Source organism: Providencia sp. PROV116, from assembly GCF_028482485.1.
In the GTDB taxonomy this organism is placed as follows: domain Bacteria; phylum Pseudomonadota; class Gammaproteobacteria; order Enterobacterales; family Enterobacteriaceae; genus Providencia; species Providencia rettgeri.
Window position 1 is genome coordinate 1 of sequence record NZ_JAMPQO010000022.1, and the last position, 57,671, is coordinate 57,671.

The 57,671-nt window shown below is 41.9% G+C and carries 58 protein-coding genes, 1 tRNA gene and 1 pseudogene (1 of these 60 running past the window's edge); 43 read left to right on the forward strand and 17 right to left on the reverse strand.

The features are described from left to right. The first annotated feature begins 41 nt into the window (after positions 1-41). From PSE72_RS15230 to PSE72_RS15285, 12 genes are all read left to right on the forward strand, one after another. A complete protein-coding gene (locus tag PSE72_RS15230) occupies positions 42-356 on the forward strand; it encodes a helix-turn-helix domain-containing protein (RefSeq protein ID WP_004907614.1) in 315 nt (104 codons plus the stop codon). Positions 357-366: 10 nt separating this feature from the next. Further along, on the forward strand, positions 367-597 hold the full coding sequence (locus PSE72_RS15235) for a helix-turn-helix domain-containing protein (protein WP_109912789.1): 231 nt from the start codon (positions 367-369) through the stop codon (positions 595-597). 164 nt (positions 598-761) lie between these two features. Next, positions 762-1,298 carry a fimbrial protein gene (locus tag PSE72_RS15240; RefSeq protein WP_004907609.1) on the forward strand — a complete coding sequence of 179 codons (537 nt, stop codon included), beginning with the start codon at positions 762-764 and terminating at the stop codon, positions 1,296-1,298. Positions 1,299-1,365: 67 nt separating this feature from the next. Continuing rightward, on the forward strand, positions 1,366-1,902 hold the full coding sequence (locus PSE72_RS15245) for a fimbrial protein (protein WP_004907606.1): 537 nt from the start codon (positions 1,366-1,368) through the stop codon (positions 1,900-1,902). 92 nt (positions 1,903-1,994) lie between these two features. After that, on the forward strand, positions 1,995-4,664 hold the full coding sequence (locus tag PSE72_RS15250; RefSeq protein WP_115168057.1) for an outer membrane usher protein: 2,670 nt from the start codon (positions 1,995-1,997) through the stop codon (positions 4,662-4,664). Positions 4,665-4,721: 57 nt separating this feature from the next. Beyond that, positions 4,722-5,510, forward strand: coding sequence for a fimbria/pilus periplasmic chaperone (locus tag PSE72_RS15255; RefSeq protein WP_004907602.1), 789 nt, complete (start codon positions 4,722-4,724; stop codon positions 5,508-5,510). Between the two features lie 39 nt (positions 5,511-5,549). Beyond that, on the forward strand, positions 5,550-6,158 hold the full coding sequence (locus PSE72_RS15260; protein ID WP_109912791.1) for a fimbrial protein: 609 nt from the start codon (positions 5,550-5,552) through the stop codon (positions 6,156-6,158). Positions 6,159-6,168: 10 nt separating this feature from the next. Next, entirely contained in the window at positions 6,169-6,705 is a 537-nt protein-coding gene (locus PSE72_RS15265) for a fimbrial protein (protein WP_232800921.1), read from the forward strand. A gap of 10 nt (positions 6,706-6,715) precedes the next feature. Then, the gene (locus PSE72_RS15270; protein ID WP_004907589.1) at positions 6,716-7,213 is read left to right on the forward strand and encodes a fimbrial protein; all 498 of its coding nucleotides are present in this window, start codon (positions 6,716-6,718) and stop codon (positions 7,211-7,213) included. 2 nt (positions 7,214-7,215) lie between these two features. Continuing rightward, on the forward strand, positions 7,216-7,728 hold the full coding sequence (locus tag PSE72_RS15275) for a fimbrial protein (protein ID WP_115168059.1): 513 nt from the start codon (positions 7,216-7,218) through the stop codon (positions 7,726-7,728). An 18-nt stretch (positions 7,729-7,746) separates the two neighbouring features. After that, a complete protein-coding gene (locus tag PSE72_RS15280) occupies positions 7,747-8,277 on the forward strand; it encodes a fimbrial protein (RefSeq protein ID WP_115168060.1) in 531 nt (176 codons plus the stop codon). 6 nt (positions 8,278-8,283) lie between these two features. After that, a complete protein-coding gene (locus tag PSE72_RS15285) occupies positions 8,284-9,150 on the forward strand; it encodes an MrpH family fimbial adhesin (RefSeq protein ID WP_004907580.1) in 867 nt (288 codons plus the stop codon). Between the two features lie 316 nt (positions 9,151-9,466). Here the strand turns inward: PSE72_RS15285 and dcuC are convergent, their stop codons facing one another. Together dcuC and metC are read right to left on the reverse strand one after the other, a co-directional pair. Then, entirely contained in the window at positions 9,467-10,837 is a 1,371-nt protein-coding gene (dcuC, locus tag PSE72_RS15290) for a C4-dicarboxylate transporter DcuC (RefSeq protein ID WP_115168061.1), read from the reverse strand. Between the two features lie 34 nt (positions 10,838-10,871). Next, entirely contained in the window at positions 10,872-12,047 is a 1,176-nt protein-coding gene (gene metC / locus PSE72_RS15295) for a cystathionine beta-lyase (RefSeq protein ID WP_004907573.1), read from the reverse strand. Between the two features lie 392 nt (positions 12,048-12,439). Between metC and purB the strand changes: the two genes are divergently transcribed. Continuing rightward, positions 12,440-13,807: an adenylosuccinate lyase gene (gene purB / locus PSE72_RS15300; protein WP_115168062.1), complete on the forward strand. Its 1,368-nt coding sequence runs from the start codon at positions 12,440-12,442 to the stop codon at positions 13,805-13,807. Positions 13,808-13,884: 77 nt separating this feature from the next. Then, positions 13,885-15,264: an MmgE/PrpD family protein gene (locus PSE72_RS15305; protein ID WP_115168063.1), complete on the forward strand. Its 1,380-nt coding sequence runs from the start codon at positions 13,885-13,887 to the stop codon at positions 15,262-15,264. Between the two features lie 60 nt (positions 15,265-15,324). Here the strand turns inward: PSE72_RS15305 and PSE72_RS15310 are convergent, their stop codons facing one another. Both PSE72_RS15310 and PSE72_RS15315 read right to left on the reverse strand, forming a co-directional pair. Then, positions 15,325-16,209: a dihydrodipicolinate synthase family protein gene (locus PSE72_RS15310; RefSeq protein ID WP_115168064.1), complete on the reverse strand. Its 885-nt coding sequence runs from the start codon at positions 16,207-16,209 to the stop codon at positions 15,325-15,327. A 14-nt stretch (positions 16,210-16,223) separates the two neighbouring features. Continuing rightward, complete coding sequence (locus tag PSE72_RS15315; protein ID WP_004907568.1) at positions 16,224-17,114, reverse strand: LysR family transcriptional regulator; 891 nt, start codon at positions 17,112-17,114, stop codon at positions 16,224-16,226. Between the two features lie 252 nt (positions 17,115-17,366). On the opposite strand from PSE72_RS15315, the gene PSE72_RS19970 reads away from it, so the two are divergent. Continuing rightward, positions 17,367-17,666, forward strand: a complete 300-nt coding sequence (locus PSE72_RS19970) for a hemagglutinin repeat-containing protein (protein ID WP_115168065.1) — start codon at positions 17,367-17,369, stop codon at positions 17,664-17,666. After that, positions 17,614-17,895, forward strand: coding sequence for a hypothetical protein (locus PSE72_RS15320; RefSeq protein ID WP_272690999.1), 282 nt, complete (start codon positions 17,614-17,616; stop codon positions 17,893-17,895). The genes PSE72_RS19970 and PSE72_RS15320 overlap by 53 nt, the downstream gene beginning before the upstream one ends. A gap of 691 nt (positions 17,896-18,586) precedes the next feature. Here the strand turns inward: PSE72_RS15320 and PSE72_RS15325 are convergent. Beyond that, a complete protein-coding gene (locus PSE72_RS15325) occupies positions 18,587-18,925 on the reverse strand; it encodes a hypothetical protein (protein ID WP_272691000.1) in 339 nt (112 codons plus the stop codon). 373 nt (positions 18,926-19,298) lie between these two features. Beyond that, on the reverse strand, positions 19,299-19,427 hold the full coding sequence (locus PSE72_RS15330; protein WP_272691001.1) for a hypothetical protein: 129 nt from the start codon (positions 19,425-19,427) through the stop codon (positions 19,299-19,301). Positions 19,428-20,157: 730 nt separating this feature from the next. Between PSE72_RS15330 and PSE72_RS15335 the strand changes: the two genes are divergently transcribed. The 7 genes from PSE72_RS15335 (at position 20,158) to PSE72_RS15365 (ending at position 28,363) form a co-directional block, all read left to right on the forward strand. Further along, positions 20,158-20,664 (forward strand): hypothetical protein, encoded by a 507-nt coding sequence (locus PSE72_RS15335; RefSeq protein ID WP_272691002.1) that lies wholly within the window; start codon positions 20,158-20,160, stop codon positions 20,662-20,664. Between the two features lie 230 nt (positions 20,665-20,894). Further along, complete coding sequence (locus tag PSE72_RS15340; protein ID WP_217007827.1) at positions 20,895-23,603, forward strand: DUF2345 domain-containing protein; 2,709 nt, start codon at positions 20,895-20,897, stop codon at positions 23,601-23,603. A gap of 1 nt (position 23,604) precedes the next feature. Further along, positions 23,605-25,554 carry a phospholipase D-like domain-containing protein gene (locus PSE72_RS15345; protein ID WP_272691003.1) on the forward strand — a complete coding sequence of 650 codons (1,950 nt, stop codon included), beginning with the start codon at positions 23,605-23,607 and terminating at the stop codon, positions 25,552-25,554. 3 nt (positions 25,555-25,557) lie between these two features. Beyond that, positions 25,558-26,529 carry an SEL1-like repeat protein gene (locus PSE72_RS15350; RefSeq protein WP_115168069.1) on the forward strand — a complete coding sequence of 324 codons (972 nt, stop codon included), beginning with the start codon at positions 25,558-25,560 and terminating at the stop codon, positions 26,527-26,529. Between the two features lie 12 nt (positions 26,530-26,541). Further along, positions 26,542-26,805, forward strand: a complete 264-nt coding sequence (locus PSE72_RS15355) for a PAAR domain-containing protein (protein ID WP_115168070.1) — start codon at positions 26,542-26,544, stop codon at positions 26,803-26,805. Further along, entirely contained in the window at positions 26,802-27,926 is a 1,125-nt protein-coding gene (locus PSE72_RS15360; protein ID WP_217007828.1) for a hypothetical protein, read from the forward strand. The genes PSE72_RS15355 and PSE72_RS15360 overlap by 4 nt, the downstream gene beginning before the upstream one ends. A 179-nt stretch (positions 27,927-28,105) precedes the next feature. After that, on the forward strand, positions 28,106-28,363 hold the full coding sequence (locus PSE72_RS15365) for a hypothetical protein (RefSeq protein ID WP_217007829.1): 258 nt from the start codon (positions 28,106-28,108) through the stop codon (positions 28,361-28,363). Between the two features lie 157 nt (positions 28,364-28,520). On the opposite strand, the pseudogene PSE72_RS15370 reads toward PSE72_RS15365, so the two are convergent. The 3 genes and pseudogenes from PSE72_RS15370 to PSE72_RS15380 all read right to left on the reverse strand — a co-directional run. Next, positions 28,521-28,811: pseudogene (locus tag PSE72_RS15370) on the reverse strand (tyrosine-type recombinase/integrase); the annotation flags it as partial. Positions 28,812-28,915: 104 nt separating this feature from the next. Continuing rightward, entirely contained in the window at positions 28,916-30,163 is a 1,248-nt protein-coding gene (locus tag PSE72_RS15375; protein ID WP_115168071.1) for a tyrosine-type recombinase/integrase, read from the reverse strand. A gap of 316 nt (positions 30,164-30,479) precedes the next feature. Continuing rightward, positions 30,480-30,564 (reverse strand) — tRNA-Leu (locus PSE72_RS15380). A 413-nt stretch (positions 30,565-30,977) separates the two neighbouring features. Here PSE72_RS15380 and ampH point away from each other — a divergent pair. From ampH to PSE72_RS15395, 3 genes are all read left to right on the forward strand, one after another. Then, entirely contained in the window at positions 30,978-32,201 is a 1,224-nt protein-coding gene (ampH, locus tag PSE72_RS15385; protein WP_004907539.1) for a D-alanyl-D-alanine-carboxypeptidase/endopeptidase AmpH, read from the forward strand. A 202-nt stretch (positions 32,202-32,403) separates the two neighbouring features. Continuing rightward, positions 32,404-32,847, forward strand: coding sequence for a hypothetical protein (locus PSE72_RS15390; protein WP_115168072.1), 444 nt, complete (start codon positions 32,404-32,406; stop codon positions 32,845-32,847). Between the two features lie 124 nt (positions 32,848-32,971). Further along, the gene (locus PSE72_RS15395) at positions 32,972-33,409 is read left to right on the forward strand and encodes a hypothetical protein (protein ID WP_198641718.1); all 438 of its coding nucleotides are present in this window, start codon (positions 32,972-32,974) and stop codon (positions 33,407-33,409) included. 60 nt (positions 33,410-33,469) lie between these two features. Here the strand turns inward: PSE72_RS15395 and lptG are convergent, their stop codons facing one another. Further along, a complete protein-coding gene (gene lptG / locus PSE72_RS15400; protein WP_004907535.1) occupies positions 33,470-34,546 on the reverse strand; it encodes an LPS export ABC transporter permease LptG in 1,077 nt (358 codons plus the stop codon). Further along, complete coding sequence (lptF, locus tag PSE72_RS15405) at positions 34,546-35,643, reverse strand: LPS export ABC transporter permease LptF (protein WP_004907533.1); 1,098 nt, start codon at positions 35,641-35,643, stop codon at positions 34,546-34,548. Before lptF ends, lptG begins: the two co-directional genes overlap by 1 nt. Positions 35,644-35,982: 339 nt before the next feature. Between lptF and pepA the strand changes: the two genes are divergently transcribed. The 4 genes from pepA (at position 35,983) to PSE72_RS15425 (ending at position 41,834) form a co-directional block, all read left to right on the forward strand. Beyond that, a complete protein-coding gene (gene pepA, locus PSE72_RS15410) occupies positions 35,983-37,494 on the forward strand; it encodes a leucyl aminopeptidase (RefSeq protein ID WP_004907531.1) in 1,512 nt (503 codons plus the stop codon). A gap of 317 nt (positions 37,495-37,811) precedes the next feature. Then, complete coding sequence (locus tag PSE72_RS15415; protein ID WP_110731595.1) at positions 37,812-38,261, forward strand: DNA polymerase III subunit chi; 450 nt, start codon at positions 37,812-37,814, stop codon at positions 38,259-38,261. 37 nt (positions 38,262-38,298) lie between these two features. Beyond that, the gene (locus PSE72_RS15420) at positions 38,299-41,169 is read left to right on the forward strand and encodes a valine--tRNA ligase (RefSeq protein WP_217007926.1); all 2,871 of its coding nucleotides are present in this window, start codon (positions 38,299-38,301) and stop codon (positions 41,167-41,169) included. Between the two features lie 161 nt (positions 41,170-41,330). Beyond that, complete coding sequence (locus PSE72_RS15425; RefSeq protein ID WP_115168075.1) at positions 41,331-41,834, forward strand: GNAT family N-acetyltransferase; 504 nt, start codon at positions 41,331-41,333, stop codon at positions 41,832-41,834. Positions 41,835-41,902: 68 nt separating this feature from the next. On the opposite strand, the gene rraB is transcribed toward PSE72_RS15425, so the two are convergent. Further along, positions 41,903-42,316, reverse strand: a complete 414-nt coding sequence (gene rraB, locus PSE72_RS15430) for a ribonuclease E inhibitor RraB (protein WP_004907524.1) — start codon at positions 42,314-42,316, stop codon at positions 41,903-41,905. A gap of 169 nt (positions 42,317-42,485) precedes the next feature. Between rraB and argF the strand changes: the two genes are divergently transcribed. Continuing rightward, the gene (gene argF / locus PSE72_RS15435) at positions 42,486-43,511 is read left to right on the forward strand and encodes an ornithine carbamoyltransferase (RefSeq protein WP_109912106.1); all 1,026 of its coding nucleotides are present in this window, start codon (positions 42,486-42,488) and stop codon (positions 43,509-43,511) included. A 45-nt stretch (positions 43,512-43,556) separates the two neighbouring features. Here argF and phnX read toward each other — a convergent pair whose 3' ends face one another. Both phnX and phnW read right to left on the reverse strand, forming a co-directional pair. Then, positions 43,557-44,366: a phosphonoacetaldehyde hydrolase gene (phnX, locus tag PSE72_RS15440; RefSeq protein ID WP_115168076.1), complete on the reverse strand. Its 810-nt coding sequence runs from the start codon at positions 44,364-44,366 to the stop codon at positions 43,557-43,559. A 9-nt stretch (positions 44,367-44,375) separates the two neighbouring features. Next, the gene (gene phnW / locus PSE72_RS15445) at positions 44,376-45,479 is read right to left on the reverse strand and encodes a 2-aminoethylphosphonate--pyruvate transaminase (protein ID WP_115168077.1); all 1,104 of its coding nucleotides are present in this window, start codon (positions 45,477-45,479) and stop codon (positions 44,376-44,378) included. 138 nt (positions 45,480-45,617) lie between these two features. On the opposite strand from phnW, the gene phnR reads away from it, so the two are divergent. The 5 genes from phnR to phnV all read left to right on the forward strand — a co-directional run bounded on the left by phnR (position 45,618) and on the right by phnV (position 50,256). Continuing rightward, positions 45,618-46,337, forward strand: coding sequence for a phosphonate utilization transcriptional regulator PhnR (phnR, locus tag PSE72_RS15450; protein WP_115168078.1), 720 nt, complete (start codon positions 45,618-45,620; stop codon positions 46,335-46,337). 127 nt (positions 46,338-46,464) lie between these two features. Continuing rightward, positions 46,465-47,478: a 2-aminoethylphosphonate ABC transporter substrate-binding protein gene (locus PSE72_RS15455; protein ID WP_115168079.1), complete on the forward strand. Its 1,014-nt coding sequence runs from the start codon at positions 46,465-46,467 to the stop codon at positions 47,476-47,478. Positions 47,479-47,484: 6 nt separating this feature from the next. Then, a complete protein-coding gene (gene phnT / locus PSE72_RS15460; protein ID WP_115168080.1) occupies positions 47,485-48,594 on the forward strand; it encodes a 2-aminoethylphosphonate ABC transport system ATP-binding subunit PhnT in 1,110 nt (369 codons plus the stop codon). A 1-nt stretch (position 48,595) separates the two neighbouring features. Further along, positions 48,596-49,456 (forward strand): 2-aminoethylphosphonate ABC transporter permease subunit, encoded by an 861-nt coding sequence (phnU, locus tag PSE72_RS15465; RefSeq protein WP_109912110.1) that lies wholly within the window; start codon positions 48,596-48,598, stop codon positions 49,454-49,456. Positions 49,457-49,458: 2 nt separating this feature from the next. Further along, positions 49,459-50,256 carry a 2-aminoethylphosphonate ABC transport system, membrane component PhnV gene (phnV, locus tag PSE72_RS15470; protein WP_004907512.1) on the forward strand — a complete coding sequence of 266 codons (798 nt, stop codon included), beginning with the start codon at positions 49,459-49,461 and terminating at the stop codon, positions 50,254-50,256. A gap of 61 nt (positions 50,257-50,317) precedes the next feature. Here the strand turns inward: phnV and PSE72_RS15475 are convergent, their stop codons facing one another. Then, the gene (locus PSE72_RS15475; RefSeq protein ID WP_036958764.1) at positions 50,318-50,674 is read right to left on the reverse strand and encodes a hypothetical protein; all 357 of its coding nucleotides are present in this window, start codon (positions 50,672-50,674) and stop codon (positions 50,318-50,320) included. 276 nt (positions 50,675-50,950) lie between these two features. Between PSE72_RS15475 and PSE72_RS15480 the strand changes: the two genes are divergently transcribed. The 6 genes from PSE72_RS15480 to nrdG all read left to right on the forward strand — a co-directional run bounded on the left by PSE72_RS15480 (position 50,951) and on the right by nrdG (position 56,117). After that, complete coding sequence (locus PSE72_RS15480; protein ID WP_255456629.1) at positions 50,951-51,082, forward strand: hypothetical protein; 132 nt, start codon at positions 50,951-50,953, stop codon at positions 51,080-51,082. 34 nt (positions 51,083-51,116) lie between these two features. After that, entirely contained in the window at positions 51,117-52,052 is a 936-nt protein-coding gene (pyrB, locus tag PSE72_RS15485) for an aspartate carbamoyltransferase (RefSeq protein WP_115168082.1), read from the forward strand. A 13-nt stretch (positions 52,053-52,065) separates the two neighbouring features. Further along, positions 52,066-52,530 (forward strand): aspartate carbamoyltransferase regulatory subunit, encoded by a 465-nt coding sequence (gene pyrI / locus PSE72_RS15490; RefSeq protein ID WP_004907509.1) that lies wholly within the window; start codon positions 52,066-52,068, stop codon positions 52,528-52,530. A 162-nt stretch (positions 52,531-52,692) separates the two neighbouring features. Next, positions 52,693-53,079 (forward strand): 2-iminobutanoate/2-iminopropanoate deaminase, encoded by a 387-nt coding sequence (gene ridA, locus PSE72_RS15495; protein ID WP_004907508.1) that lies wholly within the window; start codon positions 52,693-52,695, stop codon positions 53,077-53,079. Between the two features lie 430 nt (positions 53,080-53,509). Further along, positions 53,510-55,648, forward strand: a complete 2,139-nt coding sequence (gene nrdD, locus PSE72_RS15500) for an anaerobic ribonucleoside-triphosphate reductase (protein WP_115168083.1) — start codon at positions 53,510-53,512, stop codon at positions 55,646-55,648. 4 nt (positions 55,649-55,652) lie between these two features. Beyond that, positions 55,653-56,117, forward strand: a complete 465-nt coding sequence (gene nrdG, locus PSE72_RS15505; protein WP_004907505.1) for an anaerobic ribonucleoside-triphosphate reductase-activating protein — start codon at positions 55,653-55,655, stop codon at positions 56,115-56,117. On the opposite strand, the gene PSE72_RS15510 is transcribed toward nrdG, so the two are convergent. Both PSE72_RS15510 and PSE72_RS15515 read right to left on the reverse strand, forming a co-directional pair. Beyond that, the gene (locus tag PSE72_RS15510; protein ID WP_272691004.1) at positions 56,114-56,563 is read right to left on the reverse strand and encodes a YhbP family protein; all 450 of its coding nucleotides are present in this window, start codon (positions 56,561-56,563) and stop codon (positions 56,114-56,116) included. The two genes, nrdG and PSE72_RS15510, sit on opposite strands and share 4 nt — an antisense overlap. A 294-nt stretch (positions 56,564-56,857) precedes the next feature. Beyond that, positions 56,858-57,109, reverse strand: coding sequence for a DUF1471 domain-containing protein (locus tag PSE72_RS15515; protein WP_004907501.1), 252 nt, complete (start codon positions 57,107-57,109; stop codon positions 56,858-56,860). A gap of 270 nt (positions 57,110-57,379) precedes the next feature. Here PSE72_RS15515 and PSE72_RS15520 point away from each other — a divergent pair, with 270 nt between their 5' ends. Next, positions 57,380-57,671, forward strand: the 5' portion of a protein-coding gene (locus PSE72_RS15520) for a GIY-YIG nuclease family protein (protein ID WP_004907500.1). Its footprint extends 47 nt past the window's final position; the window shows 292 of its 339 coding nt (coding positions 1-292); it begins with the start codon at positions 57,380-57,382; its stop codon lies beyond the right edge, outside the window.

The window sequence follows — 57,671 nt, forward strand, 5'->3', positions numbered from 1 at the left end:
AGTTAAATTAGTAAATCATTCAGTTTCATGAGGAGGATTTTATGCAATCTAACTTATCTCCTAAAGAAATTGTTGGGAGCAATATACATAAAGCTCGCCGAGCTAAAGGGCTAAGTGGTTCTGAGCTAGCTGACTTACTTTTATGCTCACAGCAGCATGTTTCACGTATTGAGCGCGGCGTTATTCGACTACACCTAGAGCAAATTAAGCAAATTGCGAACTCACTTGATATTGATATTAATTGTTTATTAGATGGCGTTGGATTTCAAAATAACTCAGTAAATTATATCCATAATATGGAATGTTATTTTAAAGCTGAAGGATGGTTTTCAGGATCTAGTCAATTTATGAAATAGGCTTAACCTTATGTCAGAAAATATAATAAAACCAACATTTAATATTATTGTAGGAAAGAAAATAAAAAGATATAGAAAAGAAATGAAATTAACTGCTGAGGAGTTAGGGAGATATATCGGCGTAAGTCAACAGCAAATTTCCCGTTATGAATCAGGAATTAATCATATTAATATTGATTTTCTTTCTCAATTATCTGAGTTATTTAAAGTACCAATTCAATTTTTTTTAATAGAAGACTAAATATATTTTTTAATTATTAAAATTTAATTTTTAGTATTTGATTTTTTTAAATCAAATACTAGTGCTTTGTTTTTTTCCAGTTCATTGCAAATAGAGTGTCTGCAATGAGCAATGAAAATTGACACTCATTCTTTATTTAACAAAAAACATAGGACTTTATATTCATGAAAATGAAATCTATTGCAATGGCAACTTTTATGGCTCTGGGTTTAGCTTCTGCAGCAAATGCTGCTGATCAAGGCCACGGTAAAGTAACGTTCAAAGGCGCTATTATCGATGCTCCATGCTCAATCTCTCCTAGCTCAATCGACCAAACAGTTGAATTAGGCCAAATTTCTAACATGGCATTAGTTGATGGCGGTAAATCAACTCCACGTCCATTCGAAATCACTTTAGAGAACTGTGATATCACTAAACTGACTAAAGGTGTTCAATTAACCTTTAGTGGTGCTGCTGCATCTTTCGACAATACCAATAAAACACTGGGTATTGTTGGTACTGGTGCTGGCGCTGGTGTTCAGATCACTAATGGTAGCGGCAATGTGGTGACTTTAGGAACAGCTGCACCATTCCAACAAGTTCAAAATGGTAACAACACACTGAATTTCGCTGCTTACTTAAAAGGTAATGGTGGCGATATCGACACTATCACTGCCGGTGACTTTAGCTCAGTAGCGGATTTCACTCTGTCTTACGAGTAATTCATCTTGAGCCAACAAATTAATTTGTTGGCTCATTCCGACTGAATTGGGTGTAAGAGAGGGAGCAATGAATAATTCGATAACCAGTGGAGTGTTTTCATTGATCTTAAGTATAGGCACGTTGGCTGCGGTATCAACTGCACATGCTCAAGGCTCAGTGAGTATGAATGGAAGCATTATTGAAACAGCATGTGCAATTGATGTCGGCAGCCGTGATCAAACTATTGATATGGGAAGTATTGCGCTGACTCAAATTCGCCGTGATGGGCAAGGACCTGCTCGCCCTTTTGTTATCCGATTAGTGAATTGTGTTCTTGAACGCCAAAATCCTGACAAACCAAATTGGCAATATTTTCGCGTAACATTCGATGGCTCCCATGACAGGGGGTTATTTGGTGTAAACGGACAAGCTCAAGGTGTTGGATTACAAATTCAACGTGAGGGAGATGGTGAAATTGCCATACCAGGCCAAGGAATGTCAATGAGCGCACTAACAGCTGGAACAAAAGATCTCACCTATCGGCTACGGTTGGTGGCGAATAACCGCCCATTGGCATCAGGTCAATACTACAGTCAATTACGTTTCAAACTGGATTATGAATAGTCGGTTCCTCTAAGAAATGAAGATCTCCTTTGTAGGACGAGCTTCGTGAGCGAAATGACATTACGGATAAAAGAACGCAAAAGAAGGTCGAGATGATGACCCTGAATTTCATTCACACGCCTGTGTTACGGATAACTCGGCCTTGCAGATTAGGGCTTTTAGTCGCGTTGGCTATTAGCTTTGGTGGTCACGCATCCGATATTACATTTAATATGGATATGCTAGACGTCAATGATCGTAACAACATTGATTTAAGCCAATTTGCGCGTCCAGGCTATCTCATGCCTGGTGAATACAGTTTTACGGTTTTCTTAAACAAGCAAAGCATGCCGGAAGAAACTGTCTTTTACTATGCGCCTGAAGGTGAGTCGGATGAAAGCCTCCCTTGTCTGAACCCTGCTTTAGTTGAAAAATTCGGTATCAAGCCTGAATTGATGTCGACATTGAAGTGGTGGCACGAAGGACAGTGTTTATCACTTGAAAGTTTACCCGGAACTGAGGTTAAAGCCGACCTTGCGACTTCGGCTATGTATATTAGTTTGCCGCAAGCCTACCTCGAATATACCGCTGAGAATTGGGATCCTCCCGCACGCTGGGAAGAAGGGTTACCCGGCGCATTGTTTGATTACAACCTAAATGCACAAGTGGGCCAGCAAACCCGCTCTGGACAACAAACCAACTACAGTACCAGCGGTAATGGGGTTGCTGGTGTTAACTTAGGTGCTTGGCGTGTTCGCGCTGACTGGCAAATGCGTATTGATAAGCAGCAAGGACAAAGCACGACCACATCATTAGATTGGACTCGTTATTATGTCTACCGAGCAATCAAATCATTAGGTGCAAAACTCACTTTAGGTGAGGATTATTTAACCTCTGATATTTTTGATAGTTTCAGATTTACAGGGCTTAGCCTGGTTACCGATACCAATATGCTTCCACCCAATCTACGTGGATATGCACCAGAAATTACTGGGGTCGCAAAAAGTAATGCGACAGTTATTGTGAGCCAGCAAGGACGAATTATTTATCAAACTCAAGTCGCTGCGGGTCCATTTCGTATCCAAGACTTGAATGATGCATTAGCTGGGCAAATCGATGTTGAAGTTAAAGAACAAGACGGCTCAACACAGAATTTCACTGTCAATACTGCAAGTGTTCCGTATTTAACACGCCCTGGACAACTGCGTTACAAATTAGCCGCTGGGCGCCCAACAAATTGGCGCCATCATGTTAGTGGCGATACCTTCGCAAGTGGCGAGTTCTCTTGGGGAGTTAACAACGGCTGGTCACTGTATGGGGGTGGAATTGGTGCGGAAAACTATGCATCCGCGGCTATAGGGATTGGTCGTGACTTAATGGTATTCGGTGCATTGTCATTCGATATCACTCATGCTCGGGCGCATCTAACCAACCTAAGTGATATTGGCAACAAAACGTATCGTGGGAGCTCATATCGTTTAAGTTACTCTAAACGTTTTGATACCTATAACAGCCAAGTGACATTTGCAGGATATCGATTCTCTGAGCAAGGTTTTATGAGTATGTCTGAGTATTTGGATGCGCAGGAAACAGGTGCTCGCCAATACAACAGCAAAGAAATGTACACCATCTCTTATAACCAACAATTTTCAGAGTTAGGACTAAGTGCGTTCATTAACTATTACCATCAAACCTATTGGGATCAACCCGATAACGACCGCTATAGTATTTCGTTAGCGCGCTACTTTGATATTGGTAAATGGAAGAATCTTAGCCTCAACTTGACGGCCTATCGAAATCGTTATCGTGAAAGTAATGATGATGGCGTATATGCGTCACTCACAGTGCCTTGGGGTGAAAAAAGCTCCGTTAGTTATAACAGTAGTTGGGATAAAAATGATAACTCACAACGTGTGAGTTACTACAGCACCATCGATGAGAGAAATAACTATCAGCTAAGTACCGGATGGGCGCGTTCAGGTGCGCTCGTGAGTGGCTATTACACTCATCAGGGGGACTTAGCACAGCTCAACGCAAACGCAACGTACCAACAAGACCGTTATCGGTCTGCGGGGTTCTCTTTGCAAGGTGGTTTCACCGCAACAGAGAAAGGTGCCGTACTGCATCGTGGTAGTCAAATTGGCGGTACTCGCATATTTGTTGATACCGATGGTGTACCTAATATTCCACTACGTGGTTACGGCTCTATTGTGCGTACCAACCGCTTTGGACAAGCCGTTATTAGTGACGTGAATAGCTATTACCGTAACCAAATTAGCGTTGATTTGAATGCATTACCAGATGAAGCGCAAGTGTCTCAATCTATAAAGCAAGGCACTTTAACAGAAGGGGCAATTGGCTACCGTCAATTTGATGTTGTCGCAGGAAACAGTGCGATGGCGTTGTTAAGGCTATCGGACAATAGCACACCACCTTTCGGAGCAATAGTCTTAAACGGTCGTGGTCAGCAAGTCGGTATGGTGGGTGATGATGGAAATACCTATCTTACTGGTTTAAATGCAAAAGATACCTTGCAAGTTCGTTGGGATGACCAAGTGCAGTGTGAAATCACACTCCCTGATACCTTGCCAGAAGATGAATATTTACAGGCAAGCTGGTTACTACCGTGCCACAAACCGGGAGCAAAAGCCGCATCGCCAGCGACCATAAAGACACAATCAGCGAGTCGTGCATTAGAAGCAATGCCGAAAGCAGCAGAACTTGTTGTGCCTGTAGTTGAAAGAACGGCGCCAAAGGAACCAAGTCGCTGGTTACAAAAATAATAAAAATGGTGGTACGCAAAGAGCGATGAATGCTCCTTAACCATAGAAGATAACAATATGATGAATAACATGATGAAAAACAAATTGATGAACAAAAAAAATGCCCATAGAGCAGTATTCGCATTGGCTGGCGTTGTGTTGACTTCAACAACGCTATCTTCTGCTCAAGCGGCAGTTGCATTAGATAGAACTCGAGCGATTATTACGGGAGACGAAAAATCGATCAGTTTAAATATCAGCAATGAAAACAAACAATTACCTTATCTCGCTCAAGGTTGGGTGGAAAATGAGAAAGGTGAAAAAATAAGCGATCCATTTACGGTATTGCCACCGGTGCAACGTGTTGAGCCAGGGGCAAAAAGCCAAATCAAAATCCAAGCACTGCCAAGTGCAGCGGCACTGCCGCAAGACAGAGAATCCGTGTATTACTTTAATTTGCGTGAGATCCCACCAAAAAGTGATAAGCCCAATACACTGCAACTGGCGTTACAGACACGTATCAAATTGTTTTATCGACCGAAAGCAATCATTCCGACACGTGAGCAAATGGATAACCCATGGCAGGAAAAAGTGACTCTTACTCGCCAAGGTAACCAGTATACGATTAATAACCCAACTGCCTATTACGTTTCTTTTGTCGATGCTGTTCCCAACAAAAATGGACAAACGGTCGCAGGGTTTGAGCCCGTAATGGTTGCACCAAAAAGCAGCAAAGCACTGAACGTCAGTGCAGACGCATTAGGTAATAAACCTGTGCTGACCTATATCAATGATTACGGTGGTCGTCCAACACTGTCGTTTACATGTCAGGGAAATAGCTGCCATGTGGTACCTGAAAAAAAATAGACTGATTTGAAATGCGCGATGAGATAGCAGGAGAATATCATGGCAAACACAAGCAGGATGCTCCGTTATGTGGGCTTAGGAAGTTTAGCGCTGAATTTATTCAGTAACATGGCGATGGGAACAGCTCTAAATAAAGTTGATAACTGGGATGTAGATGGTTCACATGGCACGCTATATGTCCATGGGGCCTTGACGGAAAGTGCTTGTCGTTTAGCAATGTCATCAGCATATCAAACTATTAATTTAGGTACTGTGGGAACCGGACAGCTTCAGCATGTCGGGCAAACAGGTAATCCTGTTGCGATTGAGCTACGTTTAGAAGATTGTCTAAGTGGTGAAAGCCGCAGCCGCACTGCACAGGGGAATCTTTTGTGGAGCCAACAAATGCCTTCAATGAAGATCCGCTTTTTGGCTCCTATAGATACTCAAGACCCGCGCTTGGCAGCTGTTATCGGTGTTCAGGGGATTGGCCTGCAATTAAGTGATGCAGCGCGTTCACCAATTAACTTAGGTGAGTACAGTACACCACAGTTGGTTTCACCTGGGCAAAACCAATTAACTTACTATGTAACGCCGGTACGTACCTCCGCTCAACTAAATGCTGGAGCTTATCAGGCGTTAATTAGATTTCAGGTAAGTTATGAATAGGAGCATGGAGATGAGAGGAACTTATTTTCTTACGATATGCTTTAAAGCGCTTGTCCTCGCTGGGGTAATTCTCTTTGGTGCTCTGATTTCACTCAGTTTTTCTTACAATGCTATCGCTGCAAACCTAAGCACTAATATCCAAATCCGCGTGACAGTATACGGTGAGCCGGAATGTACCCTTGGCGGTGCAACAACGACTTCGGTAGATTTTGGCGATATACATCAGGCAAAGATTGATGGTGCTTATGGGCGCTCACCTATTAATTACAATTTGATATGTAATGGCTTATATAAGAATACATTAAAGATGACGCTGAAATGGACTGATAGGCAAATTAATGGTGAGTCATCCGTGACAACCAATCTCCCGAATTTAGGTATTGCCATTTATCGTGATGGAACCCGGCTCAGTAATGGTGCGACACTCAATTTTAATTATGGGAGTTCGCCTGCTTTATATGCCGTCCCCGTTAAACCTACAGGGGTAAACTTAACATCGGGTGGGGATTTTACGGGCAATCTTACGATGGTATTGGATTACCAATAGGATGATATCAATGAAATTATTCCGTTATCTTCTCTCGGTCTGCATGATGCTTAGCCTGTTTAGCCAAAGCCAAGCAGCAACACTTGGTATCCAGCTAAAAGGTCGATTATTGGTGACACCGCCCGAGTGCATTTTGAATAACAACCAACAAGAAACTATACATTTTGGCGATATATTGCTTCCGCGTATTGATGGAGTTCAATACAAGCGTACTGTACCGATGAGACTCAGCTGCACAAATCTAGCGAAAAACGCTATAAAGCTCACGCTTGTCGGCGATGGAACATCATTTAATAGCAATGGCGCATTAAAAACGAGTAACCCAAAACTCGGGCTTTCCTTTTATGTGAACAATGCTAAGCAAGTTATTAACCAGCCTTTCAATGTGTTATATACAGCGCTGCCAACCTTGGAGGTTGCTCCAGTAAAAAACAGTAATGCCAATTTTACCAATACCGATGGCGGATTTTTTACAGCGCTGGCAACACTGAAAATTGAGTATCAGTGAGAATGATTATGTGGAATAACAATCAAATTAAGCATTGGATGGCAGGATTTATAATGGTGATGTCCATATCTTCAGCGCAAGCAAATTGGGCATTTGATGGCACGTTAATTATTCCTCCTGTTTGCCAATTAAGCCATGACGAGCCGATAAAAGTTTCATTCGGTAAAGTCGGTGTACGAAAAATCAATGGTACCGCCTTCAAGCAATCTATTCCTTTTCAATTAGATTGTGTTGGCGATATGACACAACCGTGGGATATCAGCTTGATATTCGGAGGAACACCTGCGGGAAGTGGATTTGATAATGCGACATTAAGAACGGTGACACCGTTGAACAATGGCAAATTAGGCATTCAAATTCAGAAAAATGGCCAACCTCAACCATTGAATGAACCCTTTTTGATTAATGCGGCTTCACTACCATCCCTTTCAGCGGTTCCTGTCATGCGATCAGGAAGCGAACTCGTAGGGGATAATTTTACTGCATCAGGCACATTAACCATTATTTTTGAATAGGAGGCGGCAGTCATAACTATGAATATTAAACGTAATATGAGCTTTGCCTTTGGCTTATGGTTTTTGGGTGCCACTGCCGCTTTTTCTGCAAATGTGGAATTTGATGGCACGCTAATTGAAGATGCTTGTGACGTTTATCCTGGCGACGAATCGATTGAATTAGATTTCGGAACGATCGTGGATAAATACCTGTATCTGAATACTCAAACAAATAGCCAACCTTTTACCATTCGCTTAATCAATTGCGATTTAGCGTTAGGCCATGAAGTGAAAGTCACATTTATGGGCGCAGAAAGTTTGGCTTTACCTGGTTTATTAGCGTTAGATGCTGGAAGCCAAGCAACAGGTGTGGCGGTTGGTATTGAAAGTATTTCCGGTACAGCAATCAAAATTAATAGTGGCAGTTATACCCAAGGGTTGTATACCGGAAATAATAATGACCTACGATTTCAAGCGTATGTGAAAGCTGAGCCAGTTGCATTGCAAAATAAATCAATTGTGCTCGGTTCATGGGCTGCGAGTGCCACGTTCAAATTAGATTATGAGTAAATCATTATGTATGCGAAAAAAGCAAAAATATACGGAATGTTAAATACAAGCCGTTTGAGTATTTTATTATTAATCATCGCATTAGCGTCTCTATTTCCTTCTCGCCCTGCCAATGCGATTGCGTATGTAATGCCTGTGAGTATGACCTCTGGAGCTTGGCCTCGTGTTGAGATGGACATTCTTTCTTGGAGTGAAGCAAGTGGTGTTACTAACCCTTGTTATGGATCAACCGAGTGCTGGGTAGGCCCTGATGTTCTGTATGCATCTGGTGCGCCATCGTTGAGTGGATCTTGCTTAGATTATGGTAACTGCATTCGAATTAACCAGTATCGAACAGCGGAAGAAGTCGCAGCGGCTTTTCGTAGTGCAAAAGGAATTCCTTATCGTGCATCGTTTGTCATTGATAGCCCAAATGCGACTTGTATTGGATTATTCTATGTTAACCATAAACCAACCCCGGGAGTTAGGAATGCAATCCAGTGGCCAGGTAGCGTCTGTGGTAAAATTCCACCTACAAATCAAACATGTAGTATTTCTTTGCCTGCTTTTGTTAATCACGGGGCGCTCAGTAACACGAGTTTAAATGGTAAAACAAACTCAGTTTCTGGCAATATCACTTGTACACAGGCGACAAATATCAATTTATTTGCTCGTTCAACCACGGGTGAGCGTTATGTATATTTAAATTCGACTTCTAACTTTTATTCAAATCCATTAATTAATAATCAAAATGGCTGGAATGGCGCGAACATGAACATTTCTGGGAATAATGCAGCGAATTCATTTACATTCACTTCTGAATTACATGCATCAGGAACGGTAACACCTGGGTATTACACTGGAAATGCAGTCGTCATTATTGCATTTAATTAGTTAATCAAAACCTTCTAACCCAATTCACTGACTTGATAGTTGAGAAGCGTATTTTTTAATAAAATACGCTGCTTTTATGAATATTAATTAGTTTTGCTTTTCATATCTAGGCACTGATATTTCTTTCAGTGCCTGATTTATCAACCTTATTACTAATAATCCAATCAACGGTTACTGCTACAAAAATATTCACATACCCATACTATCATTGATGATAGTTTTTGATAAAAGGATGAATAATAGCCCTCCAATCAATAAAAAAATCCCTTAAACCGAAGAGTAACGAAAAGTTTAAGGGATAAATGCGCGAGTCTAATTAGAAGTATAAGAAGTAGAAAGTTACAACAAGGTTAACTATTGCGGCAACTGCCATTGGGATTGCCGTCCGTTTTACTATTTGAAACGGTGAAACCCCTGCAATCCCTGCAATTGCAACAATTGCTGCAGTGATAGGTGAAACTGTACGTCCAAAGCTTGTCATGATCTGCATTGGTAAAATGAGCGTCACCACATCCACTTTGAGAAAAGCAGCAATTTTCGGTGTCAATGCAGCAAAAGAGAAGAATGCTGCATTCCCTGAGCCCATTAGGAACGCCGCAAGTGCAAGGATGGCACTCATAACAATAATCATCGCCCCGATACCAAAGCCAGCATCTTGAGCAGCACTAATTAACGTATCCACCGCTCCACTTTTGAGTAATCCATTTGCGAAAAACTCCCCTGAAACAATCAAAGAAACCACTAAAACAAACTGTTTCCCCATGCCTTCAAAGAACAACATAAAGCTGTCCATGACGGCTTTCGCATCACGTAAACGGACGTATTCAAAAATCAGTGCAATGACCGTACTGATGATCATCGCAGTGGTGACTTCCAACTTAATATATGGATGTAATAATGGGCTAAATCCGATAATTAAGATCAATGGAATAACCGGTAACAACGCGTAAGACAATGGAACTTTATTACCGCCATCTTCTTTAATGGTATCAATTTTGCTCAAGTCAAAAACAAACCCCTCACGCTTATCCCACCAACGCTGGATAAAGAAATGGGTGATTGCCACTGCGATAATAATAGGGATAGTTACGGGTAATTGATACTGAACAAAGTAAACGGCGGGTTCAATATCTGCGGTTTTTGCTGCCATAATGACATTACCAGAGCCGGGTCCATGGTCGATAAACTGGCAACAACCGATAACCGCTAAAGCAGAGAGTGGACTGATTCCTGAACGAATTAATATTGGGTACATAGTCACCATTAGTAGCATCCCCAACCCGGCATGGCTTGGAATGAAAATAACGAGAATTTGCGTTACTAAAAATGAAATCACTAATAACAAATAAGGTGATTTAATAGTCTTTAGTGGCTTTTCAAAAATAGCAAATAATGCGCGACTTGCCCCCACATGCTCCATATAACGGGAGAATCCAGCAATTGCCATTAATGTTAACCCTAGACCTGCTAATCTAGAACTCATGATATCAGTAAAAATTTGGAAGATATCAAAGTACTTAAAATGCGTAGTTTTGTTTTCTGGTAACAATGAATTAAGATCTAAAGATGCGGTTAGGAGCAGCAAAAGCAAGCCCCCTAGCAACAAGACTGGCTGAGGCTTATAACCTCGAGCCAGCAGGTAAACAACCAGCGCTGTAACTAGCGCGGCAATGATTAAACCTGTCATAGAAGAATTCCCCAGTATTGGTGCAGCTTTATTGTTATTGGTTTAATGTTGAAAATGCTTGTGTAATATCGGATATCAAATCATCCACAGACTCCAAGCCAATATGTAAACGAACAAAAGGCCCGTGGCCTTCACGCCAATCTGATGCTGTTCTTGCACCGACTACGTTAGCGGGTAGTGCGAGGCTTTCGAACCCACCCCACGATGCACCGATACCAAACAGGGCTAAAGCATCAATAAAGTTTTCTGTTTGCTTCGCGGTATATTGTTTTTTGAATTCAATGGTTAATAAACCGTTACTACCTTTGCAGTCACGCTTCCATAGATCATGTCGCGGATGAGATGGTAATTCAGGGAACCAGACTTTTTCCACTTCAGGACGCGTTTCCAGCCATTGTGAAATCGCTAACGCGGCTTTGCCATGCGCAGCTAATCGCTGCCCTAAAGTCCGCATTCCTCGTAAAACTAAAGCTGCATCATCGGGGCTACTGGCTTGACCTAAAGCTTCTGGCAAGGCACCAATTTGTTTCCAAGCTTTTTCTGTCGCGACCATAATTCCCATCATCACATCAGAATGCCCGCAGAGGTATTTTGTTGCTGCAATTACAGAAACATCCGCGCCTAATTCTAGTGGGTTATAAAGCCATGCTGAGCCCCAAGTATTATCAACACCGACAGGGATATCTCGTTCATGTGCGATGCGGCATATTTCGGGTAAATCCAACATTTCATAAAGTAATGAACCTGGGGACTCAACAAAAATAAGCTGTGTATTACTCTGAATTTTTTGTTCAAAATCTGAGCCATCTGTTTTAAAGAAGCTATAGGCAATATTGTTTGGTTTTAAAAAAGCATCGGCAATTTTGCGCACAGGCTCATAAACCGAATCCACAAACAATACATGCCCACCACTATGTACATAGCCCATAATAGTGACGGCAATCGCGGCTAGACCTGTAGGAAATAACTGTGCTCTATAACCTCCTTCTAATTCAGTCACCAAGCTTTCAAGTGCAAATGCTGTTTCTGTACCTCGCGCACCGTAACTTAAAACACGTTCCGTTGCGCGGCGATCGCGAACATCACGCCAGCTTTTAATTGAATCAAAAACAATAGTGCTCGCTCGCATTACTGGTGGATTGATTGGTCCTGATGTTGTAATAGTTTGTCGTCCACTATGTATCAATTTTGTATATTTATTTAATGTCATTATTTATTTCTCCAAATATAGGAATAGATCCCCTGATAATTAAAAGGAAGATTATTTATTTTTAATAATTTTTAATCCATATTATGTATATCAAATTACTTTTCTTTTAAAACATGTCTTATTTAAAAAGATGATCTTCATCATACAAATGAGCATTAATTAAATTAATGAAAACTTAAGAGAAAATTAAGAATTAAAATCGATAGATAATAAACAATAAATAAAAATACAACATATTGATTTTAATGAAATTATAAATACATAAGAAAGCCTTTAATTAACATTAATCTTATTAAGGTGTTTATTTTTATTATTTGTTGCATAAATAAAGAAACTCTCTAACAAATAATTGCTTTTTAATTTTCAATATTATTCTTACACAGGGGAATATTATGGGTACTAGTGTTTTTGATTCGGTATTATTAAAGAACTTATGGTCTACAGAAGAAATGCGAGCTATTTTTTCTGATAAAGTCAGAATGCAAAATTGGCTTGATTACGAAGCAGCATTAGCAATTGAACAAGCTGAATTAGGCTTGATTCCAAAGCAAGCTGCGAAGATCATTGCTGATACAGCAAAACTGGAAAAGTTAGATATGGATTTCATCTTAGAGCAAGTGCGTTTAACTCGTCACCCACTTGTTCCAACCATCCGTGGTTTAGAACATGCTTGTCCTGAACATTTTGGTGAATACGTCCACTTTGGACCCACGACACAAGATGTTATGGACACAGGCTTAGTGCTTCAACTTAAAGAGGCTCATAACGTTTTTTTACGTGATATCAAAATATTAGGGCGTTCTTTATTATCGTTAAGCGAAAAGCATCGCAATACACCAATGGCAGGACGAACCTTAGCCTTACAAGCCTTACCGATTACCTTTGGACACAAAACTGCAATTTGGCTAACGGAATTAGCACGCCATTATCAACGATTAAAAGAAATCGAACCTCGCTTATTCGTTGGTAGCGTTGTTGGCGCTGTTGGAACTAAGGCCTCATTGAGCGACAAAGCAGATGAGCTTGAAGTTCGTGTATTAAATCGGCTCGGTTTAGGCACTCCTGAAATCTCTTGGCAACCCGCTCGCGACCGATTTAGTGAATATGGCATGCTGATTGGTTTAATTAGCGGCACGTTAGGAAAAATTGCCAATGAAATTTTATTATTAGCTCACAATGAAATTGATGAACTTTCAGAGCCTTTTAGTAAAGGTCAAGTTGGCTCCTCAACGATGCCACACAAGCGTAATCCTGCCATTGTCGAAAATGCGGCATGTGTCAGTAATACATTGAAAGCTAATCTTTCAGTGCTTACCGACATGATGAAACACCAACACGAAAGAGATGGTGCGATTTGGAAGATGGAATGGAAAGTGATGCCAGAAATGTGCCTGATGCTTTCGGTGATCTTCGATAACATGAAAACGGTATTAGAGGGATTAAACGTGCATGTCGATAAGATGCGCCAAAATTTAGATATTTTAGGTGGATTTATGCTCGCTGAGCGCGTCATGTTTGCTTTATCAGACAAAGCGGGTAAACAAACTGCCCATGAAATTGTTTATGAAGCTTCTATGTCTGGCCAAGAAGAAGGCATCACTTTTATTGAGGCCATTAACCGTGACACGCGCATTCGTGACCATATAACGCAAGAAGAACTTGATGCCCTATTAGATCCAACGACCTATGTGGGAAATGCTCCTGAACAAGTCACTCGAGTAATAGAACAAACCAAAGCATCCGGTTGGCTTAATGACTAATTCATTTTAGCAAAGTTTAAATCTTTACTTTCTTAAAGCCAGTCAAGTGCTGGCTTTTTCATTCACCGGAGGTATCTATGACATTAAGCCAACAGCTAAGCCAATTTATCACATCCCTATCATTTTCTGATATTCCACCGCAGGTTGTTGAACGCGCCAAATATCATTTACTCGATACATTAGGCGTTGCACTTGCCGGAAGTCTCCAACAAAGTGCAACACAATGCCGTAAGGGAGTCGCTTATTTACCTGATCATCAAGGAAAAATTCCAATTTGGGGAAGTAACCAAACCGTTTCAACTACCACCGCCGCTTTAGTAAATGGTATTTCTGCACATGCATTAGATTTTGATGATACACACACCGACTCAATCACTCACGGTAGTGCCGTACTTACCCCTATCGCCTTTGCACTCGGCGAACATTTACAAGCAACAACGCAAGAGCTCATTACTGCATGGATTATTGGCTGGGAAGTTGCTGCCAGAGTGGGATTAGCAAGCCACAGCGGGTTCCATCAACGCGGCTTCCATTCTACAGCCATAGCCGGTATTTTTGGATCGACAGCTTGTGCATCTTCATTACTTAAATTAACTCGGGAACAAACGGTTCATGCTCTTGGACTAACAGGAAGCCAAGCCAGTGGTGTTGCTGAATACCTAACCAATAGCTCGTCTGCAAAATGTTTTCATGCGGGCTGGGCTGCGCAATCAGGCATTATTGCAGCTTGTTTAGCTAAAGGCGGAATGACAGGGCCAGAAACTATTTTTGAAGGGCGCTATAGCCTGTACCAAACACATGGTCTTCGTGAAAATGCGCATCCAGAGCAAGTCACCCAAGACTTAGGTAATGTTTGGCAGTTAATGAATGTTTCCATTAAACCCTATCCTGCTTGCCATTTTGCTCATGCCACTGTCGATTGTGGGAGACGATTATTACAACAAGGAATAACCCTCGAGCAAATTGCTAAAGTAGAATGCGTTGTCGATCCCGTTGCAGCTGCCTTAATTTGTGAGCCACCAGAACAAAAATGGGCTCCTCAGAGTGCCTATGCAGCGAAATTTAGCCTCCCGTGGTTGTTTGCCGCAGGCTTTATCGAAGACAAATTAACATTAAGTTTGCTCTCAGCCCAAAATTTACAGCGAACAGATATCCAAAACCTCGCGAAAAAAGTCAGTTATCGTTATCCCACTGAAAATGAAATTCCTTTTCCAACCTATTTTCCCGGCTTAATTTTTGTCACATTAACTAATGGTGAAACAATAACGGAACGATTAGATATCCAATACGGTAACCCACAAAATCCAATGTCGTTGGAGGATATTGTGAGCAAATTTTATGACAATGCAGAGTTGGTAATGAAAAATGAACAAGCTGCACAGCTTGCTAAAAGTGTATTGTCCTTCGAAACGAAAACTATACCGGCTATCACACAGTTATTGCGTGTTGGTATTTAATAATACCGACTAACGAATAGAAGCCCACACTAAATGGGCTTCTATTTTTATTTCCCCTTATTATTCATTTAACTGAGCAATAATTTGCTGTAAATGAGCAATAGCAACATCATTGAGAGGTTCTTGTGGAAGGATCGGGTCACCAACATTAAATCCTTGAATGTTTAAAGATGCTTTAATACACGACGCTAATGCATATTGCGTAAAAGCTTCGTTGATTTGCCACATTTCTTTCTGTTTTTCTAACGCTGTATCCCAATCCCCTCTAGTAGCCAACTCATATAGTTCAACACATTGTTTTGGCAATACACAGGCAGGACCCGCCATCCAGCCCACGCCACCTAATTTAATGACTAATAAAGGAATATGAGCTGAAGCACTAAAAATTTTAACTCGCTCACCGAAGGTGTTGAGCATCGTTAATAACCTTCCAGTATTACTCGATGCATCTTTAACATATTCGATATTAGGGATATAGCTTAATTCATTCAAAAGAGAAATTGACAGCACATCCCCTAATAAACCAGGATTGGTATAGACCGTCATCGATTTTTCAGGAAAAGACTCTGCTATTGTCTGGAAATAACTCAATTGAGCTTTGTCACTCAGAGGGTACATTTTTTGGGATATCAGTACCATACCATCCACACCTAACTTGGCATATTGCTCTGCTTGTGAACACGCATCTGATGTTGAGAAACCGGCGACCCCCGCTAATACGGGTACCCGCCCCGCGGCTTGATCAACCGTAATGCGAACGACTTCATTTCGCAATTCTTGTGACAAATATGCGTATTCACCTGTACTCCCTAACGGACTCAACCCGTGAACTCCGCTCGAAATAAGATGTTCAATTAGATGACGAAGGGATGATTCAAGAATAACCCCTTTAGCTTGGTCAACTGGTGAAACAAGATAAGGAAAAATACCGTGAAAATGGGTCATAATCACTCCTAATTTTAGTTGTTATGGGAGATAACGTCTGTTTGTTCATTTTTTAATGAGTTAAAAAGAATTTGGGCGGCTTTAGTTGGGCTTTTTGAGTTGAGGTACAAGTTATATCGAATTGCCGGAAGTGCTGGTAACCCTTCATCTTCACCGAGTATGCGTAAATCCTCCCCAGAAAGTTCAATTGAACGCGCCATAATGCCCAATCCCGCCCTAACTGCAGCACGTGCACCAGATAATGTTGTTGCCATGTACGCAATTCGCCAAGGTATTTGCTGTTGATCGAGGTGATTGATCATCATCTCACGGTAAGTGCTCGGTTCATCTAGCACAACTAATGGCAGTGGCTGCTCTAAATTAAAGGTAAAATGCTTCCCGCAATACCATAGCGAAGGGGAAACACGTAAAACAATTTTAGGGTAACCAACATGTTCCTCGGTTGAAATGGCCAAATCGAGTTCATTATCCTCTAACATTGACATAAGAAATGGGCTACGTTTGACAATAATATCCATGATCAAATTTGGATAAGCCCCTGAAAATCTGGCTAGTAAATCAGGTAATATGGTATTCGCTGTGTCATCTGGCGAACCAATTTTTAATACCCCGTCAATTTCTTCATAAACTAGCGATAAACATGCCTCATCATTAAGCCGCAGAATACGACGGGCATAGCTCAATAGTTGTGTACCAGAATCCGTCAATGCTTTATTTCTGCCTTGCCGCACAAATAATTCCTTGCCAATGAGTGACTCCAACCTTTGCATTTGTTGACTCACCGCTGATTGCGTTCGGCAAACAGATTCTGCAGCGGCGGCAAAAGTTGCACCATCAACAACCGCAATAAAAGTACGAAGTAAATCAAGCTCCAAATTAAAAATAGGGCGTTTAGCAGCTGGCATTTTAGTTATCTCTTTTCTTAAGGTATAAGATATCATTAAACAAGAGTGTTTAATTTACATACTAAGAAAAAAGCCTTAAAGAATCTATGTTAGAGCTCAATTGTTTGGCTCTAAATTGTAGCTACTTAATAATAAATTTGACCACTTGAATATCCGCCATAACACGTTAATCTTGCAGAATTAAGAAAACAAAAAACCGTCGAAGAGCAGCGTAGCAGTAAAGACTTCTTAAGCACTAGCAGTGAACACACTATCCAACACGATGAAACCACTCGTGAAAAAGGCAGCTTGCTCAGTGGCGAAAAAGTTACCATTACCACAGGGAATGACCTGACCGTCAAAGGCTCCTCGGTGGTGGCAGAGAATGATGTCAGCTTAACCGCTGGCAACAATGTCGATATCACCGCAGATAACAAACTGCATGTAGGCGGAGCTGATCTGATTGCTCAAAAAGACTTAAACTTCACGGGCGATAGCGTCCAAATCGACCCGGGCTATGATGCCAAACAACAAGAGGTCAGCGTCGGGGCGGCTACAAGGCCTGGCAGGTGATAATTTAGCAGGTGCATTGGCAAATACCTCGTCGCCGTACTTAGCGACATTGATAAAACAGCAAGTAGATGAAGATAATAAAGCCGCGAATACCATGGCATATGCTGCGTTATGCGCTGTTATTGCTAAGCTAAATAATCAATCCGCTGCTGCGGGTAGATTGTGCCATATTCTTTATCCTCTCACCTCTGAGCAAGCATATACTCTAAATAATTCGGATTACGTGTAGGCAGCTAGTGAAGATAGCCGAGGAGCATAGATAACTATGTGACTCGGATAGCTGAACGAAGCCAACAACCATGTAATTCGAAGTATGACGAATATACATTCATTATCGAAGCGACGTATATACTCACTCGGAGGTTAATGTGGGTTGAGTTAAGTTGACATGCATTGACTGAAAACGCGGGGGGAAGCCTTGCAAACACTGGGTTTTAGATACAAAAAAGACGTCGATTGACGTCTCTTGATGTTCTTATGGTGCGAAGGCCGGACTCGCAAATAAAGACTAACAACATGAAATTTAAATAATATATTTTTAGTAATTATTTTTATACCCGTAAATGTACCCGTAGTGAAAACATTGCATTGATAGATATAAAAATTAGGGCAACCTTGGTTTATACTTTGTCAGCCTAAAACATGCTAATAAGTCAAAACCATGAAAATGATAAACGAGCTCAGAAAAGAAGCATCAAAACTTCGAGAACTACTTAACAACTGTGATACATCACAGTACGAAATATTATCGAACATCTTAGTCACTTCAATCGTTATCTATTCTTTCATTAAAAAAAGATCACTATCCTTAGTATTGTTTAATTTTAATTTAGCATGTATAACGGATAACAAATAAAAGTTTATATAGGAGAAGGCTTTAGGAGGGTTACCTATACCAAAACCATCTATATTTGTTGCTATTACCATGTAAAGGTGTATGAACCCTTGTCTGTATTCACGATTAATTCAAGAGGTTTACATTGGGTGTATGACGAATTACTCGGACTGGTAAATGTGTAGGACTGACCAAACTTGAGTTTGGCATTCGTATTCTGCCCTCGGTCATTGGTCGAAATCAGGCAGTTATTGCGGTTCAAGACTAATGACTGCAATGTAATATTGTCATCAAGACTGGTAATGGTATAACGCCATATTGGGAAAGCAACGTTTCCAGCACGAAGTTCATCGCCTTTAGCATCGACCTTTATCGGTAAATTAGCGGCGAACGACGTTGTACTATAAAGTAAAAGACTGCTCACAAACAGAATAGGACGAATGCAATTATTGAATTTCATCATAAAAACCTTCTATAAAAATAATGGGAATAAAAAGTGAGACGCTTACTTAGGTCAATGTGCTTTTCCTGGCGTTAACGGAATAATGAATACAGTAAAATTTTTATTTTTGATTCTTGTTATTCAACATTTCAGGTAAATGTTTAATGAAATAAATGGCAAAATTAAAAACTCCAGAAAAGAGTGATTTAATAATGTTAGGGAATTTAAAGGCGATAGGTAGAAAAATAATAAGGAATAATAAAAATAAAATAATATGCATAGCTCTAATCCTGATATAAAGAAAAAGAGCCAGTCAAATTCATGGCTCTGTAGTTATTAAATAAAACAGAGGTAATTAAGATAAAGATTCGCGTTGTTTTCTTCTCATCCATTTATTGTAATAATCAGAATGCTCTTCATCACGTCCTCCTGTTTCTTCAATCCAATCATCATATTCTGGGCTATCTTCAAAGCGTTCTGACATAGTGATTTCCTCTAAAGTGAATTATCTCAATTAAATTTGATAGCGATATGTGCTGTCGTGAATAGCTTAAAAGAATCTGGTTGGTATTTAAAATCGTTATAAACGATCGAATTCAATAAATTGATCTGTAAAATCTATCACAAAAACGATTGATAATTTATTATTGATAGCTTTAATCTATTGATAGTGAATAAACCGATCGTTAATACAGATCAATGAATAATGGTGGTTATGAATAAATGAATAGTTTCATGGCAGTAGGTCTGGGTAATAATATCGGTTAAGTTTGGATGAAATAGGTTATTGAGATAAAGATGGTTATTATGATGCACCTTGATTTACCCAAAAATGCAGGTTTTGCTTTACGTCATGCTCCATCGGAACAACAACAGGCTTTTCTTGCCGTGATTGAAAATTGGTCGAGTAATGTGGGCCAAAGTACCCAATCCTATTCTGCGCAGCTTAAAGCCAAAATTGAGCAAATGGTGGCCGTATGGGGCGGTATATGGCTCAATCCTAAAGACGACCACCAGAAACTAAAGCTGCAATGTGCTCAAGGGCATCTTATCAATGCCCATCCATTCTCTTTACGGCAAGGTGTATGGTGCGCGCAATGCTATATTGACAGTAAGCGGTATTCGATTGCCATAATGCAGACATGGGCGGCTCAGCGTCAGGGAATCTGCCTGTCAACGGCGTACATTAATTCCAACTCAAAACTCACTTGGCAATGCGAACAGAGCCACACTTGGGAGGCTTCGGCGGATTCGGTCAAGATGGGACGGTGGTATCCTCAGTGCTTACGCGTTCAACAGCAAGCGCAATATCTTGCAGAGATAAAGGCCATGGCGAAAGCGCGTGGGGGGAATGTTTATCCGATAAATACATTCATACTAAAAGTAAACTCAAATTACGTTGTGTTCACGGTCATGAATGGGAAATCTCGCCGCATATTACGCGTAATGCTCAAGGCTCATGGTGTCCTGTTTGCCCGATTGAGGCGATGCGAGGCTCATTGGTAGAGTTGCAGTCTATTGCCGCCGAGCGAGGCGGACAGTGTTTGGCAACAGTTTATACGACAGCGAATGATAAGGTGGGTTGGCTATGTGCACGGGGGCATGTTTGGTATACCACGCCAGCACATGTGAAAGACGGTACTTGGTGCCCTGAGTGTGTTTACTTATCATTGTGTCGAAGTGATAAAACTCGGAAAAAATATTTACCTCAAAAGAAATAGTCACGAGCGTCGCCAGTTGTGAACGGGCGTTGTGACGATTTAATCATCATACGAGTTGTTACTTTCGGATTAATCTTTTTTATGTGGAATTCGTCAATTTATTTCATGTTTAGTATGTTTTTTGTTGAACGTTAATGTTAGCGTAACCGAAATAAATGCTATTTATCTTGGTCTCGCTTGAGGTTTGATTATCGGGCGTAACCCATGAAATAACCTCAAAAGGACATTCAATGAGTCTGATAGAGCCCCTCAAAGCGTCTTTTTTATCCCACAATCGCTATCAATTGGCAGTCCAAGGATGCGATGCGCTATTGGATGTTGAATCTTTCATTGGGCGAGAAGCGATTAGCGAAACTTATCGTTATCAGATAACGTTCACCTCTTCATCCCAAAACCTGCAAGCCTCCCAGTTTCTTCGTCGTACCGCGCACTTTACGTTTTCATCACCCACTATTCCATTGGCCGATTTACGTTCACTGAATGAACCGCAAAAGCGAGTGCATGGTGTGGTGACACACTTTAAGCGGTTGTCCGGTTCAGCGGATGAAGCCCAGTACCAAATTGTCATTGAACCCTTTGTTTCGTTGCTGCGCCATCAACTGCGTTCCCACCGTTTCTTCTTAAACAAATCGGTACCGGAAGTCATTGGCCTCATTTTACGTGAGCATGACATGAAAGGCTGGGAATTTGAGTTTCATTTACAGCGCCAATATCCTAAGCGGGAACAAATCAACCAAATCAATGAAAGTGATTGGCGATTTATTGAACGGCTGTTAAGTGAAGTGGGGATTTTCTATTCCTTTAGTCTCCAGACCGACACGAAGACGGAAATTATTCACTTTGGGGATAGCCAGCGCGCCTATGTGTATGATTTACAACTGCCACTCAATAGCCCTTCTGGCATGAATGACAATGGCGTTGAAAGCGTGTGGGGGCTATCGCTACGTCACCAAGTGGTGGAACGCAGCGTCGTGACTAAAGATTATAATCACCGGCAAGCGATGCAAACGTTGCTATCCATTGAAACGGACATGACTCGCGGAGATGGGGACGATATAAACTATGGCGACGTTTACCACTACAAAGCCCGCCATCTTGAGCGCGGTGAGAAATACCAACCTGAAACGGAAACCGCCCATTTTTGGTCACGGCTAGACCATGAACGCTTTCTCGCACGTCAAACACTGCTGCGAGGCAAAAGCAATTCACCGCGCTTAACGCCGTTGATGATTTTTAAAGTCATCGATAACCAATTATCGTCCACCTTACCCACGGATTTTCAATCCGAAATTTTAATCACTCGATTACGATTTTCAGGCAGTCGCAGTAGCGCATTAACTATTCAGTTTGATGCCGCGCCGTACACCGAAGCACTGTGCTGGCGGCCTGTTCTAAAGCCTCGCCCTGTGATCGCAGGCACACTAATGGCGCGCATCACTAGTGCTAAATCCCATGATATTTATGCCCACCAAAATGAGCACGGTTTCTATTGGGTGAAATTCGATGCAGACCGTGATGAAAAACCGACGGGGTATGAAAGCATGCCCGTGCGGCTGGCAAAACCCTATGCAGGCGATACCTACGGAATACACTTCCCGTTGATTCAAGGGGCTGAAGTCGCGATTGCCTTCCATGAAGGGGATCCTGACCGACCGTATATCGCCCATGCCTTGCATGATTCCCATCGCCCCGACCACATCACTGACAAAAATAATACTCGCAACGTCATTCGTACTCCGGCAAATAATAAGCTTCGTATGGAAGATAAGCGCGGGCAAGAGCATATCAAGCTCAGCACCGAATACGGCGGAAAAACCCAACTTAATTTAGGGCATTTGGTTAATCAAGGGCGTGAAAAACGTGGGGATGGTTTTGAACTTCGCACTGACAGTTGGGGCGCCATTCGAGCAGGGAAAGGGCTGTTTATTAGTACCAACTTACGCACCAAAGCCTCTTCTGAACAACTGGATATGCGCGAAGCCAAGCAGCAATTGGATGATGCATTAAACTTAGTGAGCTCACTACGGGAAGCCGCTGACGTTGCAAAAGCCGAATTGGCCGATTTAAACGCCCAGCAAACCTTACTCACCCAATCGATTCATGAACTGCAACAAGCGGCAATGTTACTCAGTTCGCCCGCGGGTATTGCGCTCACGTCCCCAAAAACGGTACAGGCTAACAGTGGCGAAAATATCACTCTGACTGCCAATAAACAGGTCGATATCTCGGTAGGTAAAAAAATCACCTTAGCGGCAGGCAAGGCAATCAGCTTGTTTGCTCACACCCTAGGAATCAAAGCTTTTGCCGCAAAAGGCAAAGTCGAAATTCAAGCACAAAGTGATGAAATGCATCTCACCTCACTCAAAGACATGACCGTCACTAGTACCGGCGGTAAAACCGTCGTTGCCGCTAAAGATGAACTGCTATTGACCTGTGGTGGCGCCTATATTCGTTTAAAAGGCGGGCAGATAGAGTACGGTAGCCCCAATAACCAAACGGTGAAAGCCACTAATTGGGTGGTTGAAGGCCCTGCCTCGATGGATGTCACCCATCCGCAATTTCCACAGTCTATACCGAAACAAACTCTACGTTTTCAACTGAGCTCGTCACCACAAAGCCCTATGAAGGCGCGTGCATTTGAGCCGTATGAGCTGTATGCCAATGGGGCGCTTATCCTAAAAGGTATGAGTGATGCGCAAGGAAATATCCAAATTGACCATGATATTCCCACGGATAGCTATCAACTACATTTACTGAATGGGGATCGTTACGATATCGATGTTCCTCCTACTGAAGAGCAAGATGCAGAACGCGTCGAACCCGTTAATGTCGGTTTTCGATCCAGTGCGCCAAGCCAAGAGCGAGAAAGCTCGCGAATAGGTCAAGCATGGGGGAAAGGGCTTTTCCAATTTATCACTGAATGGAATAAGAGAAAATAATATGTCAGGAAATCAATCTGTAGGATTCCCCGCCTCCGTGCAGTTACCCATCCCGGCAACCGAGCAGAAAATACGCTTACCCGTCTCGACGTGTATGGTGCTGCAAATGACGCCCAGTTGGATCCCTGAGAGTACCAAATATCCGATGAGCTTATTTGTGTATGCCCCACTCGTGAATGGAAAACAAACTTTTGCGGCGGTTGCGGAGGCAATTCGGCATGCTAAGCACAGCATTGAAATTATTACATGGGGTTTCCAGCCCTCCATGTATTTTGAACGTTCAAGGGGAATTAATGAAGGAACATTTCCGACGATTGCAGAGCTTCTTGAACAGAAAGCCAAAGAAGGGGTGAAAGTTCGTATTCTAGTGTGGTTTGATGAACTAGCTAAATTCGGTGAAACCAGTTTGCCAGGTTGGCGATTATCAACCCATTACACGCCGAGGCAAAAAATTGAACTTCCGATGGAAAAGGCTATCGCGGCAGGGTCTAAATTAGACTACGAGTCGGATAAACAATATCAATTTGATAAAGAGTGGCTACATCGTGCGAAAACCAATCAAATTAAAAACTTATCGGTTCGTACACGCTCAATGGCAATAAATAGCCCCTCATCTCGTTTGAGTCAGGTGGCGAAGTTAACCAAACACCAGTTTGGCAGTGATGATGTCGAACTCAGTTTACGTTTGGCGGCTCTGGCGATGGTGCCAACTCATCACCAAAAAGCGGTGTTGATTGATTATGAAGAACCTACTCTCGCGGTTGGCTTTGTGATGGGGCATAACATGCATTCGCAGTATTGGGATGATGATAAACACTCAATTATTCAACATAAAGAGATGTCATGGCTAGGACGTGATGGCCCCACCGCATGGCAAGATACCTCTAACTGTGTGTATGGCGAAGTGTTGTGTGATTTAAGCGACAACTTTGTTTCGGCATGGAAAGAAACTGAAGGCTTGTTTACACACGGCAGTGAAGGTATCCAGCTGACAGAAAGACGTAAAGCAATTTCACGCAGCCAATACACGCCCACTTTAGAGCATGTTGAAGACTTAAATAAGCGTTACACATTTTTAGCTCGAAACCCATTAACACCAACGGCGGGAAAAATTTGTCGCACTCATCCCGAATATGATGAATATGATATTTTAAAGTCCTACGATCACGGTGTTAAACATGCACGTAACTACCTTTATTTTGAAAACCAATATTTCCGCTTATCGTCAATTGCTAAGGATGTGCGCAATATGGTGGAAGTGCGCAATCAATGTTTTGCAGAAGCGGCTGCCACTACCCCTAAACTGCAAGGGCAAAAAATTCCACCGTTCTATTTATTTGTGGTAACAAATTCAACCACAAAAGCAGAGGTGGGTGACTCGAATGAAGTCGGTGGATATCAAACTTACAAGATGCTGGAAACCTTAGGGCGCCGTGATTTGATGCGGGAGCATGCTGCACATCAAGATACGGTGAAGAACGTTATGGAAGCCACAAAAAACGGTTGGGTATTAGCTCCTGTCGATGTGGTAAAACCGGATGATATTCAGGAAGAAACCATTGAGGGGTTTAAGAGCGTGATTTGTACCTTGGTTTCTCCTGATTCTAATCTCTGGCAGTCGGTGTATGTCCACAGCAAGCTAACCTTAGTGGATGACACTTTTTTAATCCAAGGCTCTGCCAATATCAATTTACGCAGTATGGCATTTGATACTGAAATTGCGGTGATACTGCAAGATACGGACATCTTTCCTATTGTTAAACCGTTACGGGAAAAATTGTGGAAAATCCATAAAGGAACGGGGAGTGTTTCCGGTGATTTAACGACGGAGTTCAATGAATGGAAACGAATAATTAGTCTAAATAAGGAATTGAAAGGAGATAAAAAAATGCCTATAGCTCCTTTACTTCCGTTTGAGGATAAAACGATTGGGTTAGAAAATACGGATTAAATTATGCCACCAATTAAACTTAAACCTAATTTATTATTGTGTGTTTTAGTGCTACTTGTTAGCTGCAAGCCTGTAGAAGAAAAAGAGAAAGACATGACTCAAAAAACAGAATCCGACTTAACGTTCACTTGTGTGTATGAAAAAGACACATTACCTCCCGTTGATCCTGAAGCCGACATTTGGTTTAAACAGGCGCGAGAACTTGAAAAGGTCAATAAATCTCAACGGGATTACTCCAAGATAGGTGCACTCTACCGTAAAGCTGCAGAGCGTAATCACCCCAAAGCCATGCTTAACTTAAGTAACTTAATCAGTTATGGGAAAGTACCTCCGATAAACGGAAAAGGCTCAGCTCAAGAGGTATGGGATATTATCCAAAAAATGGCTACATTGGACATTAGCTATGGCTATTACCAAATGGGGCATTATCTTGATACAGGCTATGGTGTTGTAGCTGACCGCACGAAGGCGTTAGACTATTTTCGCCAAGCAGCAGATTTGGGTAACCCTGAAGCCCAATATGTCATTGGGAGAATTTTTGTTACTCAACGTTTATCGGATAGAGATAACCCAGCCTATCGACCTGAAATAGGCAAAAAAATGCTTATTTGCGCAGCCAATCAAGGAAATGGAGATGCAGCATGGCGCTTAGCTACATACTCAGCTAATGTAGAAAACAATTTAAGTAGTGCCTTAAAATATTATCAATTAGCAACGAAAAATGGGCATGAAATGTCTGCTTCGATGTTAGTTGATACTTTTAAAATTAATACAACCTCAAAAGATTATTACTATCTAGCGGTAAAACCGGATCCAGAACGCTCAGCCCGCTATGAAGCAATAGTCAAAGAAATAGATGCCTCTGACGAAACAGCCAAATTCCCCGATATCGATAAAATCGTTCCGCTCCCACCTGCTGAACTCCCTGAATGGGATGGCACGTTTGAATATAAAAAACAACAGGATAATCAATAAAAGGATTTTATCATGCGCGCACTTGTTCGATTAGGTGACAAAACTACTCATGGCGGCGAAGTGATCACCGCTTCTGGTTCGGTGATGTACGGCAAACCGATAGCTTTAGTGGGAGATAAAGTCAGTTGCCCTAAAAAAGGACACGGTGTTAATGCCATTTTACCCGGTTCAACGCGTATTTTAATATCCGGTCGTCAGGCAGCACTCAATGGTTTTCAAACCGAATGTGGCTGTACGCTTATTGCTAGTCTGTCATCGTCGGGTGAGCAATCATGATAAGCTGGAAAACTCCGTCTTTAGATCACCCACCTAAGCCTAAATTACCTCGCTTGATGCTTTGGTTCTTTTTAGTCGTGATTATTGGTGTTATCGGATTTGGCATAGGTGTTTATTTCTCTTCAATTGGGGTATTGTCTAGTGAAGTCAGTAACAACCAAATAATCGCTTTATTTGTTGTTCTTCCGGTGATTGTTATTTTGTTTATTCGTCTATTGGCTTATTCGATAGTGTCATATGACCATCGGCAGTTTACTAATATGCTCGATGATGCACGTCAAGAATGGGGATATTGGGCTAGGAAGCATCTAGGAATTTTAGCGCATACACGATTGACACAATTTGATGAAGAAAAACAAACAAACGTTGTTTTGTCCTCACTGCCTCCGAATAAAGACAATATATTGCAATTAAGCGCCTTCAAATCACTTTCTTTATGGGAGAAACAAGAAATGTCGGTGCAAAAGTTACTTGCCCCCATTGCTGAATATTACCATCAACATTCTCTTACTCAGCCAATTACCCTATATTGGCAAGCTGAAGATAATGAGGCTAGTTGGCAGGCTCTCATTCAGCAGGAAGCCACGCGCTTATCATTAGAGCTTGAATCTGTTGAAACATTACCATATGACTCATTAAGTGAATGGTTGTTAGCACTGTATGAAAATCCCTTTGAACCTAAGTTATACGCTATTTTAGCTTTTCAGTTAGACTCAACGACGAGTGAAGAAGCTGCGAGCCTATTACTTGCACCCCAAGGGTTCTACGAGCGTTTACTCGCGCCTATTAAAGCGAAGCTCCTGCGCCCTATATCTACGGATATAGAGTCATTCCCTGACGCATTGAAAACACAGTGTGAATTCCAGTATTCAGGCGAACAATTAGATGGAATTTGGCACAGTGGCGTAGAGGATAACGATAAAGGGAAGTGTATCGAAAACTATGCACGACAGAATGTGTCTCATTTATCAGAACGCCTTTATGACATTGATACACTTTTAGGCAAAGGCGGTATCGCGCGTCATGTGGTGGCTTTGTCACTGGTGTATGAATATTCACATTACAGTCTTATTACCCATCAAAAGGGGACGCAACTTTTATTGCAACAAATTCAGGTTTAAAGTTTAGTTATGAGAAGACTATTAAATTAGTGATAAAAAGAAATGCGAATTGTCGTTTTAATAAAATAACAACTGCAAAATAAAATCTATTAGATTAAATACTATTAACAGATAGAAAATAACACTCCATTGATTTTATTGAATATGCTGGATTTTTATCAGTGAGGGGGAGAGGTACTATGAAAATATTATTGATTTTAATCTTTATTGCTATAGGTATATTTAATGGTTTTATAGCACTTATCGCACCGGGAATTTCTGCAAGTGGCTCTGGATGTGGGAAAGGTTGTATGGAAAATATATCATCACTAAAAACCACAAGCTTGATATTTCTCATGCTTGCACTCATTACGGCTTTCTTTCCTTCGGAGAAAAACATAAATAAAATTGTTTCAAAAATAAAAATATATCTAGCTAGAATAAAAAGCGGACGATAAATTGACAAAACTATTGTAATGGTTTGTTTTTATTAAAATAGGTGCATCAATGCCTTTCTGATTTAGATCCGAGTAAAAAGGTATCTTCCTAAAAAATAAAACGTGTGAATTCAGAATATCTATGCGGAAAACCACATAGATATTCAACTCGGTACATTTAAGCGTGCTCTAATTCATCTAAGTAATCCGCATACCACTGCATCATTTCTCTTCTTCCTTCCAAATATTGCGCATGATTATAGGTTCCTCGAATAGAGTTTTTATCCTTGTGAGCCAGTTGTGTTTCAACCCACGCACTGTCAAACCCTTTCTTATGTAAGATAGTACTCATTGTGTGGCGAAAGCCATGCCCTGTTGCTTTGCCATCATACCCAATTCGCTTTAAGACCATGTTAGTACTGGCTTCACTCTTTGGTTGATTAATGTTGCAACAACCCGAGCAAACTAATTAATACTGACCAATAAAAGATCAAGCTATTGAATTTTGTAGGTTAGTTATTTGCTCAGCCCTCTTTAGGGGCTGAGTAAGTTATTAACTAGGACCTATAAAAATCATTTTCCAAACCCAAATGCCCCTACATGCCCTTCCCTGTTCACATCCAGATAATCAGCCCACCATTGCACCATCAGTCGTCTTTCCTCAATATGCTCTGCCTTATGAATATAAGCAGCTCTTACTGAGTTACGTTCTTGGTGGCTCATTTGCCTTTCTACTGCATCCTTAGACCATAGCCCTGACTCAATCAACGAACTACAGGCCATTGTTCTAAAACCATGCCCACACACTTCTGTCTTAGTGTCATAGCCCATTACACGTAGTGCGTTGTTTACCGTGTTTTCACTCATTGGTTTTCTAGGATTATGATCCCCGATAAAGATCAGCTCGTGGTTACCGCTGAATTGATAGATCTGCTTTAAGATCTCAATCGCTTGCCGACTTAAAGGGACTAAATGAGGAGTACGCATTTTTGATCCACGATGTGAGTGTTTAACCCCTTCTATCGCTTCGCGTTCAGCAGGGATCGTCCACATGGCATTTTCAAAATCGATTTCTTCCCAACGAGCGAAACGAAGCTCACTGGAACGAATGAAAACTAGCAAGGTAAGTTTGACTGCAAGTTTAGTTAAAGGTCTTCCCTTATAATCATCTATGCGTTGTAAGAACTCAGGTAGGCGTTTAAGCTCTAATGCCGCTCTATGGACTCGTTTACCTGTCGCAACTGCGCCAGCCATATCTTGTGCTGGGTTATAGTCGATTAAACCGCTTTGTACCGCATAACGCATAATAGCTGTCACACGCTGTTGTAAACGTGCCGCCACCTCAAGACGTCCAGACATCTCCACGGCTTTAATTGGTTCGAGGAGATCGCGAGTTTTTAGTTCAGCAATATTACGTTTGCCAATAGCGGCAAAGATATTGTCCTCAAGGCTTTTGAGGACTCGATGGCTATGGACTTCTGACCACTTTTTATTGGTCGCGTGCCAATCGCGAGCTACCTTCTCAAAGGTGTTAAATTCCTTTTGCTGTTCTTCCTTTAATTCTTTCTTGAGCTCTCGAGGATCGATGCCTAAAGCAACTTGCTTTCTGGAAGCATCCCTTCTTTCTCTTGCATCCGCTAAAGAAATTTCAGGGTATACACCAAAGGCCATTAAATGTTGTTTGCCGCCAAAGCGAAAACGGAAGCGCCAATATTTAGAACCATTGGGGTGAATATAAAGAAACAAGCCATCACTGTCTGTCAGTGTATAAGCTTTCTCGTCTGGTTTAGCAGCTCGAACTTTCGTATCGGTTAATGCCATATTCTTTGTCCTCTTCACCCCAGGATGAGTATATAAACGAGATATCTCAGATTACTGTTGATGGCTTCGAGCTATATAGCCAATTATGAGCCTACGCTACAGGTAGCGCCTGCATTGCTCTAACATCAGTAATTCGAGGTAAAATGAGTATACAAACATTATCGAAGCGAAGATATACTCAGTTATATACTCACACGGAGGTTGATGTGGGTTGAGTTAGATTGACATGCATTGACTGAAAACGCGGGAAAAGCCTTGCAAACACTGGATTTTAGATACAAAAAAAGACGTCTGTTGACGTCTCTTGATGTTCTTATGGTGCCGAAGGCCGGACTCGAACCGGCACACCCGAAGGCGGTTGATTTTGAATCAACTGCGTCTACCAATTCCGCCACTCCGGCACGAAGTGATGTGTTTCTTGGAAAACGCTGCCATTATACTTGCCTTGTGCCTACTGGCAACACTTATTCGTGAAGATACGGTTTGTTCGATTAAAAAAAAAGCATATTCCTTAGATCTTATAAAATCACAAGGAAAGCTTCTTTTGTTTATATATCTATTAATGAGTATGTTAACTTCTCCCAAATTATTTTTCTTATCACGAGGCTCTGTGACTGGCGGCAGGTCATTATTTTTGTTAGTTTATCTGCAATCTAATGTCAATATTTAAGGTTTAATCATGGGTTTTGTTGGGTGGATAGCAACAGGTATCTTTATTGGCATCTTAATTGGTGTGGTAATGAAGATTTTCGCGAAGAAAAAATAATATGGCTGAAAGGCCATTTGCAAACAATCATATCGGCTGGCTTCCAACATGAAGAAATCATTTCTAAAAGTTCTGTCTGTATCTGCATTATCCTTAGTGTTAATGGCATGTTCAAGTAAGACAGAAAAAGCACCAAAGTTTTTGCAAAGTAATGATATTGAATCCTCTGACTGGCAAGTTTTTGAGGGAGATAGAAGGACTTACGAGCGCGTCGCTAAGATTGTCGATTTATACGCTAATCGCATTTTTAATGAAAGCAATGCACGGGGCATGGCTATCATTGTTATCGATAATAATCAGGCGTTATCGCGTTATTATGGTGAAACCGCACCGGGTAATGGTAAAAAACCTGGTCCAAACTCATTAATTCGCATTGCATCAATTACAAAATTAATGACAAGCGAAATATTAATTAAGCTTGAACAAGATAAGAAACTACTAATTACGGACCCATTACAACAATACGCTTACCATGGCGTTACTGTTCCTGATAATGCCAGCGGGCAACCTATTCGCTTATATCACTTAGCAAGCCATACCAGTGGCTTACCTCGCGAACAACCCGGTGGGAAATGGGGACGTCCTGTTTTTATTTGGCCAACTCAAGATAACCGCTGGACCTGGCTAAAAACAGGTAAGTTAGATGCAACACCGGGAACAGAAGCTTCTTATTCCAACTTAGCGTATGACTTATTGGCAGATGCGATGGTTAAAGCTTCAGGAGTCTCTTACCCTCAGCTATTTAACCACTATGTTACTTCTCCCGCCAAAATGACGAATACCACTTACACCCCCAATAATGCACAATGCGCGCGGTTAATGGAAGGAACGAAACCCAGCCCTTGCCATAACACTCTTGCAGCAGCAGGAAGTGGTGGTGTGTATTCCACCCCTGCAGATATGCAAAAATGGATGCAGCAATTTTTATCGACAGACAGTAACCTAAGAAAAGTCACCGCAGCCCGTGAACAAGGCATCTATTTTCCCCGTGAAAAACTTTTAGAAATTAAAGGGATGGATGTTGCAGGCCATGCTGATGGATTAGGCCTTGGGTGGGTGTATATGAAACCGAAAAATGGCATTCCCGGTATTTACCAAAAAACAGGTGGTGGTGGTGGGTTTAATACCTATATGGCGATGATCCCACAGCAAAACATTGGGGTATTTGTCGTGATGACCCGTAAAGATAACAGTAAATTCAGTAAATTAACGATTGGTGTTAATGAACTAGTTGCCTCATTATCTACTAACCATGCGTATGGGAAACATTGAAGGAGTACCGCCGAAGTGTTACAAACAATGGCGAGTTACACCCCGACCCTAAAACGTGGATTTACCCGCGTTATCACATTAATTGCGACAACAGCCTGAGATATTCAGGCTGTTTTTGATAATTTTACTATCCATTTTTAAAATCAATTCATTCATATTCCCGATAATCTTTTAGCCTTTCATTAACACATGCAGAGCTAAAATGAACACAAAAAATTACTCGATAGCGGCAAACTGTCAAGCTACACAATCCCCTAAAATTAGCCAATTTGAATTGGTTGAAATTTTAAATCGTATTCAAAATCATAATACTAAAAAACCAGAATATATAGAGAGTGAATCTGTTGCTAGCCAATATCCCTATAAGTATTTCGATGGCTCAGAATTACAAGCTATCAAAGCTTGTCGACAAGAAGAAAGACGAATATATCGGGAAAAATGCCAAGCTGCTTTTAAATTTAAACGACAAAATAGTATGAAAGGAGGGATTTTTTCACTTGCTCAGCAATTAGCAAACCGGAGTCGCCAAAATATTTTAGCTATTGATGACCAAAATCATATCTCAGGCGCCAGAAAAAAGTTATTTCAACCGCAAACAAGGATAGTAGCCTTTATCAGTGCATTAGGTTATGCAATAGCTGGTTAATAATAACAGTACTAATCCGCTATTATTCAAGCTATTTCTTAAGTTTATTATCGTTTTATGCAATGCTATAAGCTAATTCAAGGCTAATCTTAATCCCTCTTCTACTTTGTGAATAGGAATTAAAATGCGTATTTCTCCATTTTTTTTACATCATATAACACGGCCCTGTACCACTGAGCAGGGCAAAGTTTCTGAGTTAGTTCTCCAACTTGGAAGAATCTATAACCACCAAAATGCATTCCCTGCCCCGCAAAAACCGACATCCGTAGAAATTGCTCTTAAATCACTCAATTCTCATTCCTTAAAAAACAACCAAAAGAAATTAGAACGAACATCTGAATGGAAAAAAGCTTATCTTGTTCGCCAGTCATATACGGCGAATGGCGGTATTTTTTCTTATGCTCAACAGTTAGCTAATAAAAGTCGATTTAATGTTGTTGGGATCAAAGGCGAATATATCAGTACATCTGCAGATAATAGACAACAACAAGTTTTATTCCGTCCTCAAAATAAACTATTAAGAATTATCAGCAAATTAGGGAATTTATTACTCAGTAAATAACAAGAAAAGAAAAAGGCTGTGATACCCGAAGATACACAGCCTTTAATGACTGATAAAACGTTATTTTCGTTTTACTAATAATACGATACTAACAATTAAAAACAGTAAGCTCGGCAAAATTGCTGCAACAATGGGTGGCACCGAATAAACTAGGCTCCAGTTACCAAACCCTTGGTTAAGCACGTAAAATAAGAACCCACCCACAATACCTGAAATAACACGAACACCCATCGGAACGGTACGCAGCGGCCCAAAAATAAATGAAACTGCCATTAACATCATGACGGCTGCGGATAATGGCGCCAGTATTTTTTTCCACATACTGAGCTCATAAACCGCGGCAACTTGGCCACTTTCTTTTAAGTACGAGACATATTGATATAGGCCACGGATAGAAAGCGAGTCAGCATTCAGTGAAACTATTCCTAGTTTTTCTGGGGTAAGATTGGTTTTCCAATCAACCGTTAATCGCTGTGAACCTGTAATTTTTTTCTCACTACTTAGAATTGACTCGTCCACTTGAGATAATACCCAAAGCTGATTTGTCGAGTCATACTCGCCATTCGCAGCAAACATCACTGACTTCAATTTACGTTGGTCATCAAAACGATACACCGACACATCTTGAATCGATGTCGCATTATTAATCCGCTGAATATGGATAAAATCGTTGGCATCTTTTGCCCACATACCTTCATCTGTCACAACTAATGAATTACCCACGATTTTTTCTGCGCGATAATTTCTTGCCCACTGCTCTCCCGCTGGTGCGATCCACTCACCGATAAACATGGCGACAATGACCAATGGAACCGCCGTTTTCATCACCGATAATGCGATTTGCAAGCGAGTAAAACCAGAAGCTTGCATGACGACTAGCTCACTACGTGAGGCCAGTGCCCCTAACCCCATGAGCGCACCTAACAACGCCGCCATTGGAAAGAAAATATCAATATCTTTTGGAACAGTTAATAAGGTGAATACACCTGCACTCAATGCCGTATAGTCGCCATCGCCCACTTTGCGAAGCTGCTCGACAAATTTAATGATCCCTGCGAGGGAAACGAGCAAAAATAGCGTCACTAAAATCGAATTTAAGATGGTTCGACCGATATACCTATCTAAAACACCAAACATCAGGCAACCCCTTTACTCAATTTAAGACGCATACGGCGCATTGGGACGGTATTCCACGCATTTAGGACTATCGCTAATACCAAATACCCCACATTCACCGCCCACATAGTATACCTTGGGTCAAGGTCGCCCTTATCAGCACTGTTACGCAATGTACTTTGTAATAAAAAGAAAATGAGGTACAGCAACATTGCAGGAAGCATACTGAGTACCCGCCCCTGACGTGGGTTAACCTCGCTTAACGGCACAACCATCAAAGCCATGACGACAACGGAGAAAACAATGGTTAAACGCCAATGAAACTCAGCGTTCACCTCAGGCGTATTTTCAGACCACAGTTGCAGCATATTTTTTTGCTCGACTCGGTCACTACGCGTTTCTGCAGTTTGGTGATCAACAATGGCTTGGTAATTAACAAAGTCAGTTATGCGAAAATCACGCAGTAACGCGGTTCCTTCATAACGAGTACCCTCATTTAAAACAACGACTTGTCGACCATCAGGATCTTCTTTCATATAGCCGCTATCAGCAACCACAACAGAAGGCCGTTGTTCATTAGCGGCGCGTAGTTGTGCAAGAAATACATTCTTGAAGTTGTTACCTTTTACATCACCAATGTACAGCACATAGTTGCCATCTTTAGTGGTTTTAAATTGCCCTTCGACCATTGCAGCTAACCCGGGATTGGCTTTCGCATCAGCCAATACCTGCTCTTGATATTGAGATGACCATGGCAACATCCACGTAATATTAGCAATCGCGACCATCGCGGTAATGACCGCAAGGACTAACGCGGCTTTCACTAAAACACTTTTACCTAAACCGCAGGCATGCATTACCGTGATTTCACTTTCAGTATAAAGTTTACTGTAGGTCATCAAAAGCCCAAGGAATAGGCTCAAAGGTAAGATAAGCTGCGCCATTTCAGGCACACCTAACCCCAGTAAAGGAAGTACTAAGTTTGAGGGAATATTGCCCTGAACCGCAGCGCCAAGAATATCTATCGACTTCTGACTAAAAAAGATTAGCATCAATACAAAAAGTATGGCTAACTGACTTTTCAGGGTTTCCCGTACCAAATATCTAATAATGATCACGCTTATTACGCCTGTGAAAACTTGTCTTTTGGGAAGAAAATGGCTAAGTTCGTTCGATGTCTGCCATTTACTAACATATACTCTAGTTTATTGTATGGCTAGAATGATATAAAAGCATTATCTATACTGATTGAAATATCAGAACATGCTTAATATTCGAGAAACCGGATATACCCGCCATACTTCATGATGTATCGCGATTAACAGCATACAACGTGAGCTATTTCGCGTATAGATGGTTAGTTTAACATAAAGAGTTCATTCTCTATGAGGTAGATCATGCGAAACGCTAATTCTAGCGGGAGCATCGGCCTTTGTCTTTAAGATTCAGGAGAACGCATGGAGTTTAGTGTAAAAAGTGGTAGCCCGGAAAAACAGCGCAGCGCATGCATTGTTGTCGGAGTCTTTGAACCACGCCGTCTGTCCCCAATTGCTGAACAGCTGGACAAAATAAGTGACGGATATATCAGCGCCCTGCTGCGCCGCGGCGAACTTGAGGGTAAAGTGGGGCAATCCCTGCTACTCCATCATGTACCCAACGTTCTGTCTGAACGCATTCTACTTATCGGTTGTGGTAAAGAACGCGAATTAGATGAGCGCCAATTTAAACAAATTATTCAGAAAACCATCAGCACGTTGAATGAAACTGGCTCAATGGAAGCCGTCTGTTTCTTAACTGAATTACACGTCAAAGGTCGCAATAATTACTGGAAAGTGCGCCAAGCCGTCGAAACAGCCAAAGAGTCGCTGTATGTATTTGATCAACTGAAAAGTAATAAGACAGAGCATCGCCGTCCGCTACGCAAACTGGTTTTCAACGTGCCAACTCGCCGTGAATTAACCAGTGGTGAACGTGCTATTTCCCACGGCTTAGCGATTGCTTCAGGTGTTAAAGCGGCGAAAGATTTAAGCAACATGCCACCAAACATCTGTAACGCAGGTTATTTAGCATCTCAAGCTCGTCAATTAGCTGATATTTCAGACAGTAAACTCACCACTCGAGTGATTGGTGAGGAGCAAATGAAAGAACTTGGAATGAATGCCTATCTAGCGGTCGGTCAAGGTTCACAAAATGAATCGCTAATGTCCATTATGGAATATAAAGGAAGTCCAGACCCAGAAAGCAAACCCATCGTTTTACTTGGTAAAGGCCTAACCTTTGACTCCGGCGGTATTTCAATTAAACCATCCGAAGGCATGGATGAAATGAAATACGATATGTGCGGTGCTGCAAGTGTATATGGCGTCATGCGCTTTATCACTGAATTGCAATTGCCAATTAATGTGATTGGGGTTCTTGCTGGCTGTGAAAACATGCCTGGTGGCCGTGCTTATCGCCCAGGTGATATCCTTACTACCATGTCTGGGCAAACCGTTGAAGTCCTCAATACCGATGCCGAAGGCCGTTTAGTTCTGTGTGATGCACTCACCTATGTTGAGCGTTTTGAGCCAGAGCTGGTTATCGATATCGCCACTTTAACAGGGGCTTGTGTGATTGCATTAGGTAGCCATTACACTGGGTTGATGTCAAACCATAATCCACTGGCTCACGAGCTATTAAATGCTTCTGAGCAAGCAGGCGACCGTGCATGGCGTTTACCATTAGCAGATGAATATTTTGACCAAATCACACCAAATTTTGCTGATTTAGCCAATACCGGTGGACGTCCAGCGGGTGCTATCACCGCAGGTTGTTTCTTGTCTCGCTTTGCGACGAAATATAACTGGGCGCACCTTGATATCGCAGGAACTGCTTGGCGTTCAGGTGCCGCGAAGGGAGCCACTGGCCGCCCTGTTTCCATGCTAGCGCAGTTCTTGTTGAACCGTGCAGGCCTTAATGGTGATGAATAACCCGATTTAGCATTTTAGCTGTACATCACTCGTAAAAATATCCCGATGAGCACTTATGCGATTCGGGATATTATTTTTGGCTTTTCGATACACATAGAAGCCATTTTGAGGCAGCAATAAAAAAGGTTATAATTCAACATAGAAATAATTTTGAGCTATGCCACCAAAAAACTTAACCAACACCCCTACAAATTGAAGTATGGCAATTTACGCTATACCCTAAATAATTCAGTTTGTAGGTAGGCGGCAAGCAATTGAGGCCTTGGGAGGCGAAAGCGCGTAGCCAACACCCCTACAAATTGAAGTATGACGGGTATATGAAAAAAGGTACATTTTACCAACTAGAACAGACATCACCACATTCTGAACTTGAAGCCCATGAATGGTTAGCTTGTGAGCTCGCCGCTCAGATGTGGCGCAGTGGAAAGCGTGTTTTGGTTGCTTGCGAAACACAGCTACAAGCAGAAAAGATTGATGAGGCCCTTTGGCAGCGTGATCCACACCAGTTTGTCCCGCATAATTTGGCAGGGGAAGGCCCGCGTTATGGTGCACCGATTGAAATTTGCTGGCCGGCCAAAAGAGGCACAACACCTCGCGATATACTGATTAATTTACAAAATCAGTTCGCAGATTTTGCCACGGCTTTCCATGAAGTGATAGACTTCGTACCTATTGATGAAACTTTAAAACAGTTGGCGCGTGAACGGTATAAAACGTACCGTAGCGTCGGCTTCAATTTGACTATGGCGACGCCGCCAACTTACTGAATACAAAAAGATAATGGAAAAGAAACCAGATAGCCCAATGAATGAGCCCTCGCTCGATAAAACATATAACCCCGCAGAGATTGAGCAGTCACTGTATGCTCACTGGGAGAAAAGCGGTTATTTTAAACCTAATGGGGATACCACCCAAGACAGCTTCTGTGTCGTCATTCCGCCACCGAACGTCACTGGTAGCCTGCACATGGGGCATGCCTTCCAGCAAACTATCATGGATACCATGATCCGCTACCAGCGTATGCAAGGTAAAAATACCTTATGGCAAACGGGAACAGACCATGCGGGTATTGCAACTCAGATGGTCGTTGAGCGAAAAATTGCAGCCGAAGAAGGTAAAAACCGTCACGACTACGGCCGCGATGCGTTCATTGACAAAATCTGGGAATGGAAAGCGGAATCTGGCGGTACAATTTCACAACAAATGCGCCGTTTAGGCGACTCTGTTGATTGGGATCGCGAGCGTTTTACCATGGATGAAGGCTTATCTAAAGCTGTTAAAGAAGCATTCGTTCGTCTCTATAAAGAAAACTTAATTTATCGTGGCAAACGCTTAGTCAACTGGGACCCGAAACTGCACACGGCAATTTCTGACTTAGAAGTTGAAAACCGTGAAGTTAAAGGTTCTATGTGGCACCTGCGCTACCCACTGGCTGACGGTGCAAAAACCGCTGAAGGCAAAGACTACTTAGTGGTCGCGACCACTCGTCCTGAAACCATGCTAGGGGACACTGGTGTTGCAGTTAACCCTGAAGATCCACGCTATAAAGATTTAATTGGCAAAGAAATTATTCTGCCAATCGTTAACCGCCGTATCCCAATTGTGGGTGATGAACACGCCGACATGGAAAAAGGCACCGGCTGTGTGAAAATCACGCCAGCTCATGACTTTAATGACTATGAAGTTGGTAAACGCCATCAGTTAACGATGATTAACATGATGGATTTAGACGGTAACGTTCGTAACGAAGCAGAGGTTTTCGATACCAACGGTAACCCATCTACGGCTTATAGTTGCGAAATGCCAGAAGCGTATCGTGGGATGGAACGTTTCGCGGCTCGTAAAGCTATCGTGGCAGAGTTCGAACAACTTGGCCTGCTGGTTGAAGTAAAACCGCATGACTTAACAGTGCCTTACGGTGACCGTGGTGGCGTGGTTATTGAACCTATGCTAACCGACCAATGGTACGTACGTACCGAGCCTTTAGCTCGTGATGCCATTAAAGCCGTTGAAGATGGCCGTATTCAGTTTGTTCCTCGTCAGTACGAAAACATGTATTTCTCTTGGATGCGTGATATTCAAGACTGGTGTATTTCTCGCCAACTTTGGTGGGGTCACCGCATTCCTGCATGGTATGACGAAAAAGGCAATGTCTATGTGGGTCGTGATGAAGACGAAGTCCGTCGTGAAAACAACTTAGGTGCAGATATCGCTCTGCGTCAAGATGATGACGTACTGGATACGTGGTTCTCTTCCGGTCTGTGGACATTCTCGACTCTCGGCTGGCCAGAAAATACCGATGCACTGAAAACCTTCCATCCAACAGATGTATTGGTCAGTGGCTTCGATATTATTTTCTTCTGGATCGCCCGTATGATCATGATGACCATGCATTTCATCAAAGATGAAAACGGTGAACCACAAGTACCATTTAAAACCGTTTACATGACAGGCTTGATCCGTGATGAAGAAGGCCAAAAAATGTCGAAATCCAAAGGGAACGTTATTGATCCACTGGATATGATTGACGGTATTTCTTTAGAAGACTTACTTGAAAAACGCACTGGCAACATGATGCAGCCGCAATTGGCTGAAAAAATTGCTAAACGTACTCGTAAAGAATATCCAGAAGGCATTGAAGCCCACGGTACTGACGCCCTACGCTTTACTTTAGCGGCATTAGCTTCAACAGGTCGTGATATCAACTGGGATATGAAACGCCTGTCCGGTTACCGTAACTTCTGTAATAAATTATGGAATGCGAGCCGCTTCGTTCTGATGAATACCGAAGGCCAAGATTGCGGCCAAAACGGCGGTGAAATGAGCTTCTCACTCGCTGACCGCTGGATCATGGCACAATTCAACCACACCGTGAAAACCTACCGTGAAGCGCTAGATACTCACCGTTACGATATCGCAGCGGGTATTTTGTATGATTTCACATGGAATGAATTCTGTGACTGGTACTTAGAGCTGTCTAAACCTGCAGTTCATAAAGGTAATGAAGCGCAAGTTCGTGCAGCGCGTTTCACCCTGATCGAAGTGCTGGAAGGCTTACTGCGCCTTGCTCACCCAATCATTCCATTTATCACTGAGACTATCTGGCAACGAGTTAAAGTGGTTAAAGGTATTGACGCTGATACCATTATGTTGCAAGCGTTCCCTGAGTTCGATGCCGCTAAAGTGGATGAACTTGCGCTGAGTGACCTTGAGTGGATCAAAGAAGCGATTATTGCCGTTCGTAACATTCGTGCAGAAATGAATATTTCTCCAGGTAAACCGCTCGATGTGATGCTGCGTGGTGCTTCTGCTGATGCAAAACGCCGTATCGAAGAAAACCAAAACTTTATCAAATCAATGGCGCGTTTAGAAAGCATCCGCGTGCTATCTGAAGGCGAAGAAGCACCGGTTTCTGTCACCAAACTGGTTGGCGGTGCTGAGTTACTGATCCCAATGGCGGGTCTGGTTGATAAAGACGCGGAACTGGCTCGTTTAGATAAAGAGCTGGAAAAAGTGGTGAAAGAAATCGAAACCATTGAAAACAAACTGGCAAACGAAGGTTTTGTGAGCCGTGCGCCTGCTGCCGTTGTTGAAAAAGAGCGTGAACGCTTAACTGCCAATATTGAAGCAAAAGCTAAAATTGAAGCACAAAAAGTGACGATTGCCTCTTTGTAATCATTAAGCTTTAAGTATCTGTCCCTGACTCGTCGTTGATGAGTCAGGGCTTTTTTGTATTAGGGTATTGAAAATATTAAAAATGTGCCAATATCATACATATTGCGACTACCAATGCCGCAATGAAAAATATAATTAATACAAATAAAAGAGATGTTCCCATGACAACAGACACAAACCAAACCGTTAAAGTTCGTTTAATTCAACCTCAAGACAACCCTGGGATCGCCGCCGTTATTCGCGAAGTTTCCGCTGAACATGGCTTAACTGCGGACAAAGGCTTTGCCGTTGCTGACCCTATTTTAGATACCTTATTTGAGGTGTATAGCAAACCGCGCAGTGCTTACTGGGTGGTTGAAATGGATGGCGAAATTGTTGGCGGTGGCGGTGTTTCACAAGTTGCTGGTGGTGATAACGAAACAGCAGAACTACAGAAAATGTATTTATCTTCAGTACTACGCGGCAAAGGCTTAGCGAAGCAAATCGTACTGATGTCTCTGGAGTTCGCTAAACAGCAAGGCTACACCCGTTGCTACCTAGAAACAACCAAAGAGCTCCAAGCGGCCATTAAGTTATATGAAAAATTAGGGTTTGTATTTATTGATGAACCGTTAGGAAATACGGGTCATAGTGACTGTGAAATTCGCATGTTAAAGGCATTATAATTCTACGCTAAACGAAAAAGGATAGTTTTTAGCTATCCTTTTATGCAGTTGCATGATGCGACTAATAATTAATGAACGCGATCTTCAGGGTCGATATCGTCACCGTCTTCGTCGTCATATTCTGCGTCTGGGTCTTCAAAATACGTGCCCCAACCATCATAGTTGATGCCCATTTTCTCAGCCAGTTTCATTAATTGTTCAACTTGCGCATCAATCAGCTCTGCATTTAAGGCGCTTTCACTGATTACATCGCAGCACATCAGGGTTTCACCCGTTTCAATTTCGAGTTCTTCCGCATCAGTGACTTCATAGCCTAGTTTAAAAGCTTCAACAGCTGCTTTTTCTAACAGTGCAAAGTTGTCAGCAGAGAAATGATGCTCAATCGCATACAATGCATCAGGATCGCTGCCATCTTCCAATAATTCTTCGATAATTAAGCGAGTTTCTTCGTACTGCGCATCCAATTCAGCTTTATCTACCATATCCACACCCCTTTTGTTTCTTTGTCGCTCGTCTTTCTTTGCGCCATTCTCCCATACGGTTGACAGTGAAACCATATATTTAAAGATAATTTCTTTTGCGCTGGGGGTTGATTTTGAATTTTTATGAATATAAATTGAATATTAATTCAAAACAAAAAGGCTATCAATTATGAACCCCCTATATAATAAACCTTTTCTAAGGTTACTTGATTTTACTTCTAGCGAAATTCATTCACTTTTAAAACTCTCTTCTTGGTTAAAATCAGAAAAAAAAGCCGGTACAGAACAGCCCCTCCTTTCAGGTAAAAACTTTGCGCTTATTTTTGAAAAAGATTCAACGCGGACACGCTGTGCATTTGAAGTTGGTGCATTTGACCAAGGCGCTAGAGTCACTTATTTAGGGCCTTCTGGTAGCCAAATCGGCCACAAAGAAACCATGAAAGATACCGCTCGAGTATTGGGCAGGATGTATGACGGCATTCAATACCGTGGGTTCGCTCAAAACACAGTAGAACTCTTAGCCGCGCACTCGGGAGTGCCTGTATGGAATGGACTAACTAACGAATTCCATCCCACACAGTTATTAGCCGACCTGCTAACCATTCAAGAGCACCGACCAAATACACCATTATCTGAAATTAAATTTGCCTATTTAGGTGATGCACGCAATAACATGGGGAATTCGATGCTAGAAGCTGCTGCGCTTACAGGTTTAGATTTACGCCTTGTTGCGCCGAAAAGCTGCTGGCCAGAAGAAGAATTAGTGAATACTTGCCAAGCACTGGCTCAAAAAACGGGTGCGAAAATCACACTCACGGAAGATGTCGCCGAAGGTGTTAAAGATGCCGATTTTATCTATACCGACGTGTGGGTATCGATGGGAGAAGCCAAAGAAGTATGGGCACAGCGCATTAATTTATTAAAACCATACCAAGTGAATATGGATGTGATTAAGCTCACTGGCAACCCGAATGTTAAGTTCTTACACTGCTTACCTGCATTCCATAATGAAGACACCACATTGGGAGCGCAACTTGCTAAAGAATTCAATATGTTTGGTGGGTTAGAAGTCACGGAAGAAGTCTTTGAATCTCCTTACAGTATTGTCTTTGATCAAGCAGAAAACCGTTTACATACCATAAAAGCGGTAATGGTGGCGACATTAGCGCCAGAACTTCCTATTAATGTTTTTTAAATTCCTACCCTCAACTCAACCAAATGAGTTGAGGGTAACCTATCATTATGGACGTTCACCTTTCGCCAAACGCTGATTGATACAATCAATAACCGATGGCAAATCCGCTAACGTATCAATCACATAATGAGCACCAGCAGCATACAATTTCTCGGCGGCTTGTTGTTTTAACGAGTTAACCGTATCTACAGTCATCTCTTGATACTCTTCCCATGTTTTACCAAACTCATTACCCGAGATAGACAAACCAACACTCCACATCCCGGCATTACGTCCTTCTTCAATACCAGGAACGGCATCATCCACTTTAATACAAGCTGATACGGAGCCGATACCTAACTCAATCACGTTCTGAAGTGCCATCCAAGGCCCCGGTCGCCCACCCGCGGGAATATCATCGCTCGCGACCCAGTAGTCAGGTTGATAGCCCAACACCTTTGCTGCTGGAACTAACTTCTCCATCACGGCACGAGGGTAACCTGAACAAGAACCAATTTTAATGTTTTGGCTGCGTAATGTAGCAATTGTGTCGACAACTCCAGCGATTGGCGCAGCAAAGTCAACCACTTTAGCAATTTGCAATGGCATAAAGGCCGCATAGATTTTATCGATATCCTCACTACTCATTGAGCGGCCAAACTTCGCGTTCCATAAAGCGTCTACCTCAGGCAATTTACCCAGTGCTTCAATATGCTGCCATTTTCCTAGCCCCATAGGAATGCGCGCTTGAGCCAGTGTGATATCCATATCGAACACAGATTTAAATGCTTCAATGAAAATCTGAGTAGGCGCAAAAGAACCAAAATCAACAGTGGTACCCGCCCAATCAAGAATAACAGCTTCAATACGGTTCATTTCTTTCCCTTATTTTTCCCAGTAAATGGCTTTTTCTATTGCTACCAACAAGGCATCAATGTCTTTTTCATAAACTTCACCAATGTTTCCAATGCGGAAACAATCACTTTGCGAGACCTTGCCCGGATAAATAACAAAGCCTTGTGATTTTAAACTTTGATAAAATTGCTTGAATTGGTAATCAGGCGAATTTGGTGAGTAAAATGCGGTGATAATCGGCGAATGGAGACCATCTTCTAACAATGTGGTAAAACCCAATTGACGCATACCAACCACCAGCTTGTGTTGATTTTGTCGATAACGTTGAAAACGCGCGGCTACGCCACCTTCTTCAGCTAACTCTTTAAGTGCTTGGGCAAATGCTAATACCGTATGGGTTGGAGAAGTAAAACGCCATTTACCATGGAAATCTTCCATACAGCGCCACTGCGCATACAAATCTAGCGATAATGAACGGGAACGCCCTTTACAGACCTCAAGTGCATCAGCACGAGCAATGACAAAAGCAAACCCCGGAACTCCCTGAATACACTTATTTGCCGAACTAATGAGAAAATCAATGTTAAGCTCAGCAATATCCATGGGGATCCCGCCAAAACTGCTCATTGCATCCACGATATAACATTTTTGATACTGTTTCGCTAACTTCGCGATTTTCTCTATCGGGTTTAAAATCCCAGTCGTGGTTTCACAATGTACCATCGCAATATGAGTGATTTGATTATCTTGTTGTAATAACTGCTCGACCCGTTGCAGATCAGGCAAAGCTACTTCACCACAATCATAAACACAATGGGCAACACCTAAGCCTTGGGCCATTTGTGCCATTCGAACACCATAGGCGCCATTACTGATAATCAAAACTTTCTCTTTATCGCCGATAGCACTACCTAAAACAGCTTCAACCGCATAGCTTCCACTTCCTTGAAGTAGTACCGATGAATACCCTGCGTTGGCCGTTGCCAGTGCCACTAATTGTTGGCGAATATGTTGTACAACGCCTAAATTGTAATCATCATCCCATGTGCAGCTATCAAACAACATGGCTTCCTTCACCGTTTTAGATGTCGTGAGCGGTCCCGGTGTTAATAGCAAATAATTATTGTTTGTCATTCAATTCACCTTTGGTCTATACCAGATTGCTATTATAATGGTCGTAGGCGACTCAAAAGGTCAAAGGAAAAGTGTGCGTGAAACAAAAAATTCATATAACTATGTATAATATGATTGAAACAATGATAGGAAATAACCATGAAATTATCAGCGGATGAAACCCCACAATACTTGCTTATCAAAGCCCAATTACAGGAAAGGATTCAAAATGGTTCGTTAAAATGTGGGGATAAACTCCCCTCTGAACGCGAACTTTGCGCCATTTTCAATACTACTCGCGTCACTATTCGCGAAAGTTTGGCGCAGTTAGAATCCAGTGGAGTCATTTACCGCTCTGAACGCCGCGGTTGGTTTGTCACACCTGAGCGCCTCTGGTTAGATCCAACCCAAAATACCAATTTCCATAAACTTTGCCTTGAACAAGGTCGCCAACCGAAGACAGTCTTACTGGATGGAAAAGTCATTCCCGTTCCTCTCGAAGCGATGACATCCTTAAAACTTCAATCATTTGAACAAATTTATTTACTCACCCGCCTACGTTTTGCTGATGACAGACCTGTTTGTTACTGTGAAAACCATTGCTTACCTGCTCGCGTTCCTGAGCTGCTACGTTACGATCTCAATGGCAGCCTAACGGAGGTATACGAAGCCCATTTCAATTTAATTTATACCAGCATGCATTTGTCTTTTTACCCAACAGCAATGCCGGCGCAAGCAGCACAAGCACTGGGGGTTACCGTTGGTCGCCCAGCCCTATTGTTGCAGCGCTTAAACTATGACCAACATGGCCGAATTTTAGATTATGATGTTGAGTACTGGCGTCATGATAGCTTGCGCATCGAAGTCGATACTTTGTGATTATTTCTGCCTATAGAAAATAATTTTAGCTATTTATCTGCATTTCATCTTTCTGTCATATAAACCCGTTAGCGTAAAAAACATCTGGTATATACCAGAATACATTTTACCTTAACAGGAGAAAACCATGAAACGCACCTACTTAGCTGGCCTATTAATGGCAACCCTTTGCTCTACCTCTGTTTTTGCTGCTGATGTTGTGACTGTTTACTCCGCTGATGGGCTTCACGATGGCAACAACAGTTGGTATAAAAATCAGTTCGAAGCATTTACCAAACAAACCGGTATCAAAGTACAGTATGTCGAAAGTGGTTCAGGGGCGATAGTTGAAAGGCTCTCTAAAGAGCGTACCAATCCACAAGCCGATGTGCTGATTACTGTTCCTCCCTTTATTCAACGTGCCGCAAAAAACCAGTTATTAGCTGAATTTACGCCAGAAAATGCAGCAAATATTCCTAATTCCAATCACTATTACACACCGTTAGTCAATAATTACCTGACCTTTATCTATAACGCTAAACTGCTTAAGTCTCCTCCTGAAAATTGGGACTCCCTACTCGATTCTCGCTTTAATAATAAACTGCAATATTCAACACCGGGACAAGCAGGGGACGGCACCGCAGTGATGTTACAAGTTTTCCACAGTTTTAATGGCAAAGATGCAGGGTTTGATTACCTCGGTAAATTGCAGGCTAATAACGTTGGCCCATCGGCCTCCACAGGTAAACTCACCGCACTTGTCAATAAAGGGGAACTGTATGTCGCTAATGGCGACTTACAAATGAATTTATCTCAAATGGCACGTAACCCGAATGTCCAAATTTTCTGGCCAAAAGATGCCAATGGGGAACGTAGTGCACTGGTTTTACCTTATGTTATCGGCTTAGTTAACAACGCCCCTGAAACAGAAAACGGCAAAAAGCTGATTAATTTCCTTTTAGATAAACCCTCACAAAGCCGGGTCAGTGAGCTTTCATGGGGAATGCCTGTTCGTTCAGATATCACACCATCTGATAAGCAATACCACACTGCTGTCCAAATGTTAGACGGTGTGAAAACCTGGCAGCCTAATTGGAATGAAGTTGAAGTTTCCCTATCCGATGATATTTCACGTTGGCAAAAAGTCACTGATGGTGAGTAACTTGTGATGTTGATGAAACGAAAAGCCACTACTGCAATGCAGCAAAACGAGCACTCAGGGATCAAACTCGAGTCTTTGCGGGTGTCCTACCACAACAATGTGGTATTGAAACCCTTGGATCTCACTATCGACCCCGGTGAAATACTCGTCTTAATCGGCCCTTCAGGATCGGGGAAAACCACGGTATTACGTGCTATTGCCGGGTTTGCTCAACCTGATAGCGGGCGCATCTTATTAGGTGATATGGATATCACCCACCTTCCCCCCTACCAACGTGGACTTGGTATGGTTGTACAAAACTACGCATTATTTCCCCACATGAAAGTGGAAGAAAATGTGGCATTTGGCTTACGAGCTCAAAAACGACCTAAAGCACTCATTAATGAGCGAGTCGTTGAAGCCCTTAAAATCGTCGGAATGACGGATTACGCAACCCGCTACCCTCACCAACTTTCAGGAGGTCAGCAACAGCGAGTGGCGATTGCTAGAGCGATTGCCGTAAGGCCTCGTGTTCTGTTACTCGACGAACCACTTTCCGCGCTAGATGCGCAAATTCGCCATAATATGGTTGAAGAAATCGCCCGGTTACACCGTGAACTACCTGATTTAACCATTCTTTATGTGACCCATGACCAAACGGAAGCTCTCGCGCTTGGTGATAAAATTGGCATTATGAAAGATGGCTATTTAGTCGCACATGGTGAGAAAAATGCCTTATATCACTGCCCCCCCAACCGTTTTGCAGCTGAGTTTTTAGGCCGAGCCAATATTCTAGCCGCGACAGCACTTGGCTTTTCAACAACTCCCGGAAAAGTAAATGTCAGTTGTGGTGGAACATTGCTGGAAGCTCATACATTAGGTATGCGAGCTGGCACCCACAAATGGGTGTGTATCCGCCCACAACACATTACGCTAGTACAAAACGCCAATACCACCAATCAATTACAAGCCACATTAACGTCTATTCGTTGGCAGGGGGATTTAACGCATTTAATTTGTGATGTTGCGGGTGAAACCGTGAGTGTTGCCATCACCCATTTGGCCTCACCGCCCAAAATCGGCGATAAACTCACCTTATGGTTTTCACCAGCTGATACCGTTTTAATTGAGGAATAACATGTCACATATTAGCGTGCCAAAAGGTTCATCAATAACGATAAAGCCCATTTATTGGATATTACCGCCATTACTGGTGTTAGCTACGCTGTTTTTTTATCCCTTATTGTTGATAGCGCAACAAGCACTACAAAATGAGGCGGGAAAATGGGGGTTAGACGCATTTTGGCAACTTATTGAGTCAAAGCGCTTTATTAATGGGTTATGGAACACACTCTACATCGCCATTTTGGCCACTTTAGGTTGCCTTGTGATAGGTAGTATCTTATCACTGATCTTAGTGTTTATTCCTTTCCCGGGAAGTCGTTTTATCACGCAAGTGATTGATACTTTTATTGCTCTACCGACCTTTTTGATTACACTCGCTTTTACCTTCATTTATGGTTCTGCAGGGCTACTCAATGGCACCTTGATGGCATTGTTTGATTTCGAATTGCCGCCCGTTGAGTTCCTTTATTCAATTCATGGCGTGATCTTAGCAGAAATTACCGTTTTTACCCCTTTGGTGATGCGTCCCCTTATGGCGGCACTGCGCCAAATCGACAAGAGCCAATTAGAAGCCGCCAGTATTTTAGGCGCACATCCTGCACGGGTTATCGCGCAAGTTATTTTCCCTGCAGCACTTCCCGCTCTATTAGCAGGGGGTAGCCTGTGCCTGCTGTTAACCACCAATGAATTTGGCATCGTACTGTTTATCGGGGCGAAAGGCGTCAATACCTTACCGATGATGGTCTATAGCAAGGCAATATTAGAGTCAGATTATGCCGTAGCATGCATGATTGCCTTAATTAACATCTTGCTTTCACTCGGGTTATTTTTTCTCTACAGAATGGCAACCACTCGTCTTGGGGTAAGGAATTAATTATGTTGATTTGGTCTAAAAAAGGACGAGTTACTGCTACTATCATTGCCATCAGCTTATTTAGTTTATTGTTTTTACTGCCTTTAGTGATGATTTTAATGTCGAGTTTCAGCCGCCAATGGAATGGCATTTTGCCTTCAGGCTTTACTTTTGAACATTTTGTGAACGCATTTAGTGGGCCAGCTTGGGACGCCATGTTATCCAGCCTAGTGGTTGGTTTTAGTGCCAGTCTATTTGCGCTGTTTTGTGGGCTTTGGGCTGCGTTAGCATTAAGAAGACACAGTGGGAAAATACAAAAGTGGCTGAGTATTGCATTTTACCTCCCCAGCGCCATTCCTTCTGTTTCTATCGGGCTTGGGATCCTTGTGGCATTCAGCCAAGGCTATTTACAGATGAACGGCACCTTTTGGATTGTATTTAGTGCCCATTTTGTGTTGATTTCGGCTTTTACTTTTAGCAATGTTTCCACTGGCTTAGCACGTATTTCTCCCGATATAGAAAACGTAGCTTTTAGCTTAGGCGCTTCCCCTTGGTATCGTTTATGCCATGTGACCTTACCACTCTTGATGCCATGGATGATTTCAGCATTAGCATTAAGCCTCTCACTGTCTTTAGGGGAACTTGGCGCCACGATGATGTTATATCCCCCCGGCTGGGCGACATTACCTGTTTCAATTTTCAGTTTAACCGATAGAGGAAATATTGCAGATGGTTCGGCACTAACGATTGTATTAGTTTCGATTACATTATTACTAATGATGAAATTAGAGAAAGTAGCGAAAAGACTCGGGCAAAAATAAACCTTGTCATGCTAAATAGCCAAGTAAACCCTGCCTACTGGGCTATTTAGCTACTTGTATGCTATTCCCACATATACTTATCTTTTTTTGTCCAGCCTTTGGATACCATGCATTCCAAGTAATAATTATTACGGGTGTCTTCATTGACATCAATCACATAGCTTTCCATAACTGGTGTTTGTTCTTTATAAGTTTTGTCTTTGCCACAATCATCATCTTTTTTGCATTTTTTTTCGACATAAGACATAACAGAGCGCTGCGCAACTTCATTTTTGATTGGGTACAAATGAAGGGCTTCAGGTTTACAAACTGCATTCGCCTCAGCTTGAGTGAATTTTGAACCGCCGGAAACAGGTACCCAAACAGATGAACAGCCAGAGAGAAGGAATGCCAATAGAATAAAAAGTCGTGATTTCATAATGATCATATTTAATTAAAAAGAAAAATTATCTTACTCGCACATAAAATAAGTGTAAATAAATGTACTGTATATTCAATCATGTGATTTAATTTTGGTTTAAAAAACACCAATACTCAGCGCATTCCCTATTGAGAGATACTATTTCTCCCATTTTTCAGTTAGTTCAAATATTAACCAAAACGCAAAAATAAAAAAAATGTATTTTTCTTTATGCAAACGCTTGCGTCATGGAATCAGATGCGTATAATGCGCCACAATTTGCCGGGAGAAACCATGAACGTTGCTGCTCTATTTTTTACAGAGAACACCTCCACTGCACTGCCTTCTGGCGGTCTGGACAGCCTGTTTTTCCCCTTCTTATTTATAAAAAAGCCCCTCAATGAGGGGCTTTTTTTTGGCCTATAGACCTAATATGTCTTGCTGACACAGGAGAACAACAATGCCGAACCCTTTATACCACCGCGATATCATCTCGATTAATGATTTAAACCGTTCAGATCTTGAATTAGTACTTAACGTCGCTGCTTCATTAAAAAAGCAGCCACAACCCGAGTTCCTAAAACATAAAGTTATCGCAAGTTGTTTCTTTGAGGCCTCGACACGCACGCGCTTGTCATTTGAAACAGCTATCCACCGTTTAGGCGCTTCTGTTGTTGGCTTTTCTGACAGCACCAACACCTCCCTCGGTAAAAAAGGGGAAACATTGGCCGATACTATCTCTGTTATCAGCCAATATGTGGATGCTATCGTCATGCGCCATCCGCAAGAAGGTGCCGCTCGCCTCGCTAGCCAGTTTGCAGGCCATATTCCTGTCATTAATGCAGGCGATGGCTCGAACCAGCATCCAACGCAAACATTACTCGACTTGTTTACTATCCAAGAAACGCAAGGCCGTTTAGAGAACCTACAAATTGCCATGGTTGGTGACTTAAAATATGGTAGAACCGTGCATTCTCTTACACAAGCACTGTCTAAATTTGAAGGTAATCACTTCTACTTTATTGCTCCCGAAGCGCTTTCAATGCCAAACCATATTCTGCACATCTTAGAAGAAAAAGGCGCAACCTACAGCCTGCACAATAACATTGATGAAGTGATGCCAGAACTCGACATTCTGTATATGACTCGCGTACAAAAAGAGCGTCTCGACCCTTCTGAATACGCGAATGTGAAAGCCCAATTTATTTTAAGTGCCGCTGACCTGCATTGTGCAAAACCGAATTTAAAAGTCTTACATCCATTACCTCGAGTTGATGAAATCGCGGTTGATGTAGATAGCACCCCATATGCTTATTATTTTCAACAAGCAGGCAATGGGATTTATGCAAGGCAAGCATTGCTATCACTAGTTTTAAATAAAGAATTGGCTATCTGAGGAGGAAATCATCATGACACACGACCATAAATTACAAGTTGAAGCAATCAGCCACGGTACAGTGATTGACCACATTCCTGCTCAAATTGGCTTCAAATTACTCAAACTGTTCAAACTGACCAAAACGGATGAGCGCATCACCATTGGTTTAAATTTACCTTCAAGCAACTTAGGCAAGAAAGATATTATCAAAATTGAAAATACCTTTTTAACTCCTGAGCAAGCTAACCAATTAGCTATGTATGCCCCTGAAGCCACTGTGAATCGCATTGAAGATTACCAAGTGGTCGAAAAGCTTGAACTCACACTGCCTCAGTATATCGACAATGTGTTAATTTGCCCAAATAGCAACTGTATTAGCCATAATGAGCCCGTATCAAGCAGTTTCCGAGTGAAAAAAATCGGCAAAGAAGTCGCACTGACGTGTAAATTCTGCGAAAAAGAGTTCGATAGAGACGCTGTGATCAATAACCAGTAAGTTGTTTTTGCGTAGACTGCGGTGTTGTCTAGGTGCAATCCATGTTTATAATAGCGCCTAATACCCCATAAAGTTATACTCAAAGTCACACCAAGCCACAAACACTGCTGTGGCTTGCCACATGATGAGTATTTTCTCTTTACGTGATGAAACGGAGTAGTTATGTCATACGAAATCAATACAGAAAACGCACCAGCAGCGATCGGTCCTTACGTTCAAGGCGTAGATTTGGGTAGTATGGTTATCACATCAGGTCAAATCCCTGTTGACCCTAAAACCGGTGAAGTGCCTGAAGATATCGCAGCACAAACTCGCCAATCACTGGCTAACGTAAAAGCAATTTTAGAAAAAGCTGGCTTAAGTGCGGCTAATATCGTGAAAACAACGGTATTTGTAAAAGATTTAAATGACTTCGCGACAGTGAATGCCACCTATGAAGAGTTTTTCAAGCAACATAATGCACCATTCCCAGCTCGCTCTTGTGTTGAAGTTGCTCGTCTGCCAAAAGACGTAAAAATTGAAATCGAAGCAATCGCAGTACGTAAATAACGATTAGTTCGAGCCAAACACCCCATGCTTTGAGTGGGGTGTCTTTATTTTTCCCGCTGATTTTGTCACCCCAAACGTATTACCGTCCTCATAAAACTTCCCGATTGTACACTATAACTCTACTTTTCCCGTTTTCCGCTGATGGAAATTCGATTACATACACTTTATTTGCATTATTAAAATGAATCCTAGTAACTGAAAAGATTTATTTCCTCTGCGCTTTTGATCTTCATACAAATTATTTTTTTCTTTGTTTTAAATCAAATGTTGGCGATCTAAATAAAAGCAATATCCCACATATTGTGCTTTAATTACACCAATTGACACAACATATAGTATTTATTCACATTTTATCCACAGATTAGTACCCGTGATAAACATGGCGAATAGCTGAAGTCGTATTGTGGATAACTTAACAAGGAGAATGCCCGTGGGAACGGTTGTTATTAAAAGAGATGGTTGTCAGGTCAGTTTTGACCTTCCACGAATTCAGGAAGCCGTTAAACGCGCAGCGGCTGCTGTGAATGTTAAGGATGACGATTATTGTCTTCAGGTTGCTTCTGTCGTCACAGAACAACTTTGCAGCCGTGACCGAGTGGATATCGCTGACATTCAAGATGCGGTTGAAGACCAACTAATGGCCGGGCCTTATAAAGACTTAGCTCGTGCTTATATTGAATATCGCCACGATAGAGACAGCGAACGTGAAAAACGCAGCCAATTGACTCATGACATTCGTGGGCTAATCGAACAAAGTAACGTCTCTTTACTCAATGAAAATGCCAATAAAGACAGTAAAGTGATCCCGACACAACGCGATTTACTCGCGGGTATTGTCGCTAAACACTATGCAAAACAGCATATTTTACCAAGAGATGTCGTTATCGCACACGAACGCGGTGAAATTCACTATCATGACCTCGACTATGCTCCCTTCTTTCCAATGTTTAACTGTATGTTAATTGACCTTGAAGGCATGTTAACTAACGGGTTTAAAATGGGAAATGCCGAAATAGAGCCGCCAAAGTCTATTTCAACCGCAACAGCCGTTACTGCACAAATTATTGCCCAAGTTGCAAGCCATATTTATGGGGGCACAACCATTAACCGTATTGACGAAATTTTAGCGCCATATGTGGCAATTAGCTTCGAAAAACACCTAAAAGTCGCCAAAGAATGGGGAATTGCAGACGCAGAGGGTTATGCACACAGCCGCACCGATAAAGAGTGTTATGACGCCTTTCAATCTTTAGAGTATGAAGTTAATACACTTCACACTGCGAATGGCCAAACCCCATTTGTTACCTTTGGTTTTGGCCTTGGAACCTCTAAAGAAGCACGATTAATTCAGCAATCTATTCTGAAAAACCGCATTGCGGGCCTTGGCAAAAATCGTAAAACGGCGGTTTTCCCTAAGCTCGTATTCGCAATTAAAGATGGCCTAAACCATAAATTAGGTGACCCTAATTACGACATAAAACAACTCGCTTTAGAGTGTGCCAGTAAGCGCATGTACCCCGATATTCTTAACTACGACCGTGTCGTTGATGTTACTGGATCATTTAAAACGCCGATGGGCTGCCGCAGTTTCTTGGGTATCTATGAGGAAAATGGGCAACAAATTCACGATGGGCGCAACAATTTAGGCGTTATTAGCCTCAATTTGCCTCGTATTGCTATCGAAGCACAGGGCAGCGAAGATGCGTTTTGGGCATTACTGGATGAACGTTTAGCCATTGCCAAAAAAGCCTTAATGACTCGCATTGCCCGTTTAGAAACCGTAAAAGCGCGTGTTGCCCCAATTTTGTATATGGAAGGCGCCTGCGGAGTTCGCTTAAAAGCGGATGACAACGTTGCTGAGATCTTCAAAAATGGTCGCGCGTCCATTTCGTTAGGTTACATTGGGTTGCATGAAACCATCAATGCACTTTTTGGCACACAGACCCATGTCTATGATGACGAAAAATTACGTGAAAAAGCCGTCGAAATTGTCAATCACTTACGCCAAGCCACCGATGAATGGAAAGCCCAAACAGGCTATGGTTTCAGTTTATACAGCACACCAAGTGAAAACCTATGTGACCGCTTCTGCCGTCTCGATACCGCTGAATTTGGTGTGATACAAGGTGTTACCGACAAAGGTTACTATACAAACAGCTTCCATCTAGATGTTGAAAAACAGGTGAATCCTTACGATAAAATTGATTTTGAAGCGCCTTACCCTGCACTCGCGAATGGCGGTTTTATTTGTTATGGCGAATATCCAAACTTACAACATAATGTTAGAGCCTTAGAAGACGTGTGGGACTACAGCTATCAACATGTGCCTTATTATGGTACTAACACACCCATTGATGAGTGTTATGAATGCGGTTTTTCCGGTGAGTTTTCCTGCACCAGCAAAGGCTTTACCTGCCCTGCTTGTGGTAATCATGATACTAACCGAGTTTCGGTTATCCGCCGTGTGTGTGGCTATTTAGGCAGCCCAGATGCAAGACCATTTAATGCAGGTAAACAAGAAGAAGTAAAACGCCGTATTAAGCATTTAGGTAACGGTCAAATAGGTTAATACTATGAATTATCACCAATATTATCCTGTTGATGTCGTCAATGGCCCCGGAACTCGCTGTACACTGTTTGTGGCAGGGTGTGTTCATCAATGCCGTGGTTGTTACAATCAAAGCACATGGCGAGTAGATTCAGGTGTGCCATTCACCCAAGAAATGGAAGATCAAATTATCCAAGATTTGCAAGACACGCGTATTCGTCGACAGGGTTTGTCCCTGTCGGGCGGAGACCCGCTACACCCAGCCAACTTGCCTGCGGTGCTCAAGTTGGTTAAACGCGTAAAAGCCGTTTGCCCAGATAAGGATATTTGGTTATGGACAGGATACATATTGAGTGATTTGACGCTTGAACAACAAAAAGTGGTGAGTTTAGTTAATACCGTAATTGACGGTAAATTTGAACAGGATTTACATGACCCACGCTTAATTTGGCGCGGTAGCTCCAATCAAGTGATCCACAAATTGCGTTAAATTTGGCATTCCCAATGTAGTTTGGTACCAAAACCTAATTTGTTATCGACCATTTTGACATTCCGCAAGTGAAGCTGCCAAACAGGCAGTTTCGCTACTAATGCCACAGGGAAACGACGACAGTAAAAACCGCGGGCAAGCCGTTCTTCCTCACCTTCTAATATTTTAATTTCACCTGTAAATTGAATACCTTGTATTGCATTAACGGCTTTGGTTTGCGCTGATATTGTGCCAGCCACTTGCGGGTTAGCCACCATCAATTGCCCATGCCTTGAATTCGCGTCTGTCATTAAAACCAGGCACATCGTTTTCGCATCAAATGCATAGTAACAACTGGCAGGCCAGATATCATTGTTATGGTAAGTAAAAAGAGAGAAAACGTGTTGGCGGGCAATATAGCGCTGGATGTGCTTTAAAGTTTGTTCAGGCGTCATAGCGGTTTCCATGTAAACCCGTTCAGAACAAGCTTTTGGGGGATTCCCCTTAAGCTTGCTTAAACCGTTCTGAACGTAGGTATAAAATTCGCTATTACTATACTCTAACTAGCTGAAATATTAACCTAAATATTTTTAGGCCTATACGCCAACTAAATTCGAGTCTTTACTCTAAATAATTCGAGTTGTAGCTAGGCGGCAAGTGAACGAGGCGCTAGGAGCATACATAAGTATGTGACTAGTGCGAATGAACGCGGCCAACAACGCTACGGCTCGAAGTATGACAAGTAAATATGATGAATAGGGTTATTTATAGATAGCCGCGGTACCATTCATTGAGTTTTCACCACCAGCAGAAATCACACGGAATGAAGTTGCACCAGCTTCATCAGCTTTTTTGGCTAATTGTGCGGTCAGGTCATTGACACTCACTGCACCTGTTACTGAGACATAACCCGCAGCTGGCTGACTAGTATGTTGAACTTCTTCAGCAGCCATTGAACCGAATGATGCAGCACCTAAAGCTAAAGCAGCAGCAAATAATGTTGATTTTTTCATTGTATATTCCTTCTTGTAAACTTGATTTTTAGTTGGGATTTTTACTGTCCCTCTGTGATATGGATCATATTATGCGCTTTAGTTTGAAAAGAAAATTAGCTAATTTTGCTATAGTTATTCAAATAATTTGAATCATAACTTAGATTGAGGTTACAAATTTGTGACAGTTTCATATCATTTTTTATTTAAATTTTAATATGTTATAAATATCTTACTTAACGAATATATTCGTTGTTCACCCAATATTTTTCCCTTATAAATCAGCACAGAATGATAAAAACAACACTAAATAATAGCCAATTAGAACAAAATGACTGGTATCTTTACTTGGTGAGAGAGAAAAATAACGCCTTGTATTGTGGTATCACCACCAATGTGCAACGTCGTTTTGAGCAACATAAAGCAGGAACAGGGGCAAAAGCATTGAAAGGGAAAATGCCACTGACATTAGCATTCTCGTGTTTTATTGGTTCTCGTTCAGCAGCGTCGAAAATAGAATATCAAGTTAAGCAACTGAATAAAAAAACAAAAGAAAGGCTGGTCATAGACCAGCCCGATGACT

Bases quoted from the DNA above. Each gene is read 5' to 3' on its own strand.
- PSE72_RS15230 (WP_004907614.1), top strand. From the start codon at position 42: ATGCAATCTAACTTATCTCCTAAAGAAATTGTTGGGAGCAATATACAT.
- PSE72_RS15235 (WP_109912789.1), top strand. From the start codon at position 367: ATGTCAGAAAATATAATAAAACCAACATTTAATATTATTGTAGGAAAG.
- PSE72_RS15240 (WP_004907609.1), top strand. From the start codon at position 762: ATGAAAATGAAATCTATTGCAATGGCAACTTTTATGGCTCTGGGTTTA.
- PSE72_RS15245 (WP_004907606.1), top strand. From the start codon at position 1,366: ATGAATAATTCGATAACCAGTGGAGTGTTTTCATTGATCTTAAGTATA.
- PSE72_RS15250 (WP_115168057.1), top strand. From the start codon at position 1,995: ATGATGACCCTGAATTTCATTCACACGCCTGTGTTACGGATAACTCGG.
- PSE72_RS15255 (WP_004907602.1), top strand. From the start codon at position 4,722: ATGATGAATAACATGATGAAAAACAAATTGATGAACAAAAAAAATGCC.
- PSE72_RS15260 (WP_109912791.1), top strand. From the start codon at position 5,550: ATGGCAAACACAAGCAGGATGCTCCGTTATGTGGGCTTAGGAAGTTTA.
- PSE72_RS15265 (WP_232800921.1), top strand. From the start codon at position 6,169: ATGAGAGGAACTTATTTTCTTACGATATGCTTTAAAGCGCTTGTCCTC.
- PSE72_RS15270 (WP_004907589.1), top strand. From the start codon at position 6,716: ATGAAATTATTCCGTTATCTTCTCTCGGTCTGCATGATGCTTAGCCTG.
- PSE72_RS15275 (WP_115168059.1), top strand. From the start codon at position 7,216: ATGATTATGTGGAATAACAATCAAATTAAGCATTGGATGGCAGGATTT.
- PSE72_RS15280 (WP_115168060.1), top strand. From the start codon at position 7,747: ATGAATATTAAACGTAATATGAGCTTTGCCTTTGGCTTATGGTTTTTG.
- PSE72_RS15285 (WP_004907580.1), top strand. From the start codon at position 8,284: ATGTATGCGAAAAAAGCAAAAATATACGGAATGTTAAATACAAGCCGT.
- dcuC (WP_115168061.1), bottom strand. From the start codon at position 10,837: ATGACAGGTTTAATCATTGCCGCGCTAGTTACAGCGCTGGTTGTTTAC.
- metC (WP_004907573.1), bottom strand. From the start codon at position 12,047: ATGACATTAAATAAATATACAAAATTGATACATAGTGGACGACAAACT.
- purB (WP_115168062.1), top strand. From the start codon at position 12,440: ATGGGTACTAGTGTTTTTGATTCGGTATTATTAAAGAACTTATGGTCT.
- PSE72_RS15305 (WP_115168063.1), top strand. From the start codon at position 13,885: ATGACATTAAGCCAACAGCTAAGCCAATTTATCACATCCCTATCATTT.
- PSE72_RS15310 (WP_115168064.1), bottom strand. From the start codon at position 16,209: ATGACCCATTTTCACGGTATTTTTCCTTATCTTGTTTCACCAGTTGAC.
- PSE72_RS15315 (WP_004907568.1), bottom strand. From the start codon at position 17,114: ATGCCAGCTGCTAAACGCCCTATTTTTAATTTGGAGCTTGATTTACTT.
- PSE72_RS15320 (WP_272690999.1), top strand. From the start codon at position 17,614: ATGCCAAACAACAAGAGGTCAGCGTCGGGGCGGCTACAAGGCCTGGCA.
- PSE72_RS15330 (WP_272691001.1), bottom strand. From the start codon at position 19,427: ATGTCAGAACGCTTTGAAGATAGCCCAGAATATGATGATTGGATTGAA.
- PSE72_RS15335 (WP_272691002.1), top strand. From the start codon at position 20,158: ATGCGAACAGAGCCACACTTGGGAGGCTTCGGCGGATTCGGTCAAGAT.
- PSE72_RS15340 (WP_217007827.1), top strand. From the start codon at position 20,895: ATGAGTCTGATAGAGCCCCTCAAAGCGTCTTTTTTATCCCACAATCGC.
- PSE72_RS15345 (WP_272691003.1), top strand. From the start codon at position 23,605: ATGTCAGGAAATCAATCTGTAGGATTCCCCGCCTCCGTGCAGTTACCC.
- PSE72_RS15350 (WP_115168069.1), top strand. From the start codon at position 25,558: ATGCCACCAATTAAACTTAAACCTAATTTATTATTGTGTGTTTTAGTG.
- PSE72_RS15355 (WP_115168070.1), top strand. From the start codon at position 26,542: ATGCGCGCACTTGTTCGATTAGGTGACAAAACTACTCATGGCGGCGAA.
- PSE72_RS15360 (WP_217007828.1), top strand. From the start codon at position 26,802: ATGATAAGCTGGAAAACTCCGTCTTTAGATCACCCACCTAAGCCTAAA.
- PSE72_RS15365 (WP_217007829.1), top strand. From the start codon at position 28,106: ATGAAAATATTATTGATTTTAATCTTTATTGCTATAGGTATATTTAAT.
- PSE72_RS15375 (WP_115168071.1), bottom strand. From the start codon at position 30,163: ATGGCATTAACCGATACGAAAGTTCGAGCTGCTAAACCAGACGAGAAA.
- ampH (WP_004907539.1), top strand. From the start codon at position 30,978: ATGAAGAAATCATTTCTAAAAGTTCTGTCTGTATCTGCATTATCCTTA.
- PSE72_RS15390 (WP_115168072.1), top strand. From the start codon at position 32,404: ATGAACACAAAAAATTACTCGATAGCGGCAAACTGTCAAGCTACACAA.
- PSE72_RS15395 (WP_198641718.1), top strand. From the start codon at position 32,972: ATGCGTATTTCTCCATTTTTTTTACATCATATAACACGGCCCTGTACC.
- lptG (WP_004907535.1), bottom strand. From the start codon at position 34,546: ATGTTTGGTGTTTTAGATAGGTATATCGGTCGAACCATCTTAAATTCG.
- pepA (WP_004907531.1), top strand. From the start codon at position 35,983: ATGGAGTTTAGTGTAAAAAGTGGTAGCCCGGAAAAACAGCGCAGCGCA.
- PSE72_RS15415 (WP_110731595.1), top strand. From the start codon at position 37,812: ATGAAAAAAGGTACATTTTACCAACTAGAACAGACATCACCACATTCT.
- PSE72_RS15420 (WP_217007926.1), top strand. From the start codon at position 38,299: ATGAATGAGCCCTCGCTCGATAAAACATATAACCCCGCAGAGATTGAG.
- PSE72_RS15425 (WP_115168075.1), top strand. From the start codon at position 41,331: ATGACAACAGACACAAACCAAACCGTTAAAGTTCGTTTAATTCAACCT.
- rraB (WP_004907524.1), bottom strand. From the start codon at position 42,316: ATGGTAGATAAAGCTGAATTGGATGCGCAGTACGAAGAAACTCGCTTA.
- argF (WP_109912106.1), top strand. From the start codon at position 42,486: ATGAACCCCCTATATAATAAACCTTTTCTAAGGTTACTTGATTTTACT.
- phnX (WP_115168076.1), bottom strand. From the start codon at position 44,366: ATGAACCGTATTGAAGCTGTTATTCTTGATTGGGCGGGTACCACTGTT.
- phnW (WP_115168077.1), bottom strand. From the start codon at position 45,479: ATGACAAACAATAATTATTTGCTATTAACACCGGGACCGCTCACGACA.
- phnR (WP_115168078.1), top strand. From the start codon at position 45,618: ATGAAATTATCAGCGGATGAAACCCCACAATACTTGCTTATCAAAGCC.
- PSE72_RS15455 (WP_115168079.1), top strand. From the start codon at position 46,465: ATGAAACGCACCTACTTAGCTGGCCTATTAATGGCAACCCTTTGCTCT.
- phnT (WP_115168080.1), top strand. From the start codon at position 47,485: ATGTTGATGAAACGAAAAGCCACTACTGCAATGCAGCAAAACGAGCAC.
- phnU (WP_109912110.1), top strand. From the start codon at position 48,596: ATGTCACATATTAGCGTGCCAAAAGGTTCATCAATAACGATAAAGCCC.
- phnV (WP_004907512.1), top strand. From the start codon at position 49,459: ATGTTGATTTGGTCTAAAAAAGGACGAGTTACTGCTACTATCATTGCC.
- PSE72_RS15475 (WP_036958764.1), bottom strand. From the start codon at position 50,674: ATGAAATCACGACTTTTTATTCTATTGGCATTCCTTCTCTCTGGCTGT.
- PSE72_RS15480 (WP_255456629.1), top strand. From the start codon at position 50,951: ATGAACGTTGCTGCTCTATTTTTTACAGAGAACACCTCCACTGCACTG.
- pyrB (WP_115168082.1), top strand. From the start codon at position 51,117: ATGCCGAACCCTTTATACCACCGCGATATCATCTCGATTAATGATTTA.
- pyrI (WP_004907509.1), top strand. From the start codon at position 52,066: ATGACACACGACCATAAATTACAAGTTGAAGCAATCAGCCACGGTACA.
- ridA (WP_004907508.1), top strand. From the start codon at position 52,693: ATGTCATACGAAATCAATACAGAAAACGCACCAGCAGCGATCGGTCCT.
- nrdG (WP_004907505.1), top strand. From the start codon at position 55,653: ATGAATTATCACCAATATTATCCTGTTGATGTCGTCAATGGCCCCGGA.
- PSE72_RS15510 (WP_272691004.1), bottom strand. From the start codon at position 56,563: ATGGAAACCGCTATGACGCCTGAACAAACTTTAAAGCACATCCAGCGC.
- PSE72_RS15515 (WP_004907501.1), bottom strand. From the start codon at position 57,109: ATGAAAAAATCAACATTATTTGCTGCTGCTTTAGCTTTAGGTGCTGCA.